48 protein-coding genes, 1 tRNA gene, 2 pseudogenes and 1 riboswitch are annotated in these 51,065 nt (G+C 66.5%); of the genes and pseudogenes, 20 read left to right on the top strand and 31 right to left on the bottom strand.

Translation table 11 applies throughout. The annotated features are described in order from the left end of the window. The 3 genes from WBB14_RS16375 to WBB14_RS16365 form a co-directional block, all read right to left on the bottom strand. Positions 1–312 (bottom strand): biotin/lipoyl-containing protein (locus WBB14_RS16375; RefSeq protein ID WP_424240776.1); only part of this gene is annotated, 312 nt, incomplete at its 3' end. Positions 313–315: 3 nt separating this feature from the next. Beyond that, positions 316–1,359: an alpha-ketoacid dehydrogenase subunit beta gene (locus tag WBB14_RS16370; RefSeq protein WP_424240775.1), complete on the bottom strand. Its 1,044-nt coding sequence runs from the start codon at positions 1,357–1,359 to the stop codon at positions 316–318. A 2-nt stretch (positions 1,360–1,361) separates the two neighbouring features. Then, positions 1,362–2,594, bottom strand: coding sequence for a 3-methyl-2-oxobutanoate dehydrogenase (2-methylpropanoyl-transferring) subunit alpha (locus WBB14_RS16365; protein WP_424240774.1), 1,233 nt, complete (start codon positions 2,592–2,594; stop codon positions 1,362–1,364). Positions 2,595–2,867: 273 nt separating this feature from the next. Between WBB14_RS16365 and WBB14_RS16360 the strand changes: the two genes are divergently transcribed. Beyond that, on the top strand, positions 2,868–3,194 hold the full coding sequence (locus WBB14_RS16360) for a hypothetical protein (RefSeq protein ID WP_424240773.1): 327 nt from the start codon (positions 2,868–2,870) through the stop codon (positions 3,192–3,194). Positions 3,195–3,251: 57 nt separating this feature from the next. Here the strand turns inward: WBB14_RS16360 and WBB14_RS16355 are convergent, their stop codons facing one another. Continuing rightward, entirely contained in the window at positions 3,252–4,130 is an 879-nt protein-coding gene (locus WBB14_RS16355; protein ID WP_424240772.1) for a LysR substrate-binding domain-containing protein, read from the bottom strand. 76 nt (positions 4,131–4,206) lie between these two features. Between WBB14_RS16355 and WBB14_RS16350 the strand changes: the two genes are divergently transcribed. Both WBB14_RS16350 and WBB14_RS16345 read left to right on the top strand, forming a co-directional pair. Continuing rightward, positions 4,207–4,395, top strand: a complete 189-nt coding sequence (locus WBB14_RS16350) for an NAD(P)-binding domain-containing protein (RefSeq protein WP_424240771.1) — start codon at positions 4,207–4,209, stop codon at positions 4,393–4,395. After that, entirely contained in the window at positions 4,392–5,327 is a 936-nt protein-coding gene (locus tag WBB14_RS16345; protein WP_424240770.1) for a DMT family transporter, read from the top strand. The genes WBB14_RS16350 and WBB14_RS16345 overlap by 4 nt, the downstream gene beginning before the upstream one ends. Before the next feature lie 97 nt (positions 5,328–5,424). Here the strand turns inward: WBB14_RS16345 and WBB14_RS16340 are convergent, their stop codons facing one another. The 6 genes from WBB14_RS16340 to cadR all read right to left on the bottom strand — a co-directional run bounded on the left by WBB14_RS16340 (position 5,425) and on the right by cadR (position 10,708). After that, a complete protein-coding gene (locus WBB14_RS16340; protein ID WP_424240769.1) occupies positions 5,425–6,018 on the bottom strand; it encodes a nitroreductase family protein in 594 nt (197 codons plus the stop codon). Positions 6,019–6,104: 86 nt separating this feature from the next. Continuing rightward, entirely contained in the window at positions 6,105–7,088 is a 984-nt protein-coding gene (locus WBB14_RS16335; RefSeq protein WP_424240768.1) for a Bug family tripartite tricarboxylate transporter substrate binding protein, read from the bottom strand. A gap of 176 nt (positions 7,089–7,264) precedes the next feature. After that, entirely contained in the window at positions 7,265–8,080 is an 816-nt protein-coding gene (locus WBB14_RS16330) for an enoyl-CoA hydratase (RefSeq protein ID WP_424240767.1), read from the bottom strand. After that, positions 8,077–8,820, bottom strand: coding sequence for a FadR/GntR family transcriptional regulator (locus WBB14_RS16325; RefSeq protein WP_424240766.1), 744 nt, complete (start codon positions 8,818–8,820; stop codon positions 8,077–8,079). Before WBB14_RS16325 ends, WBB14_RS16330 begins: the two co-directional genes overlap by 4 nt. Before the next feature lie 83 nt (positions 8,821–8,903). Continuing rightward, complete coding sequence (locus WBB14_RS16320) at positions 8,904–10,085, bottom strand: CaiB/BaiF CoA transferase family protein (protein WP_424240765.1); 1,182 nt, start codon at positions 10,083–10,085, stop codon at positions 8,904–8,906. A 188-nt stretch (positions 10,086–10,273) separates the two neighbouring features. Beyond that, positions 10,274–10,708, bottom strand: a complete 435-nt coding sequence (gene cadR, locus WBB14_RS16315; RefSeq protein ID WP_424240764.1) for a Cd(II)/Pb(II)-responsive transcriptional regulator — start codon at positions 10,706–10,708, stop codon at positions 10,274–10,276. 100 nt (positions 10,709–10,808) lie between these two features. On the opposite strand from cadR, the gene WBB14_RS16310 reads away from it, so the two are divergent. Then, positions 10,809–13,268 carry a heavy metal translocating P-type ATPase gene (locus WBB14_RS16310; protein ID WP_424240763.1) on the top strand — a complete coding sequence of 820 codons (2,460 nt, stop codon included), beginning with the start codon at positions 10,809–10,811 and terminating at the stop codon, positions 13,266–13,268. A 64-nt stretch (positions 13,269–13,332) separates the two neighbouring features. Here WBB14_RS16310 and speG read toward each other — a convergent pair whose 3' ends face one another. Both speG and WBB14_RS16300 read right to left on the bottom strand, forming a co-directional pair. After that, entirely contained in the window at positions 13,333–13,917 is a 585-nt protein-coding gene (speG, locus tag WBB14_RS16305; protein ID WP_332013903.1) for a spermidine N1-acetyltransferase, read from the bottom strand. Positions 13,918–13,974: 57 nt separating this feature from the next. Further along, positions 13,975–14,889: a LysR family transcriptional regulator gene (locus WBB14_RS16300; protein WP_013393256.1), complete on the bottom strand. Its 915-nt coding sequence runs from the start codon at positions 14,887–14,889 to the stop codon at positions 13,975–13,977. Between the two features lie 206 nt (positions 14,890–15,095). Here WBB14_RS16300 and WBB14_RS16295 point away from each other — a divergent pair, with 206 nt between their 5' ends. The 3 genes from WBB14_RS16295 to WBB14_RS16285 all read left to right on the top strand — a co-directional run bounded on the left by WBB14_RS16295 (position 15,096) and on the right by WBB14_RS16285 (position 18,500). Next, the gene (locus WBB14_RS16295) at positions 15,096–16,397 is read left to right on the top strand and encodes an MFS transporter (RefSeq protein WP_424240762.1); all 1,302 of its coding nucleotides are present in this window, start codon (positions 15,096–15,098) and stop codon (positions 16,395–16,397) included. A 23-nt stretch (positions 16,398–16,420) separates the two neighbouring features. After that, entirely contained in the window at positions 16,421–17,914 is a 1,494-nt protein-coding gene (locus WBB14_RS16290; protein WP_424240761.1) for a M81 family metallopeptidase, read from the top strand. 64 nt (positions 17,915–17,978) lie between these two features. Beyond that, a complete protein-coding gene (locus WBB14_RS16285) occupies positions 17,979–18,500 on the top strand; it encodes a 2'-5' RNA ligase family protein (protein WP_424240760.1) in 522 nt (173 codons plus the stop codon). 33 nt (positions 18,501–18,533) lie between these two features. On the opposite strand, the gene WBB14_RS16280 is transcribed toward WBB14_RS16285, so the two are convergent. Together WBB14_RS16280 and WBB14_RS16275 are read right to left on the bottom strand one after the other, a co-directional pair. Then, positions 18,534–19,238 (bottom strand): riboflavin synthase subunit alpha, encoded by a 705-nt coding sequence (locus WBB14_RS16280; protein WP_424240759.1) that lies wholly within the window; start codon positions 19,236–19,238, stop codon positions 18,534–18,536. Positions 19,239–19,330: 92 nt separating this feature from the next. Further along, positions 19,331–20,767, bottom strand: a complete 1,437-nt coding sequence (locus tag WBB14_RS16275; RefSeq protein WP_424240777.1) for an aldehyde dehydrogenase family protein — start codon at positions 20,765–20,767, stop codon at positions 19,331–19,333. A 246-nt stretch (positions 20,768–21,013) separates the two neighbouring features. Here WBB14_RS16275 and WBB14_RS16270 point away from each other — a divergent pair, with 246 nt between their 5' ends. Continuing rightward, entirely contained in the window at positions 21,014–21,817 is an 804-nt protein-coding gene (locus tag WBB14_RS16270; RefSeq protein ID WP_424240758.1) for a FadR/GntR family transcriptional regulator, read from the top strand. Between the two features lie 18 nt (positions 21,818–21,835). Then, positions 21,836–22,621, top strand: coding sequence for a 3-oxoacyl-ACP reductase (locus tag WBB14_RS16265; protein WP_424240757.1), 786 nt, complete (start codon positions 21,836–21,838; stop codon positions 22,619–22,621). 49 nt (positions 22,622–22,670) lie between these two features. Here WBB14_RS16265 and WBB14_RS16260 read toward each other — a convergent pair whose 3' ends face one another. From WBB14_RS16260 to WBB14_RS16240, 5 genes and pseudogenes are all read right to left on the bottom strand, one after another. Beyond that, positions 22,671–22,889, bottom strand: coding sequence for a hypothetical protein (locus WBB14_RS16260; RefSeq protein ID WP_424240756.1), 219 nt, complete (start codon positions 22,887–22,889; stop codon positions 22,671–22,673). A gap of 17 nt (positions 22,890–22,906) precedes the next feature. Beyond that, complete coding sequence (locus WBB14_RS16255; protein ID WP_424240755.1) at positions 22,907–23,152, bottom strand: hypothetical protein; 246 nt, start codon at positions 23,150–23,152, stop codon at positions 22,907–22,909. Positions 23,153–23,320: 168 nt separating this feature from the next. Further along, entirely contained in the window at positions 23,321–24,604 is a 1,284-nt protein-coding gene (locus WBB14_RS16250; protein WP_424240754.1) for a PepSY-associated TM helix domain-containing protein, read from the bottom strand. Then, a pseudogene (locus WBB14_RS16245) lies at positions 24,601–25,296 on the bottom strand (ATP-binding cassette domain-containing protein); the annotation flags it as partial. The gene WBB14_RS16250 and the pseudogene WBB14_RS16245, both read right to left, overlap by 4 nt. Positions 25,297–25,351: 55 nt before the next feature. Then, positions 25,352–25,567 (bottom strand): annotated as a pseudogene (locus WBB14_RS16240) (sigma factor); the annotation flags it as partial. A gap of 368 nt (positions 25,568–25,935) precedes the next feature. Between WBB14_RS16240 and WBB14_RS16235 the strand changes: the two are divergent. Beyond that, positions 25,936–26,718: an exodeoxyribonuclease III gene (locus WBB14_RS16235; protein WP_332013812.1), complete on the top strand. Its 783-nt coding sequence runs from the start codon at positions 25,936–25,938 to the stop codon at positions 26,716–26,718. Between the two features lie 66 nt (positions 26,719–26,784). Continuing rightward, positions 26,785–26,860 (top strand) — tRNA-Ala (locus tag WBB14_RS16230). Between the two features lie 100 nt (positions 26,861–26,960). Here WBB14_RS16230 and WBB14_RS16225 read toward each other — a convergent pair. Together WBB14_RS16225 and WBB14_RS16220 are read right to left on the bottom strand one after the other, a co-directional pair. After that, complete coding sequence (locus WBB14_RS16225) at positions 26,961–27,674, bottom strand: autoinducer binding domain-containing protein (protein ID WP_424240753.1); 714 nt, start codon at positions 27,672–27,674, stop codon at positions 26,961–26,963. 564 nt (positions 27,675–28,238) lie between these two features. Beyond that, positions 28,239–29,195 (bottom strand): LysR substrate-binding domain-containing protein, encoded by a 957-nt coding sequence (locus tag WBB14_RS16220; protein WP_424240752.1) that lies wholly within the window; start codon positions 29,193–29,195, stop codon positions 28,239–28,241. A 121-nt stretch (positions 29,196–29,316) separates the two neighbouring features. On the opposite strand from WBB14_RS16220, the gene WBB14_RS16215 reads away from it, so the two are divergent. Genes WBB14_RS16215 through WBB14_RS16205 form a run of 3 tightly spaced genes read left to right on the top strand, consistent with a single transcriptional unit; the run spans position 29,317 to position 33,199 of the window. After that, positions 29,317–30,450, top strand: a complete 1,134-nt coding sequence (locus WBB14_RS16215; protein ID WP_424240751.1) for an ABC transporter substrate-binding protein — start codon at positions 29,317–29,319, stop codon at positions 30,448–30,450. Positions 30,451–30,476: 26 nt separating this feature from the next. Beyond that, complete coding sequence (locus tag WBB14_RS16210) at positions 30,477–31,691, top strand: thiolase family protein (protein ID WP_424240750.1); 1,215 nt, start codon at positions 30,477–30,479, stop codon at positions 31,689–31,691. Then, positions 31,688–33,199 (top strand): class I adenylate-forming enzyme family protein, encoded by a 1,512-nt coding sequence (locus WBB14_RS16205; RefSeq protein ID WP_424240749.1) that lies wholly within the window; start codon positions 31,688–31,690, stop codon positions 33,197–33,199. Before WBB14_RS16210 ends, WBB14_RS16205 begins: the two co-directional genes overlap by 4 nt. Before the next feature lie 46 nt (positions 33,200–33,245). Here the strand turns inward: WBB14_RS16205 and WBB14_RS16200 are convergent, their stop codons facing one another. Continuing rightward, positions 33,246–34,697, bottom strand: coding sequence for a sodium:solute symporter family protein (locus tag WBB14_RS16200; RefSeq protein WP_424240748.1), 1,452 nt, complete (start codon positions 34,695–34,697; stop codon positions 33,246–33,248). A gap of 108 nt (positions 34,698–34,805) precedes the next feature. Continuing rightward, positions 34,806–34,912: riboswitch (TPP riboswitch) on the bottom strand. Positions 34,913–35,084: 172 nt separating this feature from the next. Here WBB14_RS16200 and WBB14_RS16195 point away from each other — a divergent pair. Then, the gene (locus WBB14_RS16195; protein WP_424240747.1) at positions 35,085–36,365 is read left to right on the top strand and encodes an LLM class flavin-dependent oxidoreductase; all 1,281 of its coding nucleotides are present in this window, start codon (positions 35,085–35,087) and stop codon (positions 36,363–36,365) included. Positions 36,366–36,414: 49 nt separating this feature from the next. On the opposite strand, the gene WBB14_RS16190 is transcribed toward WBB14_RS16195, so the two are convergent. Genes WBB14_RS16190 through WBB14_RS16175 form a run of 4 tightly spaced genes read right to left on the bottom strand, consistent with a single transcriptional unit; the run spans position 36,415 to position 40,235 of the window. After that, positions 36,415–36,630: a hypothetical protein gene (locus WBB14_RS16190; RefSeq protein WP_424240746.1), complete on the bottom strand. Its 216-nt coding sequence runs from the start codon at positions 36,628–36,630 to the stop codon at positions 36,415–36,417. Continuing rightward, positions 36,630–38,534 (bottom strand): esterase/lipase family protein, encoded by a 1,905-nt coding sequence (locus WBB14_RS16185; protein ID WP_424240745.1) that lies wholly within the window; start codon positions 38,532–38,534, stop codon positions 36,630–36,632. The genes WBB14_RS16190 and WBB14_RS16185 overlap by 1 nt, the downstream gene beginning before the upstream one ends. Next, positions 38,531–39,565 (bottom strand): DUF4105 domain-containing protein, encoded by a 1,035-nt coding sequence (locus tag WBB14_RS16180; RefSeq protein WP_424240744.1) that lies wholly within the window; start codon positions 39,563–39,565, stop codon positions 38,531–38,533. Before WBB14_RS16180 ends, WBB14_RS16185 begins: the two co-directional genes overlap by 4 nt. Further along, the gene (locus tag WBB14_RS16175) at positions 39,552–40,235 is read right to left on the bottom strand and encodes a MarC family NAAT transporter (protein ID WP_424240743.1); all 684 of its coding nucleotides are present in this window, start codon (positions 40,233–40,235) and stop codon (positions 39,552–39,554) included. The genes WBB14_RS16180 and WBB14_RS16175 overlap by 14 nt, the downstream gene beginning before the upstream one ends. A gap of 151 nt (positions 40,236–40,386) precedes the next feature. On the opposite strand from WBB14_RS16175, the gene WBB14_RS16170 reads away from it, so the two are divergent. Next, positions 40,387–41,025, top strand: a complete 639-nt coding sequence (locus tag WBB14_RS16170; RefSeq protein WP_424240742.1) for a TetR/AcrR family transcriptional regulator — start codon at positions 40,387–40,389, stop codon at positions 41,023–41,025. Here the strand turns inward: WBB14_RS16170 and WBB14_RS16165 are convergent. Then, entirely contained in the window at positions 40,986–42,251 is a 1,266-nt protein-coding gene (locus tag WBB14_RS16165; RefSeq protein WP_424240741.1) for an MFS transporter, read from the bottom strand. The two genes, WBB14_RS16170 and WBB14_RS16165, sit on opposite strands and share 40 nt — an antisense overlap. A 105-nt stretch (positions 42,252–42,356) precedes the next feature. Here WBB14_RS16165 and WBB14_RS16160 point away from each other — a divergent pair, with 105 nt between their 5' ends. Then, on the top strand, positions 42,357–43,310 hold the full coding sequence (locus WBB14_RS16160) for a LysR family transcriptional regulator (RefSeq protein ID WP_424240740.1): 954 nt from the start codon (positions 42,357–42,359) through the stop codon (positions 43,308–43,310). Between the two features lie 118 nt (positions 43,311–43,428). Next, positions 43,429–44,232 carry an N-formylglutamate deformylase gene (gene hutG, locus WBB14_RS16155; protein ID WP_424240739.1) on the top strand — a complete coding sequence of 268 codons (804 nt, stop codon included), beginning with the start codon at positions 43,429–43,431 and terminating at the stop codon, positions 44,230–44,232. On the opposite strand, the gene WBB14_RS16150 is transcribed toward hutG, so the two are convergent. Genes WBB14_RS16150 through WBB14_RS16140 form a run of 3 tightly spaced genes read right to left on the bottom strand, consistent with a single transcriptional unit; the run spans position 44,168 to position 46,913 of the window. Continuing rightward, the gene (locus tag WBB14_RS16150) at positions 44,168–44,641 is read right to left on the bottom strand and encodes a MaoC family dehydratase (RefSeq protein ID WP_424240738.1); all 474 of its coding nucleotides are present in this window, start codon (positions 44,639–44,641) and stop codon (positions 44,168–44,170) included. The genes hutG and WBB14_RS16150 overlap by 65 nt on opposite strands. Before the next feature lie 37 nt (positions 44,642–44,678). Continuing rightward, a complete protein-coding gene (locus WBB14_RS16145) occupies positions 44,679–45,923 on the bottom strand; it encodes a CaiB/BaiF CoA transferase family protein (RefSeq protein WP_424240737.1) in 1,245 nt (414 codons plus the stop codon). Positions 45,924–45,932: 9 nt separating this feature from the next. Beyond that, positions 45,933–46,913, bottom strand: a complete 981-nt coding sequence (locus WBB14_RS16140; protein ID WP_424240736.1) for a Bug family tripartite tricarboxylate transporter substrate binding protein — start codon at positions 46,911–46,913, stop codon at positions 45,933–45,935. 113 nt (positions 46,914–47,026) lie between these two features. Between WBB14_RS16140 and WBB14_RS16135 the strand changes: the two genes are divergently transcribed. Continuing rightward, positions 47,027–47,992, top strand: a complete 966-nt coding sequence (locus tag WBB14_RS16135; protein WP_424240735.1) for a LysR family transcriptional regulator — start codon at positions 47,027–47,029, stop codon at positions 47,990–47,992. A 146-nt stretch (positions 47,993–48,138) separates the two neighbouring features. Here the strand turns inward: WBB14_RS16135 and WBB14_RS16130 are convergent, their stop codons facing one another. Then, positions 48,139–49,107, bottom strand: coding sequence for a LysR substrate-binding domain-containing protein (locus WBB14_RS16130; protein WP_424240734.1), 969 nt, complete (start codon positions 49,105–49,107; stop codon positions 48,139–48,141). A gap of 92 nt (positions 49,108–49,199) precedes the next feature. Here WBB14_RS16130 and WBB14_RS16125 point away from each other — a divergent pair. Next, positions 49,200–51,065: ABC transporter ATP-binding protein/permease (locus WBB14_RS16125; protein ID WP_424240733.1), on the top strand; the 1,866-nt coding region annotated here is incomplete at its 3' end.

The following is a 51,065-nucleotide window of genomic DNA, read 5'->3' as shown; positions in this document are numbered from 1 at the left end:
CTGCGCCGCAGCGGCAGCGGCAGGCGCCTTCGCCGGCTGCGCTTCCGCACCCGGCTTGAGGTTGCCCTCGCCTTCGACCTCCAGGCGGCTCAGCTCGCCGCCCACGGCCATGACCTGACCCACGTCCCCGCCCAGCGCGACCACGCGGCCGATCACCGGCGCGGGAATCTCGACCGTGGCCTTGTCGGTCATGACGTCGGCCAGCGGCTGGTCCTCGGCCACCATGTCGCCGATCTTCACGTGCCAGGCGACCAGTTCCACTTCCGCGATGCCTTCGCCGATGTCGGGCATCTTGATGACATGAATACCCATTTCTCAACCCTCCATCGCGCGCTTGAACGCTTCGCCAACCCGGCGCGGGCCGGGGAAGTACGCCCATTCCTGCGCGTGCGGATACGGCGTATCCCAGCCGGTCACGCGCTCCACGGGCGCCTCCAGATGATGGAAGCAGTGTTCCTGCACCAGCGAAATCAGCTCGGCGCCGAAGCCGCAGGTGCGCGTGGCTTCGTGCACCACCACGCAGCGGCCGGTCTTCTTGACGGAGTTGACGATGGCGTCCAGGTCCAGCGGCCACAGGCTGCGCAGGTCGATGACTTCGGCATCGATGCCGGTTTCCTCGGCGGCCGTCAGCGACACGTGCACGGTGGTGCCGTAGGTCAGCACGGTCAGCGCGTTGCCGGGCCGCACGATGGCGGCCGTGTCCAGCGGTACGGTGTAGTAGCCGGTGGGCACCACGCTGCCCGGCCGCCCGGTCCAGGGCGTGACGGGCCGGTCGTGATGGCCGTCGAACGGGCCGTTGTAGAGCCGCTTGGGCTCCAGGAAGATGACCGGGTCATCGTTCTCGATGGCCGCGATCAGGAGGCCCTTGGCGTCATAGGGATTGGACGGCATTACCGTGCGCAGCCCGCACACCTGCGTGAACATGGCTTCGGGGCTCTGGCTGTGCGTCTGTCCGCCATAGATGCCGCCGCCGCAAGGCATGCGGATGGTCATGGGCGCGACGAACTCGTTGACCGAGCGGTAGCGCAGGCGCGCGGCCTCGGACACGATCTGGTCGGAGGCCGGATAGAAATAGTCCGCGAACTGGATCTCGCAGACCGGGCGCAGGCCGTAGGCACCCATGCCCACCGCCACGCCGACGATGCCGCCTTCGGAGATGGGCGTGTCGAACACGCGCGAGCTGCCGTACTTGGTCTGCAGGCCTTCGGTGCAACGGAACACGCCGCCGAAATAGCCCACGTCCTGGCCGAACACCACGACATTGTTGTCGCGCTCCAGCATTACATCCATGGCCGAGCGCAAAGCCTGGATCATGGTCATCGGCGCGGAGGCCGGACCAACGTTGTTATCGATAGCCATGATCAGACTCCGAGCTGCTGACGCTGCCGGCGCAAGTGCTCCGGCATGTCCTTGTAGACGTCTTCAAAGATGCTGGCCGCGCTGGGGACGTGGCCGTCCACCAGGGTGCCGTAGCTTTCCGCTTCCTTCTGGGCCGCCAGGATCTCGGCGTCGAGCTCGGCCTTGACGGCTTCGTGCTCTTCGTCGGACCAGATGCCCAGCAGGATCAGGTGCTGCTTGAAGCGCGCTATCGGGTCGCCCAGCGGGAAGTGGCTCCAGTCGTCGCCGGGGCGGTACTTGGAGGGATCGTCGGAGGTCGAGTGCGGGCCGGCGCGGTAGGTCACCCATTCGATCAGGGTCGGACCGAGGTTGCGGCGGGCGCGTTCGGCCGCCCAGCTCGAAGCGGAATAGACCGCCAGGAAATCGTTGCCATCCACCCGCAGCGACGCGATGCCGCAGCCCACGCCACGGCCCGCGAAGGTCGCGCCTTCGCCGCCGGCGATCGCCTGGAAGGTGGAAATGGCCCACTGGTTGTTGACCACGTTCAGGATGACCGGCGCGCGGTAGACGTGCGCAAAGGTCAGCGCGGTATGGAAGTCGGCTTCGGCGGTGGCGCCGTCGCCGATCCAGCCGGACGCGATGCGGGTGTCGCCCTTGATGGCCGAGGCCATGCCCCAGCCCACCGCCTGGATGAACTGCGTGGCCAGGTTGCCCGAGATGCTGAAGAAGCCGCGTTCGCGATCGGAGTACATGACCGGCAGTTGGCGGCCCTTGAGCGGATCGCGTTCGTTGGACATCAGCTGGCACATCATGGTGACCAGGGAGACGTCGCGCGCCAGCAGGATGCTTTGCTGGCGGTAGGTCGGAAAGCACATGTCGCCCTGTTCCAGCGCCATGGCATGGGCCGTGCCGATGGCTTCTTCGCCCAGGCTCTGCATGTAGAAGGAGATCTTCTTCTTGCGCTGGGCGGTCAGCATGCGCGCATCGAAGAGGCGCGTCTTCAGCATGTTGCGCATGCCGGCGCGCAGCTGCTCGTGGCTGAGCTCCGGCGCCCACGGTCCGACGGCGCTGCCGTCGTCGGCGATCACCCGGACCAGGCTGTAGGCCAGCCTGCCGGTATCGACCGCGGCAACATCAATGGGGGGTTTGGGCACATCGCCGGGCGGCGACAGGTGCAGGTAGGAAAAGTCGGTCTTGCAACCCGGGCGGCCGGTAGGCTCCGGGACGTGCAACTTCAACGGCCCATATTGGCTCATGTATTGTCTCCACGCTTGATCGTGTCATGCGCATTCTTCTTACCAAGACACTGCCCAAGGGGATGACCTCGGACATTGCCATCGTCGGCCGGTACAAAGGGATGAACATGCACGGCCGGGAGCCAGAGTAGCACAGGGCGCGCCCCCAAGACAGGGGCCGCGCCGGGCCTCGTTACCGGCGCCAGCTGGGGGTCGCGTGGCGCGTCCGGGGATCGCCGTAGCGGCAACGGCTGGCGTCATATACTTCCAGTCCCTGAATCCCTGGAAACCGACGTGCCCGGATTGACTGCCTCCAAATGGCTCAGCTGGACCGGCATCGTGTTCGCCGCGCTTTACCTCGCCATTGTCATCCTCTGCGTCGCCGGCGCGCTCTCGGCCGACGGCGATGACAAAGGACGATTCGTGTTGCTGCAGTTGCCGCTGGCGCCGCAACTCGCGCTGCTGCATGAATTGAACCTGGACCGCCTGCTGGGCGACCTGTCGTGGGTCGGCGGTTACCTGCTGATCGGGCTGCCTACGCTGGCCCTCTTCTACTTTGCCGGCTGGATTCTGGAGCAACTCGTGCGCGCGGCCTTCCGGCCGTTCGCGGGCCGCCGGTAGGCAGCCGCCCCTCCATTTGGATATCAAGATTGATCGCACCCGGAAGGGGATACATGCTCAATCTTGGAAACGCCCGTGCACTTTGAGCAGCACTCGCGACAGCGCCAGAATATTGGCCTCCGGCGAATCCTTGCGCCAGATCAGGCGGGTTATGGCTCGGTTGAATCTGGGCGGCAGCGGGTGGACACTCAGGCACGAGCGCTCGACGTACGTGCCTAACACGCTGCGCGGCATGAGTGCGATTCCCATGCCCACCGCCACGCAGCCCAGGATCACATGGTACGAACCCACCTCGACGATACGCTGGGGTTTGGTGCGAGAACGCGCGAACCAGTCCTCCAAGCGCTGGCGGTGCGGGCAGCCGGGATGAAAAGCCAGTAGGGCTCGGGATGGAACATCCTTGGGTGAGGCAATGGGCGGATGTTTGGCCTCGGCCACGATGACCAGTTCCTCTTCGTAGATCGCCATCGAGTTCAGGCGCTTGTCCGACATGGAATCCGCGATCAGCGCCGTGTCCAGCTCGCCCTTGAGCACCCGCTGGATCAGCTCGCGCGGATCGTCCGAGTACAGCTCCAGCGTCACATCGGGGTACATCTCGTGGAACACCCCCAGCGGCTGGGGCAGGCGCACGGCGGCCGTGCTCTCCATCGCCCCAAGCCGCAGCAGGCCCTTGGGCCGGTCATTGCGCGTGGCCTCCGAGGCTTCTTGCGCCAGATCGAGCAGCCGCTCCGCATAATCCATCAGCACCTTGCCAGCCGGCGACAGTTGCAGCGAACGCCCCTCGCGGATGAACAGCGCGACCCCCAGTTTTTCTTCCAACTGCTGAACGCGCACCGTGATGCTGGACTGCGCCCGGTGCAGCGCCTCGGCCGCCTTGTTGATGCCTCCCGCCTGCACGACGGCCTGGAACGTGCGCAGCTCCGACAGCTCCACCATATCGATTTCTCCGAACAATTTGTTCCCAATAATTCATTTTACGAGATGAATACAAGTGCCTACATTGGCTCAGCAGATGAATATTGAAGACGGAGTGGCCATGAAAATCAGCGTGATCGGAATCGACGTCATGGGTGAGCCCATCGCCCGCAATCTACAAATAGTGGGTATGGCCGTCACGGTCTATTGCCGTACGCCAACCACGCGGCGGGCGTTCGAGGGGAGCGGCATCGTCAAGGCATTGCGCGACAAGGCGGCGCCATGAACACGCCAATGATCGCTTCGTCCGCACCGCCGCTGAGCAAGGGCTCCATTGGCGTGCTCTGCGGCCTGGCGGTGGCCCTGATCTGGTCGGGCTGGACGGTCGCCACGCGCCTGGCGATGAAGACCAGTCTGGCGCCCGCTGACGTGACCATGCTGCGCTTCGGCGTATCAGCGCTGTTCCTATGGCCGATCCTTCTGCGACAAGGAATGCGGATCGAGGGGCTGCGGCGGATCGGCATCGGCAGGGTCTGCATCATGCTGGTCGGCGCTGGCGTGCCCTTCATGATGGCCGCCTCGGTAGGTATGCGCTTTGCCCCGGCCTCGCATGTCGCCACGCTGATGATCGGCTCCATGCCGATCTGGGTAGCGCTGCTGTCCGCAGCCTTGTATGGCGAGCGCTTCAGCCGCATGCAGGTGTGCGGCCTGCTGTCTGTCATTGCGGGTGCGGCCTGCATGGGCGGCTATGCGCTGATGGCGCACCGGGCGCAAGACGAATGGCTCGGCGATTTGCTGTTTCTCTGCGGCGGACTACTATTCGCCAGCTATACGGTGACGCAACGGCGCTCCGGCATCAGCCCCTGGCAGGCAACGGCACTGGTCAACGTGGGCTCGGCGCTGATCTTCGCGCCGGTCTACTTCCTGTTCCTGAGCCCCGGCATTTTCTCCGCGCCACTGCGCGACGTGCTGTTCCAGGTCGTGGCCCAAGGAATATTTGTCGCCATTCTTGCCATGTTCTTCTACGCCGAGGCCGTGCGTCGGCTGGGTGCGCCGCGTGCCTCAATCTTCGGCGCGCTGGCTCCGGCGCTGGCGATGCTGATTGAGATGCCTGTGCTGGGAGAGTTTCCAAGCGCAGCGACGCTGGCTGGGATCGCGCTGGTAATGGCGGGTGTGGTGCTGATGGTCACGGGAGCAAAGAGGCCGAAATCAGCCTGACCGCGCAGCATGCCAATGAAAGAACCTGCCATCCCACTGGATCAGCTAACCACCATCGCACCACACCTGGAAATGGGCGCCCGGCACATCCGCGGCCTCAGACCGGACCGGTCCACTCCGTGACGAACTCGCGGTAGTCCGGGCGGTTGGCCGGCGGCACCGCGCAAGCCGGAGTACCGATGGCCAGGAAGCCGAGGAAGCGGTAGTCCAGCGCGTCAAGGCCCAGCGCCGCCTGCACGTCTTCGACGTAGGTGCCGATGCCGGTGCTCCAAAACGCGCCGTAGCCCAGCATGTGCACGGCGTTAAGCAGGTTCATGGTGGCGGCGCCGGTGGCCAGCAACTGTTCCTGTTCCGGGATCTTGGTGTTGTCGTGCGCGATCTTCTGCGCCACCGCGATGAACAGCGGCACGCCGGCCATCCACTCGCGCACCGACTTTTCCTTTTCGGGGGTCATGCGCGGATCGCCGCTGCGCTTGACGGCGTCCAGCGCCAGATCGGCCAGCTTGCCGATGGCCTCGCCCTGGATCACCACGAAACGCCAGGGACGCAAGGCGCCATGGTCGGGCGCCGACATGGCCGCCTGCAGGATCTGTTCGAGTTCCTCGGGCTTGGGCGCCGGGGCGCGGAGGAACTTGAAGGAACGGCGCGTATTCAAGGCGTGCAGCGGGGTGGCGGTCTGGGTCGTGGTCATCGGATCTGGCGTCAATGAGAAAGAAACACAATTCATATTACGCCACTCCGCTGCCACGGACCGTCATCCCCCCGGACCGCCAGAGGTCATTCGATCTGGATGCCGACTTCCTTGATGACGCTCGCCCAGCGCGCCAGCTCGGCGTTGACGAACTGGCCCAGCTCGGCCGGGCTGCTGGTGCCGGGCGTCGCGCCCTCGCCCTTGAAGCGGGTCTGCAAGGCCGGCACGGCCAGCGATCGCGCCACGGCCTTGTTCAGCACCTCCACCACCGCGTCCGGCGTGCCCTTGGGCGCCATCAACGCATTCCACGTGTTGATCTCGTAGCCCTTGAACATGGGATCCTCGGCCACCGTGGGCACCTCGGGCAGTTCCGCCGAACGGTCCCGCGTGGTGACGGCCAGGGCGCGCAGGGCGCCGGCGCGGACTTGTGGCAAGGCTGCGGGCAAGGTGGCGAAACTGAACTGGGTTTCGCCGCTCATGACCGAGGAATTGGCGAGCGAGCCGCCGCGGTACGGCACGTGCTGGATCTGTACCTTGGCCTCCGAGGCGAACATCGCCCCGGCCACATGCACCGGCGAACCGTTGCCGCTGGAGGAATAGTTCAGGTCGCCCGGCTTCTCGCGCGCCAATTTGACCAGGTCCGCCACCGACGTGACCGGCAGCTTGGGATTGGCGACCAGCACCAGCGGGATCGAGGCAATCATGCTGACCGGCGTGAAGCCGCCCACCGGGTCATAGCCCAGCGACTTCTTGTACACGACCGGATTGATGCCGTGGCTGGACACGGTGGCCATGAACAGGGTGTAGCCATCGGGCGCGGCCTGCTGCACGGAGGCTGCGGCGATATTGCCGGCGGCGCCGGCCTTGTTCTCGATGATGACGGGCTGCTTGAGCTCCTTGCTCAACTGCTCGCCCAGCGCCCGCGCCAGGATGTCGGTGGTGCCGCCAGCGGCATAGCCCACCACGATGCGCACCGGCTGGCTGGGATATGCCCCCTGCGCGTGCAGCGGCGCCGCGCACAGCCACACTGCCAGCCCCGCCAGGCCTGCCCTCAGATGAACCGCTTTCATGTCTGTCTCCTCGTCGCCGCGCTTGCTGCGCGGTCTATGGCCTGGCCGTCCTCAATGGGATCGGTGGCCGGGTTGATCCGGTCCGCGCGCGGATTCTGGACGCAAGCCTCCCCCGGCCGCGCCGATGCCGGCGCGGACCTGCAAGCCGCGTAGGGAATCCGGCCCGCGGCCGGAGATCAGGTGCCGGTGAACACCGGCGCTCTCTTTTCCGCGAACGCCTTGCGGCCCTCGCGGTAGTCATTGCTTTCGAAACACTCCAGCACCAGCCGGCGCATGCCTTCCACGTCGACCTCCGGCCCCAGTTGCTGAAGCTGGCGGATCATCTTCTTGCCCGCGCGCAGCGTCAGCGGCGCGTTGGCCTGGATCTGCGTCAGCATGGTCTCCAGCGCCTGCGGCAGTTCTGCCACCGGCGCCACCTTGCGGATCAGGCCCAGCTCCTTGGCCTGGTGGGCGTCATAGCGCGCCGCCGTCAGGAAAATTTCCAGCGCATTGGCCGGGCCGACCGCGGTCACCAGGTTGCGGATCGCGGTCAGGCGGTAGCCCAGGCCCAGCTTGCCGGCGGGGATCGCAAAACTGCTGTTGTCGGAGGCGATGCGGATGTCGCAGCAGAGCGCAATGTTCAGGCCGCCGCCGATGCAATAGCCCTGGATGTACGCGATCGTGGGCTTGTCGTAGTCGTACAGCGCCAACTGCGCGGTTTCGGCCACCCGCTCGTATGCCACCACCGCGTCCTCGCCGCTGCGCAGCGTGTCGAACTGCGAGATGTTCGCGCCGCTGACAAAGGCCTTGCCGCCCGCGCCCTGCAGCACCACCGCGCGGATCTCCGGGTCCTGGCGAAAGGCTTCCAGCACCACCGGCACCGCCTCCCACATGGCGAACGATACGGCGTTGTGCCGCTGCGGATCGTTGAAGGTCAGCCAACCTATCGCGCCGCGCTTCTCGGCCACGATGTTGTCGGTGATGTCGCCCTGCAGGATACGTTGGATGGTCACGGTTGCTTTCCTTGTATGACGGTCTGGTGCCGTTGGATGCCATTGGTCAGGTGCGCGCGCATGGCAAGGCGCGCGGCCTCGCTGTCGCCGGCCACGATGGCATCGAAGATGCGGTGGTGTTCGCGCTCGATTTCCGGCACGCGCTCGGTGCCGGCGCTGGTGTAACGCAGCGTGCGCACGGCGCCGCGGAACACGTGGCGCAGGTGCGCCAGCAGGCGCACGAAGTAAGGATTGTTGGTGGCCTCGCCCACGGCCATGTGGAAGTCCAGCGCATGGTCGGCGCCGGCCTGCCAGTCGTTGCCTGCCGCATCGACCCGTTGCAGGGCCTGGCGCAGGGTTTCGATCTGTTCTGCACTGCGATGCAGCGCTGCCTGCGCGGCCGCGCCGGATTCCAATTCCACCCGCAGCCAGAATATGTGCAACAGCGGCTCGGGCTGCAGCAGGTCTTCGGGCGCGATCTCGAAATTGCGCGTGCCCACATCCTGCGCCACGAAGGAACCCACGCCGCGCCGCGTGTCGACATAGCCCGACAGCTTCAGCCGCGCGATCGCCTCGCGCACCACGTTGCGGCTGACGGCGAACATCTGCGCCAGCTCGAATTCCGTGGGCAGGCGCTGGCCTGGCTCGAATTCGCGCGCCACGATCTTCTGGCGGATCTGCGAGGCGATCTCGTCCGGCAGGTTGTCGGGGCGTCCCAGGCTGGTGAAGACCTGGTCGGCGGGAATGGATGGTGCGTTCATGTCTGGGCTGTCTCCGTCTGGGCCGCCGGATACGCGGGCGGCCTTGGCGGCGATATTATGCTTGGAGCCTGGGCCTGCGGCCCTCAGATGACGCCCTCGCGGGCCAATTGCTGCAAGTCGGCCTGCGCCAGGCCCAGCATGCCGCCATAAACGTCGCCGTTGTGCTGGCCGCGTTCCGGCGCAGGCGCCATTTCTCCGGACGCCGAACGACTCAGGATCATGGGCTGCCCCACGACCGAAATCGGCCCCAGCGAGGGATGCTGGATCTCGCGGCTCAGCCCCAAGTGCTGCACCTGTGGATCCTGAAAGGTCTGGTCCATGCCCAGGATCGGGCCGCAAGGCACGCCCTCCTTGTTCATCAGCGCAATCCACTCGGCGGTGCGGCGCGTGCTGGTGCGCGCGCCGATGGCCGCGTTCAGCGCAGGACGGTTGCGCGCCCGCAGCGGCACGGTCAGGAAACGCTCGTCCTCGATCAGTTCCGGCAGTTCCAGCACCCGGCACAGGCGCGCGTAGATGTCATTGCCCATGGCCGCGATATTCATATAGCCGTCGCTGGTGGGGAACACGCCGGTGGGGCTGCTGGTGGGGTGGTCGTTGCCGCTCTGGCCCGGCACCTCGCCGTTCATCAGCCAGCGCATCGCCTGGAAATCCATCATCCAGACCTGCGATTGCAGCAGCGAGGTCTGCACCCACTGCCCCTGCCCCGAGACCTCGCGCTCCAACAGCGCGATGAAGATACCGATGGCGCAGAACAGGCCGGAAGTCAGGTCCGCCACCGGAATCCCGGCCCGCATGGGGCCGCGACCGGGTTCGCCGGTCACCGACATCAGCCCGCCTATGCCCTGCGCGATCTGGTCCAGTCCCGGCCGCCCGGCGTAGGGGCCATCCTGGCCGAAACCGGAGACGCTGGCGTAGACGATGCGCGGATTCACCTGGCGCAGTGTCTCGTAATCGATGCCCAGCTTGAACTTGACGTTGGGCCGGTAGTTTTCCACCACCACGTCGGCCTGGCGCACCAGGTCCAGGAACAACGCCCGGCCCTGCGGATGCTTCAAATTCAACGTGACACTGCGCTTATTGCGGTGGGTGTTCTGGTAGTCGGCGAACTGGGCCGAGCCGCCCGGCTTGTCGTCCTGCTCGTCGCTCGGCTCCTCGATCTTGATGACGGTGGCGCCCCAGTCCGCGAACTGGCGCACGGCGGCGGGTCCCGACCGTACCCGCGTCAGGTCCAGGACGGTAAATCGGCCCAAGGGCTTGGAATCCATGCTTGTCTGCCTCTCTGTTCGGCGCTGTTGGTCGTGGACCGCGGCTGCCTTGTCTTTATTTGTTGGATGTTGGACATCTTACATGCTGATTTTGGACGCAACAAGACGCCGCCGCGCTTTTTGCGCGGCGGGTTTTCCCTAGGATTTCAGTCTTGCCCTCAGTGGTTTCGCCCCGCCGGGGGCGAAAATCAGCCCAGGTGCGTGTGGCGTTCCTGGCGCTCTTCCACCTGCATTTCGCTCAGGCCATGCAGGATGCCGCAATCTTCCGCATCCGGCCGGGCCGACAGGCAGCGCCGGCGTAGCTCGGTCAATTGGGTTTTGAGCTGGGTCAGTTCGGCGATGCGCTCGTCCACGTGGGAGATATGCTCGTCGAACAGCTCATTGATGGGGCCGCACCCGCTTTGATGGTTGTCCGCCAGCGACAGAATCGCGCGGATCTCGTCCTGCGTCATGTCCAGCGCGCGGCAGTTGCGGATCAGGCGCAGCCGCTCCAGATGCGGCTGCCCATAACTGCGGTAGTTGTTCAGTCCCCTTTCCGGGGCCGGCAACAGCCCTTCTTTCTCGTAATACCTGACGGTCTCGACCGTGGTTCCGGCCGCCGTGGCCAATTCGCCGATACGCATCGCTGCCTCCCGGATCGCATCCGATTGATATAGGGGGTTGACCCTATAGTAACTCCAAGGTGTGGAATAGCGTCACCAGCTTATTTCAAGGCAGAGGACGATGTCTTTACCTCCGGTCAAAAAACACGAACATATGCCCGCCGGGCAAGGCGGCGCCTGCTGCACGGGCAGCGACTGCGACGCCCCCACCCAGGACGGACAGGCTCATTCCGGGCACGACCATGCTAGCCACGCCCATGCCGGACATGATCACGCCAGCCACAGCCATGCGGGCCACGACCATGGCCACGATCACGCCGGCCATGGCCATGCAGACCACGGCCACGATCACAAATCCGCGCACGCCCACGACCACGCCGAGGCCGCCTGCTGCGGCCACGGCGACGGCCAGCCCTTCAGCGTCTCGGCCGCCGGCGCGGCCACGCTTACCGCCGGCCCCGGCCAGTCGCTGGCGCGCCTGCGCATCGGCCAGATGGACTGCCCCACCGAGGAAACGCTGATCCGCAAAAAGCTGGACAACATGGCCGACGTGCATGCGCTGGATTTCAACCTGATGCAGCGCATCCTGACAGTGGTGCACGCCGAAGGCGCGCTGGACCGCGTCATGGCCGCCATCAAGTCCCTGGACATGACACCGGAACCCTTGGCCGACAACGCGCCCGGCACACCCGCCCCCGCCGCCAAGCCGGTGAACTGGTGGATGATCGGCGGCGCGGGCGTCCTGGCGGCGCTATCCGAACTGTCGCATTTCGCCGGCTGGCCGCTGGGCGTCACCGCGGCCCTGGCCGTGGCCGCCATCCTGGCCTGCGGCATCACCACTTACCGCAAGGGCTGGATTGCCGTGCGCAACGGCAACCTCAACATCAATGCCCTGATGAGCATCGCCGTCACCGGCGCCGTGCTGATCGGCCAATGGCCCGAGGCGGCCATGGTGATGTTCCTGTTCAACGTGGCCGAGCTGATCGAAGCCCGCTCCCTGGACCGGGCGCGCAACGCGATCCGCGGCCTGCTCGACCTGGCGCCGGAAACCGCCACCGTGCGCCAGGCCAGTGGCGAATGGCTGGAAGTGCCTGCCGCCAGGCTGCAGGTAGGCGACATCGTGCGCGTGCGTCCCGGTGAACGCATCGCCGCCGACGGCATCATCGTCAGCGGCAGCTCGGCCGTGGACCAGTCGCCCATCACCGGCGAAAGCCTGCCCGTGGAAAAGACGCAGGACGACCCGGTCTACGCCGCCACCGTCAACGCGGCCGGCTCCTTCGAATACCGCGTCACCGCGGCGGCCGGCAACACCACGCTGGCGCGCATCATCCACGCCGTCGAACAGGCGCAAGGCGCGCGCGCGCCGACCCAGCGCTTCATCGACCGCTTCTCGCGCATCTACACGCCTGCGGTGGTCGGCATCGCGCTGCTGGTAGCGGTGCTGCCGCCACTGCTGTGGGACCAGCCCTGGTTCGACGCGATCTACCGCGCCCTGGCGCTGCTGATCATCGCCTGCCCCTGCGCACTGGTGATTTCGACCCCGGTCAGCATCGTCAGCGGCCTGACCGCAGCCTCGCGCCGCGGCATCCTGGTCAAGGGCGGCGTGTACCTCGAAGAAGGCCGCAACCTGAAATGGCTGGCGCTGGACAAGACCGGCACGCTGACCCACGGCAAGCCGGTACAGACCGACATCCAGGATTGGGACCTGTCCGACCAGAGCCGCCAGCCGGCCACGCTGGTCGCGGCCAGCCTGGCGGCACGCTCCGACCACCCGGTGTCGCTGGCCGTGGCCAATGCCGCGCGCGAAGCCGGCACGGTGTTGCTGGATGTGCAAGACTTCACCGCCCTGCCCGGCCGCGGCGTCAGCGCGACACTGGACGGCGTGACCTTCCAGCTGGGCAACCGCCGCCTGATGCGCGAACTGGGCGTTTCCAGCCCCAAGCTGGAAGCGCGCCTGGATGAACTGGAACGCCAGGGCAAGAGCGCCATCGCGCTGAGCGACGGCAGCCGCGTGCTGGCCGTGGCCGCCGTGGCCGACACGGTCAAACCGACCAGTGCCGCCGCCATCGCGGACTTGCACGCCCTGGGCGTGCGCACGCTGATGCTGACGGGCGACAACACGCCCACGGCACAGGCCATCGCGAAACAAGTCGGCATCGACGAAGCGCGCGGCGACCAATTGCCCGAAGACAAGCTGGCCGCCATCGAAAGCAAGCTGGCGTCCGGCGGCCGCGTCGGCATGGTGGGCGACGGCATCAACGACGCCCCCGCCCTGGCCCGCGCCGACATCGGCTTCGCCATGGGCGCGGCCGGCACCGGCACCGCCATCGAGACGGCGGACGTGGCCCTGATGGACGATGACCTGCGCAAGATCGGCACCTTCCTGCGCCTGTCGCACGCCACCCATCGCGTGCTGGTGCAGAACATCGTGCTGGCGCTGGGCATCAAGGCCGTGTTCCTGGCCCTGGCCATGACCGGCAACGCCACGCTGTGGATGGCGGTGTTCGCCGACGTCGGGGCCAGCCTGCTGGTGGTGGCCAACGGCCTGCGGCTGTTGCGGGCGGCGCCGGCCGCCCATTGACACAGAGGGGCAGCCTGGCTCCCCGGCGGCGCATGCTGAGCATGGCCGCCGGCAACAGCAGGCTTCAGCCCGCCTGTTCTTCCTGCGGCCAGTCGCGCAACACCGGCGCATCCGGGGCGCCGGGACCGACGTCGCGCAAATGGTCGTGCTGCAGCAGGGCCATGCGGTAGGCGTCGCGGTAGCCGCCGTTGGAAAAGAACTCTTCCTTCAGCAAGCCTTCGATCTGGAAACCGCAGCGCTCGTAGATGTGCACGGCTGCGGTGTTGTCCTTGTCCACCACCAGATAGACCTTGTGCAGGTTCAGCACGCGGAAGGCGTAGCCCACCGCGATGCGGGTCGCCGCCTTGGCGTAACCCCGGCCCTGATAGCTGGGCGCGATGATGATCTGGAATTCGGCGCGGCGGTGGATGTAGTCGATTTCCACCAGCTCGACCAGGCCGGCAGGCTGCCCGGTGTCGTGCTCGATGATGAAACGCCGCTCGTTCTGGTCATGCAAGTGGCGGTCATACAGGGCAACCAGTTCGTCGTAGGCCTCGTAGGGCTCTTCGAACCAATAACGCATGATGACGTCGTTATTGTTGATCTTGTGCACGAAGTGCAGGTCGCCACGCTCCAGGGGGCGTATTTTGATATCGGATATGACCGACATAGTGATACCTCCGAAAGTGCGCCCATTGTATGCGGGCGCGGCCGGATGCGCTGGCGCTCAGCCGCCCGAGAAGGCCGGCAGGCGTTGCTCGATGCGGCGCATGACCTCGTTGGCGGCGGAAGACAACGGCCGTCCCAGGCGCAGCAGCGCCTGGCATTCCGGCGCGCTCAGGATCGGATGCGCGATGGGAATCGCCACCAGTTCGCCGCTAGCCAGTTCGTGATGCACGCCCAGGTTGGGCATCAGCGTCACGCCCGCCCCCGTCATCGCGTACTGCTTCAACACGCGCAGCGAATTGGTGGTGAGGCTGGGCGTCAGGTGGATGCGCTCGGTGAATTCCAGCAGGTCCACCGCCTGGCGCAGCCCGTAGGGCGCGGACATCAGCGCGAACGGGTACGGCAGGATATCGGCGATGGTCAGCGGCCCGCGCCGCGCGGCCAGGGCGTGGCCGCGGCCGGCCAACAGGCAGACCGGATGCTTGCGGCTGGCGCGGCAGCGCAGGCGTGGATCCACGGGCGGGTTGTAGGCCAGCCCGATATGGGCCGCATCAGAAGCCACCGCTTCCACCACCTCGTTCACCGACCCCACGTTGACGCTGATGTTGATCTGCGGATATTCGATGCAGAACGGCCCGACCACGTGCTCCATCAGGCCGTCGATGAAACCTTCGCTGATCATCAACTGCACGTTGCCGCGCTGCATGCCGCGCAACTCCTGCAGGCGCGCGTTCAGGTGTTCCTGCTGGGCGCGACAGCCGCGGTGGTACTCCAGCAGCATGTCGGCGGCCTCGGTCGGCGTCAGCCCGCGCGAACGCCGCTCGAACAGTTGCACGCCCAGTTCCTTTTCCAGCAGCTGGATCTGCCGGCTGATGACGGAGGCCGCCGTATCCAGCTTGTCCGCCGCGCCCCGTATCGAGCCGCAGGCCATGACCTCGTTGAAGTATTTCAGGCGGACCTGGCTGATTTCCTGCATGGCGCGCATTCCTGGCGCGCTTGATCGCGCCGGTTGAGGGTGATTCCGGAGTTGCCCGTAGTGTTGCCCATAGGGCAACGATAATTTATCACCCCGGTCATTGTTCGGAACGCCACAGTCTTCCAATAATGGCGGCCCGGAAGCCATAGGGCTTCCGGCGCAACCCCAGCCACCGCGGGCGCCAGACCCGCGCGAGGAGACATGCAATGCCAAATCCGACCACGCCGGGCGCGGACCCGCGCCTGGCCCCCCTGTACCGCAAGATCACATGGCGCCTGCTGCCCTTCTTGCTGCTCTGTTACGTCTTTGCCTACCTGGACCGCATCAACATCGGCTTCGCCAAGCTGCAGATGCAGCAGGACATCGGCATTTCCGACGCCGTCTACGGTCTGGGCGCCGGCATCTTCTTCCTGGGCTATGTCCTGTTCGAAGTGCCCAGCAACCTGCTGCTGACCCGCATCGGCGCGCGCCGCACGATCAGCCGCATCATGGTGCTATGGGGCCTGACCTCGGCCTCGATGCTGTTCGTGCAGGGCGAATGGAGCTTCTACATCCTGCGCTTCATGCTGGGGGTGTTCGAAGCCGGCTTCGCGCCCGGCATGATCTTCTACCTGACCTATTGGTACTCGCAGTCGCGCATGGCCGGCGTCATGGCGGTGGTGATGCTGGCCGGCCCCATCGGCGGCATCGTCGGCGGCCCGGCATCGGCCTGGATCATGACGGCGTTCTCGGGCGCGCACGGCCTGGACGGCTGGCAATGGATGTTCCTGCTGGAAGGCCTGCCCTGCGTGCTGCTGGGCGTGGTGGCCTACCGCTACCTGGACGACAAGCCTGCCGAGGCCAAGTGGCTCAGCGCAGAAGAAAAGACGCTGCTGGCGTCCGACCTGGAAACCCGCGGCTCGCAGCAGAAGCACGCCTTCAAGCAGGTGCTGCGCGACCCGGCCATCTACGGCATGGCCCTGACGTACTTCTGCCTGATCTGCGGTATCTATGCCGTGAGCTTCTGGCTGCCCACGCTGCTCAAGCTGGCGGGCGTGCAGGACACCATGGAAATCGGCCTGTACTCCGCCATTCCCTACATCGCCGCGGCCGCCTTCATGCTGTGGTTCGCCCGCAGCTCGGACCGCATGCAGGAACGACGCTGGCACACGCTGATTCCCGCCCTGCTGGCCGGCATATCGCTGTGCGTGGCCACCGCCGCGCCGACGCAATTCGCGCTATCCCTGACGGCCATCACGCTGGCCACCGGCTTCATGTGGGCCTCTTACACGGTATTCTGGGCAATTCCTTCGCAGTACCTCAAAGGCGAAGCAGCGGCCGGCGGCATCGCGCTCATCAACAGCATCGGGCTGCTCGGCGGCTTCCTCAGCCCGTCCATCATCGGCTGGTCCAAGCAGGCCACCGGCACGCTGGCTGGCGGCCTGTACGTGATCTCCGCCTTGCTGGTGGCCGGCGCCCTGCTCCTGCTGGTGAACCGCCCGCCCCGTCCCGCGCCAGCCCGCGCCTGAAGTCCAACCCACAGGAAACGATCATGCATATTCTGGTTGCTGGCTTCCAGCACGAAACCAACACCTTTGCGCCGTCGCTCGCCGCCTACGACAACTTCGTGCGCGGCGAAGGCTTCCCGGCCATGGTGCGCGGGAACGACATGCTGGCGCTGCGCGAGGTCAATATCCCCGCCGGCGGCTTCATCAATGCCGCGCTGGCCCAGGGCCACACGGTGGAAACCGTGATCTGGGCCGGCGCCAGCCCCTCGGCCCACGTCACGCGCGACGCCTATGAACGGATCGCCGGTGAAATCCTGGATGCCGCCCGCAACGGCACCTATGACGCCGTCTATCTCGACCTGCATGGCGCCATGGTCGCCGAGCACCTGGACGATGGCGAAGGCGAACTGCTGGCGCGCATGCGCCAGATCGTCGGCCCCGGCGTGCCGGTGATCGCCAGCCTGGATCTGCACGCCAACGTCACCGCGCAGATGCTGCAGGAAGCCGACGGCCTGGCCGCGTTCCGCACCTACCCGCACGTGGACATGGCCGACACCGGCGAACATGCGGCGCGCCTGCTGCAGGCCCGCATCGCGGCCGGCGACAACTGGAGCCGCAGCGAACGCCGCCTGCCCTTCCTGATTCCGATCAACGGCATGTGCACGATGCTGCAGCCGTCCAAGGGCGTGTACGAACTGCTGGAAAGCCTGGAACAAACGCCGGGCGTGGCCTCCATCTCGTTCGCGCCCGGCTTTCCGGCGGCGGACTTCCCCGAGTGCGGCCCGGTGGTCTGGGCCTACGGCACCGACGCGGCAGCGGTCGAACGCGTGACCGAATCCCTGTATCAGCGCGTGCTGGAACTGGAACCGCAATGGTCGCCCGACTTCCTCGAACCGTCCGAGGCCGTGCGCCGCGCGCAGGCGCTGGCGGCGGGCGCCTCGCGCCCCGTGGTCATCGCGGACACGCAGGACAACCCGGGCGCGGGCGGCGACGCCAACACCACCGGCATGCTGCGCGCGCTGGTGGAAGCCGATGCGCAAAACGCGGCGCTAGGGCTCTTCTGTGACCCTGAAGCCGTGCGCCTGGCAATCGAGGCTGGAATCGGCAACAAGGTCCGGCTGAGCCTTGGAGGCCAATCCGGCGTGGCAGGCGATTCGGCCTTCGAAGGCGAGTTCCTGGTCGAAACCCTGTCGCCCGGCAAGCTGCGCTTTGACGGACCGATGATGAATGGCATGGACGTGGACCTGGAGGCGGTGGCCGGCCTGCGCATCGGCGGCGTGCGGGTGGTGGTCAGCGCCACCAAGTCGCAGATGCTGGACCGCAACCTGTTCCGCGTGGGCGGCGTGCAGCCCGAGGAAATGGCGATACTGGTGGTGAAAAGTTCCGTGCACTTCCGCGCGGACTTCCAGCCCATCGCCCACGAAGTGCTGGTGGCCAAGGCCCCTGGCCCCATGCAGGCCGACCCGGCCGACCTGCCCTGGACCCGGCTGCAGCCGGGCATCCGCGTGCGTCCGCAAGGCAAGCCGTTCTCTTATTGAGCGCCGCCCCCCGCCGCGCGCCGGCGGGGTTTGCTTTCGCGCAAGGCAGTGGCAGACTGGCGTCATGAAGAAGCTCTACACGCTCGCCTATCCCCGCCTCAGCACGCCGGATTCCGGATTCATCGAGGAGTTCCGGCGCCAGCATGACGGCCAGCACCCGCTGGTGAAGGCGCACTTCACCATGGCGTTCGGCTGCGCCGGCATCGATGAGCAGGCCTACCAGCTGCACCTCGAAGAGATTGCACGCCAGCATGGCCCGATAGATTTCGTCTGCCGCTACGCCATGCTGGGCGCGGACGCGGCGCATGCGTATGCGTACCTGGTCCCCGACGAGGGCCATAGCCAACTGTCGCGCCTGCATGACGCCTTGTACCGCCAGGTGCTGGCGCCGACCCTGCGGCTGGATATCCCCTACGTGCCGCACATCACCATGGGCTCGTCCACCAACCGAGCGCTGATGAAATCGCTGTGCGACGAGTTGAACCGGAACGGACTCGACATCCGCGGCTCGGTAGACAGTTTGACGATGGCGGTCCTGGAAAACGGCGTGATCACGGACCTGACGTCGGCACGCCTTTCCGGCTGAGGGGCGGGACCGCGCCCGCCCCGGCGCGGCGGACTACTTCAGCTTGGCCTGCGGGCTGACGAAGTCCTCCAGCGTCAGGCCTTTTTCCTTCAGGATGGCTTCCAGCAGCGGCTGCAGCTTGCCCAGGCTTTCCTGCACGGTTTCGCGCACGGTATCGACCACCACCTGGGTGCTGCGTTCGATTTCGATGTTGACGAAATCACCCACCTGCTTGTCCTCGAACACCGTCATGCGGCGGGTTTCCGGAATCAGCCAGACCTCGAACCAGCCTTCGGCTCGATTGACTTCCGATACGGTCAGGCTGGCGCCGTTGATGGCGATATAGCCCTTGGCGAAGACGTACTTGCGGAAGGCCTCCGGAATGCTGAAGCGCATCAGGCGGTTGGTGTCGGACGACTTCACCATCACCACTTCGGAGGTGAAATCCACGTGTCCGGACAAGGGGTGGCCGCCGATCTCGGCGCCATCCTTGGCGGCCCGCTCGACGTTGGCACGGTCGCCCTCGTGGTAGCTGCCCAGCGTGGTGATGGCCAGGCTTTGCAGCATGACGTCGAAGGTGGCCTGGTTCTCGGACAGAATTTCCGTGACGGTCAGGCAGACGCCATCCGTCGACACGCTGGCGCCAATGGCCAGGTCCACGCAAAAACCAGGGGGGAAATCCAGCGTGAAAGTGCGCAGGCCTTCGCGATCCGCGATCTTGGCGATCTTCGCGGTGCCTTGAACAATACCGGTGAACATACGGATCCTGAATGCGGGGCGGCGCGCCCCTGAAGCAAAACATCAACGTTAACCGATATTTTGCCAGGGGCCGCGCCGCCCGCAAGCCGGGATCAGTGGCGGATGGCGATCGTCTTCAGAGTGGTGAAGCCGTACAGCGCTTCAAAGCCCTTCTCGCGGCCATAGCCCGATTGGCGCGAACCGCCGAAGGGCAGTTCCACGCCGCCGCCGGCGCCGTAGTTATTGATGAACACCTGGCCGGCGCGCAGCTTGCGCGCCAGGCGCAACTGACGGCCGCCGTCGCGGGTCCAGACGCCAGCCACCAGGCCGTACAGGGTGCCGTTGGCAATTGCCAGCGCCTCTTCCTCGGTGTCGAACACCATGGCAGCCAGCACCGGACCGAACACTTCTTCCTGCGCCAGGCGGCTGTTGGGCGGCACGTCGCGGAACAGCACCGGCGGCTGGTAGAAGCCAGCCTCGGGCGTGCCTTCCTTGAGCTTGCCGCGGGCGGCGACCTTCATGCCTTCGGCCTCGGCTTCGGCCAGGAAGCCGCGCACGCGGTCCTGCTGGCGCGCGTTGATCAGCGGACCCACGTCCAGGTCGGCCGCGGCCGGCCCCGTAACGGTGGCCGAGAACGCCTCGGACAGGCGCTTGAGCACGGTCTCGTACACGCCGCGCTGGATCAGCACGCGGCTGCCGGCCGAGCAGGTCTGGCCCGCGTTCTGGATGATGGCGGCCAGCAACACCGGCATGGCGGCGTCCAGGTCGGCATCGTCGAACACGATCTGGGGCGACTTGCCGCCCAGCTCCAAGGTGACCGGCACATGGTTTTCAGCAGCGGCGTGGGCCACCATCTTGCCCGTCTGCGGCGAACCGGTGAACGAGATGTGGTCGATGCCAGGGTGGGCGGACAGCGCCGCGCCGGCCTCATGGCCGTAGCCGGTGCAGATATTCAGGGCGCCGGCAGGCAGGCCGACTTCAGCGGCGATTTCCGCCAGCTTCAGGAGCGACAGGCAGGCGTCCTCGGCGGGTTTGACCACGCAGGCGTTGCCCGCCGCCAGGGCCGCGCCCACGCTGCGGCCGAAGATCTGCAGCGGGTAGTTCCAGGGCACGATGTGGCCGGTGACGCCATGCGCTTCGCGCACCGTCAACACGGTGAAGCCCGGGGTGTAGGGAATGGTCTCTCCGTGCAGCTTGTCGACCGCGCCGGCATAGAACTCGAAGTAGCGGGCCACGGCGGCGGCATCGGCGCGCGCCTGCTTGATGGGCTTGCCGGTGTCGGCTGATTCCAGCTGCGCCAGCTCTTCCTGGCGCTCCAGCAGCGCGAAGGCGATGCGCATCAAGAGGCGGCTGCGCGCGGCGGGCGCCATCTGGCCCCACTCGCCTTCATAAGCCTCGCGCGCCGCGGTCACGGCGCGGTCCACGTCCTCGGCGGTCGAACGCGCGATTGCCTCGAAAGGCGCGCCATCGGACGGGTTCAGGACAGGAATGGTTGCGCCGGTGGCGGCTTCCACCCATTGGTTGGCGATAAAGTTCTTCTGAGTCACGATGTGCGGAGTAAAGTAGCGGCCGGACGGCCGGTTGCGGGAGATTGGCGTCGCGCGCGAGTCGCGTTCTGGCTTCGAGCCAAGGTACGGGAGCGGCTCGTAACTTGTCAATTGAATTGACAGCTTTTGTCCCAAGAGTCAGGATATTTTCCAATGACCTGGGGTAATCCCTAATAATTCAGCGGCTTAACGCCACCCCGGATTTGTCATGGCGACTGACAAGCCCGGCCATACACAGTAGGAGCTCCCATGAGCAATGTCCGTGATCCGCAGCTTGAATCGCTGCTGGAAGCCGTGAACCGCCCCCGTCCCGAACTGGACGTCCTGGCGGAAGTGGCCTCGGGCCTGGGCTACGTGCGCGCCGAACGCTTTGCCGAGCGCGTCTACGAAAGCCTGTTCTATGCCATCGCCACTGGCAAGATCGCGCCTGGCAGCAAGCTGCCCGCCGAACTGGAGCTGGCCGCCTTGTTCGAGGTCTCGCGGCCGGTAGTGCGCCAGGCGCTGGACCGGCTGCGCGAAGACCAACTGGTGGAGTCCATCCGCGGGTCGGGCAGCTATGTGCGCGCCAAGCCCGACCTGATGGGCGGCATGCCCGCGATCGACCCCGCGCGCCGCGTCGGCCACATCCTGGAAGGCCTGGAACTGCGCATGGTGATCGAACCCGAATGCGCCTACCTGGCCGCCCTGCGCCGCACCGACGAAGACCTGCGCGAAATGGACCGCATGCTGACGGGCTACGAAGAAGCCGACGCCTCCGGCGCCATCGCCCACCACCACGACTACGGATTCCACCGCGCCATCGCCGCGGCCACCAGCAACCAGCGCTTCGTGCAGGTGCTGAAGTCGCTGGAGTACGACGTCAGCCACGCCGTGAACGTCATGCGCCACCTGGTCCACAGCCAGCCCTGGAAGCGCACCCGCGCCGCCATCGAGGAACACCGCCACATCTACCGGCTGATCCAGGAACAGGACGCCGAAGGCGCGCGCAACGTCATGCGCGCCCATATCGAAAAAGCCCGCAGCCGCATGCTGAACAGCGGTTCGGAACACTGAGCAGGAAGCCATTTGAATATGTCATCGCAGCAACGCCCGTCCTTGAACCTGGACCAGCAACTCGTCATCGTCACCGGCGCCAGCCGCGGCCTGGGCGCCGCCATCGCGCGCGCCTTCCTGCGCGAAGGCGCCAAGGTCGTCGTCAACTATCTCAACAGCGCCGAACGTGCACGGGCCCTGGCCGCCAGCGCGCCGGACCGCGCTCTCGCGGTGCAGGCCGACGTGCGCGACCCCGCCGCCGTCGCCGCCATGTTCGCCCAAGCCAGCGCACACTTCGGTCAGCCCGTGGCGACGGTCGTCAACAACGCCCTGCCCGCCTTCCAGTTCAACGGCGACGCCCGCCCGCAAGCCGGCGAGCTGGATTGGGCGCAGATGAGCGCGCAGCTCGAAGGCAGCGTGCGCGCCGCGCTCAACACCACCCAGGCTGCCCTGCCCGGCATGCGGACTGCTGGCGGCGGACGCATCATCAACGTGGGTACCAACCTGGTCCAGAACCCGGTGGTGCCGTACCACGACTACACCGCGGCCAAGGCCGCGCTGCTGGCCTTCACCCGCACCTTGTCGCACGAACTGGGCGCTGACGGCATCACCGTGAATATGGTTTCTGGAGGCTTGCTGCGTACCACCGACGCCTCGGCGGCCACGCCGGACGCGGTCTTCGACATGATTGCCGCCGGCACGCCGCTGCGCGAGGTCACCACGCCCGAGCAATTCGCCGACGCCGTGCTGTTCTTCGCCAGCCCCTGGTCGCGCGCGGTGACCGGACAGAACCTGATCGTCGACGGTGGACTGGTGAAGGGCTGAGCGATAAGGCGCCTGGCCGGCGCCGCACCTTTCTGGCGGGCGCGCGGCGCTACGCCTGCAGGCGCCTGGCGCTGATTTCGACGGCCGCGAACTTGATGCCCTTGAGCGCGGCGTCCTCGGTCACGAAGGCGGAATCGCCCACGCCTATCCGCGTCCATTCGCGGCCGGGAGCGGTGCGCACCCAGGCCTCGTAGCCCTGCTGCGCCGCAAGCGGCCTGAGTTCGTATTCGAGTTGGTGGCCGTTGAGCCTGATCACCCCGGTTCTCATGGCTTTCTCCCCGCGCCTCAGCGCCGGCCCGCGATGGCGCAGGCGCGCATCACGCCGCGTCCCGGCCCCACCATGGGCGATCCCTGGTAGTCCTGCGCCCGCACCACTTCCGACACGCGCTGTCCATCCGCCATCCATTGGCGGGCGACGCTGACGACGTCAGTGAACTCGGGTTGCGGCCCATCCAATAGCCAACCCACGATGGGGGCGCCGGGAATGCCGGCCGCGCCAGGAGAAATCTGATCCAAATCAAGGGGTTTCATACTCCTCTCCGTTCAGGGAACTGTAGGGAGCGTAGACGCGCCGTCAAATCTCAGGCATTAGAAAACCGCAAAAAGTAGAACATTTTGTATATCCACCGCGCGCAACCGGGACGGATCATCCCCGGCAGGCCGCCGCGAGCATCACGGAAATAAACATTCACACATAAACTATCTGGCTGACGCCGCGTGCCGCCGCCCCTGGCGTTTCTTCCGCCAGATCACCACGCCGGTGCCCGACAGCAGGGCCACCGCCAATCCCATCGCGCAGATGAACAGCTTCATAGGCAGACCGGCCACCATGCCTCCCACCGCCGCAGTATGCAGGCTGGTCAACCAAGTACGCAGGGTGTCGCCGCTGGCCACGCCGGTCGGCAGCCAAAGATTCTTGAGTTCCCCCTTGCCAGCATCGAACTTCAAGCTCGTCGCCCCCCAGCGGTCGCCGACATCGCGGCTACTGACCACGCCGTAGCGATACACGCCGATCGAAGGCTCATAACTCAGCGCGTCCTCGCGCAAAACGGTGTAACCCTGCACGCGCGCCTGTTCCGCCATCAAACGCCGACCGATTTCACGCGCCTCCTGCCAACCGATGGCTGGGACGAGTTCAGGAACCGACTGTGGCCGCAAGCCGGCGCCATCCTGCTGATGCGCGAAAACAGATTTCATCACTGGGTCGTATACCTCGGAGAGGTTGAAGGCAACCGCGCTCCAGGCCAATACGAACAACATGGCCCACGCCCACAGGCCGCCCGCGCGGTGCAGATCGAAGTTGACCTTGTAGCTGCCTGCGCCCCAACGCACCCCCCAGGACGTCCGCCAGCGCGCCAGCCAGGACTTGCCTCCCGCCTGGCCGGACTTGGCGGTCTTGCCCCCGCGCGCCGGCAGACTCAGGCACAGGCCGACAAAGCAATCCAACGTCCAAAGCAGCGAAATTACGCCGAAGACGCGACCTCCGACCACGCCCAGCGCCAATTGGTAGTGCAGGCGATAGATGAAGGGCATCAGGTTCTTCAGGCCCTGAGTCAGGTCGCCCCACCTACGCGCGCCCAGGATGCGGCCGTCATGGGGATCCACGAAGACCTGGTCAACCGCAAGCTCAGCTTCGATGCCCGTGGCGGCGTCCGCTAGCGGATACAGATTGAATGTCAACGTACGCCCAGGCTGCGTGGTCAGCGGCGCGTGGACCGCCAATGCCTCCGGGTAGGCAAGCTGAACCCGTTCGCGCAGGATCAGCGGATCCTGCGCCGGTGCGTCCGGCACGGGCGGCGTAGCCAGGAACAGTTCCGGGCTGAGCCACGCCTCCAGCTCGTCGTTCCAGGCCAGCAGCGCCCCTGTCAGGCCGGCCACCAACAAGAATCCGGCAATGACCAAGCCCACCCAGCGGTGTGCCAGCACCAGCCAGGCGCGATGGCTGCCCTTGCGCCGGCCGGCGATTTCGCGCCCACACCTCATTGCGCTGGGGCCAGCTCGACGGACGTGGACTTCGCCGATACGCGCCCGGCTGGCGTCTCGATCGCCACGACCTGGCCGTTTTCCATTCGAATCAGGCGATCGGCAAGATGGAAGTAGCGGTCGTCGTGCGAAATCACCAGCACCGCCTTGCCGCGAGCCCTCAACTCCGGCAGCAGCTCGCGGTAGAACACTTCCTTGAACAGCGGATCCTGATCGGCAGCCCATTCGTCGAACAACAGGAATGGCCGATCCTCCAGATAGGCCACCGCCAGCGCCAGGCGTTTGCGCTGTCCCTGCGACAAGGCCCGCGTGGTGAAGGCGCCGTCGCGCACCTGTGCCTTGTGCTGCAGATGCAGCTTCTCCAGCAAGGCGTTGCCTTGCACGTCCAACTCGGCGGAAGCGGCGTCCAGCATGTGCTCGAACAGGTGGAAGTCCGAGAATATCGCCGAGAAGGTCTGGCGATAGCGGTCGCGGCTGGCGTCGTCCACCGGCACGCCATTGAGCAGGATGGCGCCCTGCTCCGGCCGGTACAGGCCGGCCAGCAATTTGGCCAGCGTAGTCTTGCCGCTACCGTTGCCCCCGACCAGGTAGGTAATCTGCCCCGGGGAGAAATCCAGGTCTATCGGCCCGAGAGTAAACAGGTCGTCGGTGCCTTCGTGGTAGTAGCGGTGGCGAACGCCGCGCAGCGCCAGGCGGGTCCCCGTCGACCGTATAGATGCGATACGTCGATTCGACGGCCTGGCGACGGCAATGGTCCAGCGCCAGATTGCGGACCACTTGGCAGCAGTAGCTATAAGGCTTGCTCACATCGCGCGCGCATGATCCTTCCATGAGCTTCAGATAGGCGTCTTGTGTCACTTCGTCCGCGATCTCCGGGGTGCCGACGATTCTTTGCGCAATACGACGGAGTTGCGCCCGATGCGCAATAAAAACGTCTCCAAGCCCCGCTCCCTGCGTAACCATGGACATCGAAGCGCCTCCGCATACAGATTTATGGTGACTTGTAATAATTCAGTGTATTGCGAACAATTATCATTAATGAAAAAGACTATGTCCATCGCCGCGGCGCTTGCGAGGCCCTACCCTGGCGCTTTTTATAGGGACCCGACACAACGGCCAGGAGCTTGCCGCGAGGTTGTCCCGAAAGCCGCGAACCCGGCGTCAGCGCAGACGGCGCGCCGGCCCAGGCAGCGTGGCCACGGTATCATCTGCCTCTATCCCCGGCGGCCGCCAACCCCGCCCCCCGGATCTGTAGCCGGACAAGTCGCCAAGACGAGTTCGTGGCAGGCAGCATCCCTGAGAACCACATCAACAATCGGTCTACGCAAAACATGAAATTAGCCACCTGGAACGTGAACTCCCTGAACGTGCGCCTGCCCCAGGTACTGGACTGGCTGGCCGCCAATCCGGTCGACGTCCTGTGCATCCAGGAACTCAAGCTCACGGACGACAAGTTCCCGGAGGCCGCCTTCACCGAAGCCGGCTATCACGCGGTCTGGGCCGGCCAGAAAACCTATAACGGCGTCGCCATCATCTCGCGCGTGCCGGGCACGTCCATGGTGCGCAACATCCCCGGCTACGAAGATCCGCAGCAGCGCGTCCTGGCGCTGACCTTTCCCAGCCCCGAAGGTGACGTGCGCGTCGTCTGCGCCTACTGTCCCAACGGCCAGTCCGTGGGCTCGGACAAGTACGCCTACAAGCTGGACTGGTTTGAAGCCATGCGCGCTTGGCTGGCCGACGAAATCAAGCAGTACCCCAGGCTGGCGGTGCTGGGCGACTACAACGTTGCACCGGCCGACGAAGACGTGCACAACCCTGAGAAATGGGAAGGCCAGGTGCTGGTGTCCGAGCCGGAACGCAAGGCTTTCGGCGCCCTGCTCGACCTGGGGCTGGCGGATTCCTTCCGCCTCTTCGAACAGCCGGAGAAATCCTTCAGCTGGTGGGACTATCGCCAGTTCGCGTTCCGCCGCAACGCCGGCCTGCGCATCGATCATGTCCTTTTGTCCGCCCCGCTGGTCAAGCGCTGCATCGCGTGCGCCATCGACAAGGAGCCGCGCCGCAACGAGCAGCCGTCCGATCACGCCCCGGTCGTTGCGACCTTGGAATTCGCCTGATTTTTTGTTCGACGGCGTATTGCGCAGGTCAGGAATATTCCTGTATAGTTTTGGTCTTGCTTCATTGGGGCGGTAGCTCAGCTGGGAGAGCGTCGCGTTCGCAATGCGAAGGTCGGGAGTTCGATCCTCCTCCGCTCCACCAAGATTCCCGCCAAAACAGGGCACTACATAAATGTAGTGCCCTGTTTTGCTTTGCGGCCCGGATTCAAGCATCTGCGGAACCTCGATCCCGCATGCGACGATCAACTCAGGAGTCCGAGCAGCGCGGCGCGCGCGACGGCTGCAGTCCGATTCCGGGCGCCCAGCTTGGAGATCGCATTCTTCGTGTGAAATCTGACAGTCGACTCGGCAATTGCCAGTATTTCGGACACGTCGCTGCTGGTTTTTCCGTCCGCCGCCCATTTTAGGATTTCGGTTTCGCGACGAGTCAGCGGAACGTCCGGCGCCAATTTGAATCGCGGCAGCAAGACTCTGCTGAATGCCTGGTGCGCCGCCGTCACCAGCCATCGCATCTGCAATTCCTTGCTGAGCAGCTCCGCGTCGGACAGTTGATCTTTCTGTCTGGCCAGCGTCAGCATTCCCCCGGTTCCGTATGCGTCCAGGTTTGACTGAGCCCATCCGACACAGAGCCCCACCGCTTGCGCTTCGTCCCAAAGCTCAGGCGTTTCGGCAAACACCCTGTCCGACCATACGATAGGTACCGAGGAGCGGCTGCAGTGCTTTACGGTGGGGTCAACCTCCAGGTAGCGCGCCTGTGCGTACCGTTCCTGCCACGCGGTCGGATAATCGCTGATCATGACGAACTGAGGATTGGTAAACGGCAGGGCCGCCCGCAAGCCATAGGCGCAATAAGAAAACCCCAGTTCGTGTGCTACGGCCGCTACCTCGGTAAAAACGGCTTGGTCGGTGGTCGCGCTATTAGTTGCCAATAGAAGGTCTTGTGCCCACGGCTTCATTCCAAAATCCATCCCGTGCATTTGCATCGCTAGTACTTGAAAGGTGCACGGCCAAAAAACAAAAAAAATGCCGCTGTCACAATATAGTTAAACCGTTGAAATATTTCAAAATATAATAAAATGTGATTACCCATTCACTTTTTATATATTCCCTGGCGATGGCCGAGAAAATAGAAATTCTGGATTTTCAAAAACATTTTCCCGGTCGCCGAACTCCTGATATCCAGATGGACGCAATCGGCGCGCGCAGCGCCTCATTCTCTCGGCGACGCGCAACATAGGCGCGACGCCGCAGGAGATCGTGGCCAGGAGGCGCAAGCGGACTGGCGGAGAGCCGTGCTGGATTGGAAACGGCTCGGGAGAAGCAGAATGCCGCCGACATCTATCGGCGCTGGTTGCTGCAAAACTACCGTCCTGATTGAAAGCGGTGCCAGCAAGAATGGCCTACCCTCCACACCGCGCCCTATTGCGCGACGCGGAATGAGTGCGGGCGAAACCCTTTGCCACCACAAGCCCTGAGCGGTTTGCGCGGCTTGCCAGGACTGCCTGAAGGCCTGTCGGCCTTCAGGCGCTTGCGTCGGTGCGCACCATGGTTGCCGCGTCTCGCAAGGCATTCAGGAATAGCGTAGCGGCAGCCGCGGCGCGCGCATCGCGCCGCGTCATGATGCCCACGGGGTGCAGCCGCGCCTGCAAGGCCAGCGGCAGGATTGCCAACTGCCTGTTTTCGGCCAGGGCCCGTGCCACACGCAACGGAATAGCCGACAGCAGCGAAGTCCGCTGCAAGAGCGAGACGATGGTCAGGATGGCGCTGGATTCGATGGCGACCTGCGGAAAGCCCGCGCCGCGCGCCGAGACGGCGGCGGCGACCAGGCTGTAGAGCGCCGCGTTGCGCGACGGCAGCACCCAGCGGCAACGGTCCAGCGCTGCGCCGCTCAGGCGCCGGCGTGTAGCCAGCGGATGCGCCGGGCCGCAGACCACGGCGGTGGCCTCGTCGTAAAGGATCTCGCATTGCAGGTCCGCATCCGCGCCCTCGACCCCCAGCCGGCCCACGACGCAGTCCAGTTCGCCTGCGCGCAGGGCCGGCAGCAGCTGTTTCTCCAGGCCTTCGGACAACTCGATGCGCAAGGCTGGATGAGTCTCCTGCAGGCGCTGCACCGCCAGCGGCACCAACAGATGCGCTACTACCGGAAAAATGCCGGCCCGCACCTTGCCGGTCGCGCCGTTGGCCGCGGCTGCGAGTTCGGCATGGGTTGCATCCAGTTCGTTGAGCAGCAAACGGGCGCGGTCGATCATCAGCAGGCCCAGCGCGGTCGGCGCGACGCCGTGGTGCGAACGTTCGAACAAGGGCTGACGGGCCAGGGCCTCGGCCTCGCCCAGGAGCTTGCTCAATGCAGGTTGGCTGAGGTGCATCGCTTCAGCCGCCCGGTGCAAGTTGCCCACCCGCCCCAGCTCGTCCAGCAAGACCAGATGGCGGATGCGCAAGCGCGACCGCAGCTGCTGCAAGGTAGGGGTTTCCGGCATGATTGCGCCCCTCAAGTTGGTTATCGATTGATAAGGAATCGAAATTATCCAGTTATCGCCAACATGCCCATACTAGGGTCATCCCGCTAGCCGGGCCATATCCAGAAAAAGGGGAATAGCCATGTATCGTCGTCTTGCCGCGCTGGCCTTGGCCTGCGCCCTGGCGCCTTGCGCCGCTGTCGCTGACATCCGCATCGGCGTGATCGCCAGCAGCACCGGACCCGGGGCTTCCATGGGTTCGCTTTACCGCAGCACCGTGCCGCTGCTGCCCAAGACGCTGGGCGGCCAGCCGGTGGAGTACATCGCGCTGGACGACGCGACCGATCCGTCCTCGGCGGTCAAGACGGCGCGCAAGCTGGTCACCGAAAACAAGGTGGACGCGATCATCGGCCCGAGCAATGTACCGACCTCGATGGCCGTCACGGAAGTCGCCCGCGAAGCGCGCACGCCGCAGTTGTCGCTGGCGCCTATCGTGGTCAGCCCCGACCGCGCCGAATGGATCTTCGTGGTGGCCCACGGCATAGATCTGATGGTGAACTCGCTGACCGCCGACATGGTCAAGCGCGGCGTGAAGACCGTGGCGTACATCGGTTTTTCGGACGCATGGGGCGATGCCGTCTACCGCGCGCTGCAGGAATCTGCCGCCAAGCGCGGCATCAAGGTGCTCAGCAACGAACGCTATGCCCGCACCGACAACTCGGTCACGGCCCAGGTGCTGAAGATTGTTTCGCTGAATCCGGGCGCCGTGCTGGTCGGCGGCTCCGGCACACCGGGGGCCCTGCCCCATCTGTCGCTGCGCGAACGCGGCTACCAGGGCGTGCAGTACAACACGCATGGCGTCATCAACAAGGACTTCCTGAAGCTCGGCGGCAAGGGCGTGGATGGCGTGATCGTGCCCAGCGGCCCGGTGCAGGTGGTGGAACAGCTGCCCGCGGACAGCCCGATCAAGCCGGTCGCCACGCGTTACGCCCAGCAGTACGAAGCGACCTACGGCGCCGACTCGCGCAACGCCTTCGCGCCGTACACCTACGACGCCTATCTGTTGCTGGACGCGGCCGTCGCCAAGATCCCCGCAGGCACCCAGCCGGGCACCCCGGAATTCCGCCAGGCGCTGCGCGACGCCCTGGAAAGCCTGCAGGGCACCGTCGGCACCCAGGGCATCTACATGATGTCGCCCGCCAACCACAACGGCCTGGATGAGCGCGGCGTCGTGCTGATGCAGGCCCGTTCGGGCGCCTGGCAGTTCCTGCCCTGAGCCGCCCTTTTGCAGCAGGAGTTCGCATGACCCGCGTACACATTCCTTATGGCGTGTATTGGAGCACCCCTTTCTCGCGTTGGCAGGGCAGCCTGTCGCGCCTGCACAGCCTGCGTTTCGCGGCCTGGACCGCGCGCCGGGAGCTGGAGCGCCGCGGCATCGCCCCCGCGGCGCTGCAAAGCGCGGTGCTGGGCTGCTCGGTGCCGCAGCAGGGCTCGTTCTATGGCCTGCCCTGGGTGGCCGGCATGCTCGGGGCGCCCCATCTGGCGGGACCGGTGGTCTCGCAGGCCTGCGCCACCTCGGTGCGCGGCCTGGCCACGGCCGCGGCCGAGCTCATGCTCGGCCACGCCGAGACCTCGCTGGTCCTCATGGCCGACCGCGTATCCAACGGCCCGCAGCTCTATCATCCCGACCCGGCCGGCCCCGGCGGCTCCGGCTCGCACGAAAACTGGGTGCTGGACAACTTTTCGCACGATCCCTGGAGCGGCCTGTCCATGCTGCAAACCGGGGAGCGCGTGGCCGAGCGCCATGGCATATCCACTGCAGAACAGAATGCGGTCACCCTGCGCCGCTACGAGCAGTACGCGCAGGCCTGCGCCGACGGCCGCCGGTTCCAGCAGCGCTACATGACGCTGCCCTTCGAGGTGCCCGACGCGCGCTACGCCAAGATCGCATCGGTGCTTGAAGGCGACGAAGGCATCCACGCCACCACGGCGGAGGGCCTGGCGCGCCTTTCGGCGGTGCTGCCCGGCGGCACCATCACCTACGGCGGTCAGACTCATCCGGCGGACGGCAACGCGGGCATGATCCTGGCGACCGCCGGACGCGCCCGCGAACTATCACGCCGGCCCGAGATCGGCATCGAGATCCTGGCCTTCGGCCAGTCGCGCACCGAAAAGGGCTACATGCCGCGGGCGCCCATCGAAGCCGCCGGCAACGCGCTGCGACGCGCTGGCCTGGCGATGGCCGACCTGCACGCGGTGAAGACTCACAATCCCTTCGTGGTCTCCGACATCGCGCTGGCGCGCGCCACGGGGTTCGACGTGATGGCCATGAACCAGTACGGCTGCTCGCTGGTGTGGGGCCACCCTCAAAGCCCGACCGGGCTTCGGTCCGTCATCGAACTCATCGAGGAACTGGCGGAGCGCGGCGGCGGCCTGGGCCTGTTCACGGGCTGCGCGGCCGGCGACAGCGCCATGGCGGTGGTATTGAGCGTGGACGCCGGCGGAGCCGCCCGATGAACCACGCCAGCCTTGAAGGCGTCTTGCGCATTCCCGCCCTGTTGGCCCGCGCGGCGCGCGACTGTCCTGAACGCACGGCCCTGGTCTGCGACACGCGCCGCATCGACTACCGACGCTACGCCGCCGAAGTCTGGGCGACCGCCCGCCATCTGCGCGCCCATGCTGCCTCGGGCGCGCGGGTCGCAACGCTGCTGGGCAACTCGGACCTGGCCTGCGTGATAACGCTGGCGCTGCAATGCTCGGGCAACCAGCACGTGCCCCTGAATCCGCTCTACACGGCGCGCGAACTGGAGTTCATCCTGCGCGACGCGCAGCCCGCGCTACTGATCGCCGATGCGCCGTCGGCCGCCGTCGCGACGCCCCTGGCCGCGGCGCTCGGGATCCGGCTGGTCACGGAAGACGAGGCCCGCGCGTGGATGGAACCCGCGCCGGGCGACGAGGACTCTCCGCCGGGCGACGCCGATGCGCTGGCGCCGGCCCTGCTGCAGTACACCGGCGGCACGACCGGGCAGCCCAAGGGCGTGATCCTCGGGCGCGACGCCATCGCCACCAATGTGCTGCAGCGGGAACTGGCCCTGCCCACCCGCTACGGCGCCGACAGCGTGCTTTGCGCCATGCCGCTGTTCCATTCCTACGGCATGGCCATGGGATTGTTCCTGGCCGCCAGCGCCGCGGCCACGCTGGTGCTGCTGCCGCGCTACCGCCCCGACGACGTCTGCGACGCGGTGGAGCGCGAGCGCATCACGCTGTTTCCCGGCAGCCCCACCATCTATACCGGCCTGCTGTCGCACCCGCGCTTTGCCGACACCGACTGGTCCAGCGTGCGCGCCTGCTATTCCGGATCCGCCCCGCTGGCCGAAGAGGTACACCGGCGCTGGGAGGCCGCCGTGGGCGCGCCGATCTACGAAGGCTATGGCCAGACCGAAGCCGGCCCCATCCTCACCTACAACGGTCCGGCCGGAACCCGCCATGGCTCGGTCGGCACGCCTGTCGCGAACACGGAAGTGCAGGTGGTCGATCTGGAAACGGGGACTGTCGTGCTGCCGCCCGGCCAGCGCGGCGAAATCCGCGCGCGCGGGCCGCAGATCATGCAGGGCTACCTGGCCAGGCCCGACGCCACCGCCGAAACCCTGCGCGAGGGCTGGCTGTATACGGGCGACATTGGCGAGTATGCGGCGGACGGTTTCCTGTACATCCGCGACCGCAAGAAAGACCTGGTGATTTCCGGCGGCTACAACGTGTATCCGCGCGAGGTCGATGAAGTGCTGTACCTGCATCCGGACGTGGCCGAAGCCGCGGCGGTGGGCTGGCCGGACAGCTACCGCGGCGAGGTCATCCGCGCCTTCGTGGTCCTGCGGCCGGGCGCGGCTGTCGACGCGGCCGGGTTGATCGCGCACTGCCAGTCCAATCTGGCGCGCTACAAGGTGCCCGCAGTGATCAGCATTCTGGACGCCCTGCCCTACACGGGCGCCAACAAGGTGGACAAGAAGGCGCTGCGCGCGCCGTAATGGCGGCGTGGCGCCCGCTTGGGGCGCCACGCCGCGCAACGGCCGTTCAGGCCGGATCCTGATCCAGCCTGCGCACCGCCGCGCTCAGGGTCGAGAAATCGAATTCCTTGCGGCCGCGCAGCAGACAACGCATCAACACCGTCGTCACCACCGGCACCACCGCGGCCAGCAGGAAGGACTCCAGCAGGAACGAGGGCTTGTCGCCCGGCGCCGGGAAGAAGAACAGGCCCGCCGCGAGGCCGGAGACGGTGGCGACGGTTGCGGTGAGGCCATCGTGCTTGCGGCTGAACAGGCCGTAGAAGACCGGAAACGCGGCGGCGGAACAAAGCAGGTCGGCCAGCAGGAACAGGTACAGCACGCTGTAGCCCTGCGACGCCACGATCATGACCGGGATGGCCATCAGCAGCACCAGCCAGCGCGCCAGGCGCTTCATGGTCATGGAACTGGCGTTGGGCATCAGGCGGCGCATGTCGACCGCGATAATGCTGGAAACGGCGCTGATCGCCGTGTCGGCGGTGCTCATGACCAGCGACAGCCCCAGCGGAATCAGGGCGATCACGAACCAGGCGGGCGCGTGCGGCATGATGACGCTGAAGAGCGCGATGGAGCTGTCGCCCTGCGGCGCCAGACCGACGAAGGCCAGCCCGAACAGCCCCATCAGGAAGATGAACGGCGCGACCAGCAGGCCACCCAGCAAGAAGCCGTTGCGCATGGAGCGCGCGTCGCGCGCGGCGTAGATGCGTTGCCAGTTGCCCTGGTGGAAGATGCCGGTCAGCAGGATGGCGACGAAGAAGGTCAGCCCGGCCTTGATGCCCACCGGATCGGTCAGGTCCAGCAGCTGCGGCGCCTTGGCTTGCAGCGCTTCGATGGTGGGCATGGCGCCGCCGGCGGCCTGCCAGCCGACCAGGCACAGGATCACCAGCAAGGGCACGATCACCATCATCTGCACCTGGTCCGTGAAGATCGACGAGCGCAAGCCGCCATAGGTGGTGTAGAGCAAGGTGGTGCCCATCACGATCGCAGCGGTGGCCCACAGCGGCACGGGCGCCAGCATGGTAACCAGCTTGGCGATGGCCGTGACTTCGGCCGACAGCGCGATAAAGAGATAGAACAGCATGATGAACAGCGCCAGCCCGTACATGGGCCGGCCGTAGCGCGCCATCAGGAATTCCGTCAGGGTGTGGCCGTGCGGGATCAGTTCGCGCATGCGCCGCCCCAGCGGAATCATCACCAGGCGCGGCGACATCGATCCCAGCGCGTAGCCGATGACTGCTGCCAGGCCGCCCCAGGTCGCCGCTTGGGCGGGCGAGAACAGGATCCAGGCGCCCAGGGTCGACGCCATCAGCGTCAGGATGGTGCCGAAGGCGCCCTGGCTGTTGCGGGCGACGATGTAGTCCTCCAGCGTGCCGCGCTTGCGCCGCGTGTACAGCACGCTGGCCACGGCGAAGCCGCCCGAAAACAGCAGCAGCCACATCAGGGCGGTGGATTGGGTCAACATGGTATCGGTCCTCCCGCTGCCGGCTGGCAGCCGGACGCGCAACGCGGCGGCTCCGCCACGCTTCCGTGCGCAGGCCGCAAGATGAATGAAAGTCTAGGGAGGGCGCGCGGACTGCGCGATGTCCTTCCCTTCGCCGGCATTACCCGGATCAGGTTCAAAGGGTTACCGCGTTGCCGCGGAATCTCAGCCCTTGCAGGGCTCCCCCAGGAATTGCCGCAAGATTAGGAGAGCGGCACGGCAATGTCAACGCGCTTGGCGCGGACGCCGCCCGCGGCTTTGTGCTAAGTTCGCCGGCGTGCGGCGCCTGTTTGCCTGTCCGCCGCTGGAATCGAAGAGCCTGACCATGTCTATCGCGTCTTACACCGCCCCCGCCCGGAACGGATCGCCATGCTGCATCTGAACCTGTTCATCTTCGGCTGCGGCCACCACCGCGCCGCCTGGCGCCACCCCGATTCCGCCGCCGAACGGCTGGGCGACATCGCCTACTACGAGGAACTGGCGCGCACCGCCGAACGCGGCAAGCTGGACGCCATCTTCTTCGCCGACGGGCAATCGGTCGACAACATCGGCGACGGCCCGCGCTGGTACCTGGAACCGCTGACCGCCATGGCCGCGATCGCGCGCGCCACTTCCCGCATCGGCTTGATCAGCACCGTCTCCAGCACTTTTTTCACGCCCTTCCACGCGGCCCGCATGGTGGCCTCGCTGGACCATATCTCGGGCGGGCGCATGGGCTGGAACGTGGTCACGTCGATGTTCGACGCCGAAGCGCGCAACCACGGCTACGAATCCATGCCCGGACATGACTGGCGTTATGCGCGCGCCGAGGAATTCGTCGACGTCGCGCTCCAGCTGTTCGACTCCTGGGACCAGGACGCCCTGGCCATCGACCGCGCTGGCGAGTATGGCGTGCCTGCGCGCGTGCGCAAGATCGGGCACCACGGCGAACATTTCCTGGTCGACGGCCCCCTGACGGTGCCGCGTCCGCCGCAAGGCCGCCCGGTATTGTTCCAGGCCGGCGCCTCGGACCAGGGCCGCGACCTGGCCGCCAGGCGCGCCGAAGCGATCTACGCGGTCGCCTACGACCTGCCGGCGGCGCAAGCCTATTACCGCGACATCAAGCGCCGCGTGCTGGCCGCCGGCCGCCAGGATTTCGTACCCATCATGCCGGGCCTGGTCACGTACGTGGGCTCGACCGAGGCCGAAGCCCGCGCCAAGCAGCGCGAACTGGACGTGCTGCTGCCCAGCGACGCCTCGCTGCGCCAGCTGGGCACGTTCGTGCTGCAGGACTGCTCGACATGGGAGCTGGACGCGCCCGTGCCCGCCCTGCCGCCCTTATCTGAATTCACTGGCCCCAAGGGCCGCTACGCGACCATTCTGCGCATCATCGAGACCGAAAAACCCACGGTGCGCCAGCTGCTCGGACGGTTGGCGGCCGGCGGCGGCCACTGCACCATGGTGGGCACGCCGGAACAGATCGCCGACAAGATGGAGCACTGGTACCGGAGCGAAGGGGCCGACGGCTTCAATCTGATGCCGCCATCCCTGCCCGGGGGCATCGATGATTTCGTCGAACACGTGATTCCGGTGCTGCGGCGCCGGGGGCTGTTCCGCACCGAGTACCAGCACAGCACGCTGCGCGGGCACCTGGGGCTGGCACCCGCGTAAGCCGCAATACTGCATTTCCTGACCGGCCATATCGGCTTGGCGACCTGGGTTATCCGGCTTGGGTGGCAGGCTGGCGGCGCTTGGCGTCGACGGCTTCGCGCGTCGCCGCCCCGTTGCTTGGGGGTTGCAGCTGCAGGTCGGCGGCCCGCCGCCGGTTTGCGCGCGTCGCGATCCAGTCGTAGAGCACCACGCCCGGCTGGCGCAAAAGCGCAGCGGTGAGCGCACAGGCGGCGACGAGCAGTAGGCCGATCAATAACCCGTGCATCAACGCGCCCCCTGCTCAAGCTGCAACCGCAGAATGCGCCGTAGCTCCAGGATCGCCTCCGGCGTCTCTTGCACGCTATGCGAGAAGCTGATGATCTTCTCGGATTCGGCGCCGTCCAGGTGCGCGCTGCGGTACGGCACCAGGCCGTCGTCCGAATCCGCCAGCGGGACGCCGGGCGTGTGGTTCGCAATGATGCTGTGGTAGCGCACCGACGGCGAAATCGGCATGGAAGCGGTCAATCTCACAAATCGGTCCTTTTCGCTCAGGTTGTCCACGCCGTTTGGCACCCGGATCGAGGATTCGGGCCGGGGCGGCCCATCGGCGTCGGCCAGGCGATTGAGCTTGGCGAACTGCCTGACCACCGTCACAGGCAGCGTGATCAGATTGGACAGCCAACGCGACAAAGTGTTCTCGGCAAACGGCGTGCCTCGATGCGGCGCCGCGATGAATACCGCGCGCGATATGCCGGGAAACGCCTCAAAAGTCAGCACCGGGTCGAATTCGGTGCGCGCCTGGGCGAGCTGGGTCTCGTCCAGCTTGGCTTGGTCGCGCAGCGCGTCCCACAGCACGGTGCCGGACGAGGATACCAGCAGCCGGCTCAGCACGCCGCCCATGCTGTGCCCGATGATGACGCTGTCGCGCGAAGCCTGCGCGGTCCCCATGGGATCGAAATGTTCGATGGTCTGCCGCAGCGCGTCGCGGATGGCGCGGTTGTTCAGCGCCAGCGGCGCGTTGGTCGGATAGTAGACCTGCCAGATTTGGAAATGCTGACGCAGGGTTTCGTCGCCCAGGACCTCATTGGCGACGTTGATCCAGGCCTCGGGGCTGCTGGCCAGGCCGTGCAGCATGATGACGGTGCGCCGGTCCGGGTCATAGGGCTGCAACAGGTAGACATGCGGCGCGTCGATGCCCTCTTCCTTGCCCAGCACGTTGCGCAGCGCCTGGGTGGCGAAGCCCGATCGCGCCAGCCACAGGCCGTAGCCCGAGGTGAAGTTGGCTGCCAGGGGTACCGTGGTACCGGCCAGCGCCACCGTGTCCCGCCTATAGGGGTCATATGCCGCCAGCGTCGCTTCCTGCGAGGCCATGACCTGCTCCAGCGTGTCGCCTGGAAAGCCGATGATGACGGTCACGGCGGGAAATGGCGTTTCGCTATACGGCGTCTTGAAGGTGTCGGCATCGTTTACGCGGCGCGCGGTGACCGCCACGAGCTCAGCGCCGAAGCCGTCGCGCCGGTACATGCTGCGCAGCCCCCGGAACGTCAACGTCGAGGCGGGCACCAGTTCGTGCGGGAACTGCTTGCCGCCGGGCAGCTTGACGTCGGACATCTCGCCCAGCACCTGCCAGGCGCCAGCCCTCATCTTCGTGCCGGGTTCCGGAGGACGGCCGCGATACTGTTCGAACAGGCCCGTGACGGCCTGCTGCACGGCGTAGTTGTAATAGTCGCGCACCTGCGTCTGGCGGTCCTCGAAGGCGCGGTCGCTGGGCGAGCGCGGCGTGAAGAACAAATAGGCGTAGGCGGCCCGCGCCGTCTGCAGGTAAGCGTCCAGCAGCTCGTCCTGGCCGGCCTGGCTGGCGGGGCGCTCCTTCTCCGTGGCCAGCGCCTCCATCAGCCAGACTTCGGACAGCGTAGCCAGGCGCCGTTCGCTGTCCAGCCCTTCCATCGTGGCCAGCGACTGGGTGCAAGCGTCGCGGTCCTTGCGGCAATCCTGCGCGTTCAGGCCCAGCACGGCCATGGACTCGCGCGCGGAGGCGCTGAGCTGGCCGGTGGTGAGCACGTCGCCGCGGCGCTGGGCGATGTAGTCCTGCGTGCTGACGGACGACACCTTGACGCCCGCGCAGCCGGCGCACGCCAGCAGGCCCAGGATCGCGCAGCCCTTCGCGCCGGCACGCCAGAGCCCGATCATTGCGCGGCCCCCGCGGACGCTGGCTGGCGGATGGCCCGCGAAAACTCGACCGGATCGGGACCGGGCAAGGCGGGCCTGCCGATATAGGCCTGTTGGCGCAGCGTGGCGAGCGGCTTGCCCGTATCCAGCCCGCCCCGCTCGTAGAGATATTCCGGCAGGTAGCCGGACAGGAGAATGCGGTAATCCATGGGCAGGCCCGGCACGATCGCGCGCACCATGCGGTAGACCAGCGTCGTGCAGTTGGCCGTCACCGTGTGATAGAAGCGCGGCTCGTCGGCCAGCTCATTCGCGGTGCGCACATAGGACAAGAACAATTCGCGCATGGCGGGCACCGGCATGTCGACGGGATAGAGGTACACGCGCTCGGCGCGCGGCCCGGCGCGCACGTAGAGGATGTCGCGCTCCTGGGCGGCGATCACGCTGAGTTCGAACTGCTTGAAGAATCCGCCGATCTCCGAGAACTGTTCGCCGCGCTCCTTGCGGATCTCGACCGAGAACACGACGTGGCGGCCGTCGGTAAAGCCGAAGGAGACCAGCGTGTGGGCGATGGCCGGGCTGCCCCAGTACGACAGCACCATGTCCACCGAGGCCAGCTCGTTCAAGTTGTATTGCTGGCTTTCCCAGCGCGCCGTGTAGCGCGCATCGGTATCGGCTTGCCAGTCGAAGTTGCGCACACTGTCCAAGGTGACGATGGATCCGGAAACGCTGCCGCGCAGCGTGCGCGCCACGTCGTCCGCCCAGATCCTGTCGTTGGATGGCGCCAGGGTCTGCCACCACAGGCACAAGGCGGCCATGCCGACCAGCCAGGTGCAGATGGCGCGCCGCGTGCGCCCGCGCCACGGCGCGACGGCTGCGTACAGGCAGAGCGCGGCCCAGGCCAGCGCCGCCGCGCCCTGCGCGAGCTGGCCGCCCGGCGCGCGATAAGCCAGCGCCAGGCAGCCCCATAGCGCGGAAAGAATGAGCAGCAGGCTGAAGGCGATGCGCCCGGCGATAGCCAGCCAGCCGCGACGGGCAGGATTAGAGGCTGCCATGTTGCTGCACGATTTCCAGAACGCCGTTGATCACGAACTGCACCGCCATGCACACCAGCAGGAAGCCCATGATGCGGGAGATGGCCTCCACCCCGCCCTGGCCGATCACGGCCACGATGCGCCCGGCCGAGCGCAGGCAGATCCAGAACAGCAGGCCCAGCAGGGAGAACACGATGAGGGGAGTCACCGCCAGCACCCAGGGCGCGTAGGTATGCGCCGCCGACGCGTCCAGGGTCGACGCGCCGCTGATGATCATGGCGATGGTGCCCGGCCCGGCCGTCCCCGGCATCGCCAACGGCACGAAAGCGATATTGGGCGTTTGGCGGTTGACCTGGGCATCGGCCACGTCAGCCTCGGAAGCGGTCGACGGCGTGGACGGAAACACCATGCTGAAACCTATGCTGGCCACGATCAGGCCGCCGGCGATGCGCAGCCCCGGAATCGAAATGCCGAAGGTATGCATGATCCAGGCGCCGGCGTAGTAGGTCACCACCATGATGCCGACCACGTAGAAAGCCGCCTGCTTGACCTGGCGTTCGCGCTCTTTATAGGGAATCTGCTGGCCCAGGGACAGCAACAGCGTCATGGAGGTCAGAGGGTTGGCCAGCGGCAGCATCAAGGCCAGCCCCAGGCTGACCAGCTTTCCCAATTGAACCAGGTCGTCAGTCATAGCGATATGCGCCGCGAGCGCCGCTGTTGCGGCGCGTCGCAGCGGTTTGGATGATATTGCATCGGCGTAATGTACTATACATTACACAAATTCAGCCAGGCGCATGGCTTGGTGCGGGAAGTCCGCGCCCCATGCGCGGCCAGGGGACGAAGTGGCCACGATTCCAGACCATACGGCGCCGCGCGCGCTGACCAGCCGGGGCGAAGCGCGCCGCGAACGCTTGCTCGAAGCCGCCAAGCAGTCACTGCTGGAGCATGGCTACGCGCAGACGTCCATCCAGCGCGTCGTGCAGCAGGCGGGCGGCTCGGCCGCCACCGCCTACCAGTTGTTCGGCAACAAGGAGGGCCTGCTGGTCGCGGTGCTGGAACACGAATTGAACGGCATGCGCGCGGCGGTATTCGCGGACGACATGCTGGACCAGCCCGTCGGCCCGGCCCTGCACGAACTGGCGCGACGCCTGTTGAGCTACGCCCTGCAGCCTAAATCGGCCGCGCTGTACCGCCTGATCGTCTCGGAATCGCATCGCCTGCCGCAATTGGCCGAATCCTTGCGGCTGGCTGTGGAAATGCAGCTCCATGCGCCCCTGGAGCAATGCCTGCAGCGGGCGTGCGAGCGTGGCGAGCTGCGCATCGACGATCCGCGCCTGGCGGCGCGCACCCTCGGTAACCTGATCAACGGCATCGCCTCGCTCGCGCGGCTGACCGGCGGCCGGGCCGAAGGTCCGGACGAGGATCATCTGGCCACCTGCCGCTACGGCGTGGACACACTGTTGCGCGCCTTCCGCGCATAGCCGTTGCGCAATTCGCCCCACCCCGCCCGCGCCACTATCATCGCCGGCCACAGCATGCAGGCCGCGGCCAGCCACAGATTGGCCTGCAACCCCAGCGCGTCCACGCTGGGCACGCCCAGCAGCGAACCCGCCGCGATGCCCAGGTTGAATACCGCGACGAACAGCGAGGTGGCGGCCTCCACCGCGTCCGGCGCCGCCTTCATCATCCAGGTTTGCAGCGACACCGAAACCGCGCCATAGGCCAGGCCCCACAGCAACAGCAAGGCGACGACGGCTGGGCGCAGCTGCCCCAGCATGGCCAGCAACAGCAAGATCAGCAACAGGCTGGCCGCGATCGCAAGCAGGGTCGCGGCCGGACGTTTCGCGGCCGCCGCCCCGCCCAGGAAGTTGCCCGCCACGCCTGCCGCGCCATAGGCAAAGAGCAGCGGCCCTATCCAGCTCTCCCCGAACGCAGCATGGATCTGCAACAGCGGACGCACGAAGGTGTAGGCCATGAAATGGCCGGCGACCAGGAACAGCGTGATCAGCAGACCCTGCCGCAGGCCCGGATTGGCCAGCTGCGAGAGCAGTTGGCGCGGCCGCAGCGAGCGCGTAGCGGGCAGCGGCGGCAGGCTCAGCAGATTCAAGAGCAGCACGCCGGCGCACAGCGCCGCCATGACGCCGAAGGCCGCGCGCCAGCCAGCCAGCTCGCCGATGAAGGCGCCCAACGGCACGCCCAGCACGGACGCCACCGCGACTCCGCCGAAGATGATTGCCGTGGCCAGTCCCACTGCGCCTGGCCCGACCAGCCTGCCCGCCAGTCCGCCCGCGATCGCCCAAATGCCGCCGATGCAGAAACCCACCAGGACCCGCGCCGCCAGGAACCACGGCATGCTGGGCGCCCAGGCGCTGGCCGCGTTGGCGCAGACCAGCAGCGCCAGCAGGCCGCACAGGATCGCGCGGCGGTCCGCGCCCTTCGCCCCGATGACGACCAGCGGTGCGAACAGCGCCGCCAGGATGGCGGGCACGAACAGCATGAAGCCGCCCATGCCTACCGAGACGTCGAGCGCGGCGGTGATGGGAACGAACAGCCCCACCGGCAACATTTCAGTGGTGACCACGCAAAAGGTCGCGAGGCCCACGGCGATGACGCCCAGCCACGCGTGCCATCCCGTGCCATCCGCCTGCGGTGGCGGGATCGGGGAGCCAGGAGTGGCCGGGTCTTGCAACGAGGTGCCGCGGGTCATGATGGGAGATTCCGGGTAAGGCCCTTGCCAGGCCGACCCCTAGGCAGTCTACTGTTTCCATTTTGCTGATAAAGTAGGCAAATCAATAAACACAAGGGACGAATCGTGCGCAATTCACCCTATCCGGCCGCCCGCCTGGACCACATCGGCGACCTGCTTGCGTTCGTGCGCGTGGCCGACACGCAGAGCTTTACCGCCGCGGCGGAAAAACTCGGCCTGTCGCGTTCGGCCATCGGCAAGTGCATCGCGCGCCTGGAGCTGGGCCTGGGCGCACGATTGCTCCACCGCAGCACCCGCAGCGTCAGCCTCAGCGACGAGGGCCGCGTCTTTTACGAACACGCGCAGCGCATCCTGTCCGAGGTGGACAACGCCACCGACGCCATGGCCAGCCGCAAGCAGGCGCCGCGCGGCAGGCTGCGCATCGACCTGCCGGTGTCGCTGGGGCGCTTGCACATCATGCCGCTGCTGCGCGCCTACCTGCGGGACTGGCCCGAGGTCGAGGCCGACGTCAGCTTTTCCGACGACTACATCGACCTGGTGCGCGACGGCGTCGACGTGGCCATCCGCATCGGCGGCGAAACCGACAGCCGGCTGGTGCGCCGGGCGCTGGCGCCGCACCGCCTGATCGCCTGCGCCGCGCCCGGCTACCTGGACCGCCACGGCGCGCCTGCCAGCCTGGATGACCTGGCCAGCCACCAGACCCTGGCCTATACCCACGCGGGCGCCCTGACGCCCTGGCGTTTTGCCATCAACGGCCAGGAGCGCGCCGTGCACGTGGCCGGCCGCTTGCGGCTGGGCAACACGGAGGCGCTGCGCGACGCCGCCCTGGCGGGCGAAGGCATCGCCCAGTTGGGCGCCTTCCTGGTCGGCGAGGACCTGCGCGCCGGCCGGCTGGCGCCGGTGCTGGAATCCGTGGCTCCTGCCGGCGCGCCGGTCTGCGCGGTCTATCCGCACCGCCGCCACCTGGCGCCCAAGGTACGGGTCCTGATCGACGCCATCGCCAGCAAATGGAGCGGCGGCGCGCCCTGGGCCAACGACGCAACGCCGCCGCGGGCGTAGGCATGCGCCCGATCCACTATGATTGCCGGCATTGCCCCAGACGGCGCAATACCGGATACCCAGGGACGCTGCCAGGCATGCCCTTGCCTGCGCCCCGCCATTTCCCCCGGAGTTTTACTTGAGCGACATCTACCAATTCAGCCGCGGCACGGCGCCGCTGCTGATCTCCATTCCCCACCTGGGCAGCATGATTCCCGACTCGCAGCGCGCGCAGATGACGCCGCTGGGCCTGCAGTCGGGCGACACCGACTGGCACCTCGACACGCTGTACCAATTCGCCGAGGCGCTGGGCGCATCGGTCATCGGCGCGCGCTACTCGCGCTACGTGGTGGACCTGAACCGCCCGCCCAACGATGAAAGCCTGTATCCCGGCCAGACCAAGACCGGCCTGTGCCCGACCCAGACCTTCCGCGGCGACGCCCTCTACCGCAACGAAGCCGTCCTCACCGACGCCGAGCGCGAACACCGGCTGCAGACCTACTGGAAGCCCTACCACGCCAAGCTGTGCGAGGAAATCGACCGCATCAAGGCCGAGCACGGCGCCGTGCTGCTGTGGGAAGCGCACTCGATCGCAAGCGTGCTGCCGCGCCTGTTCGAAGGCAAGCTGCCTGACCTGAACATCGGCACCGCCGACAGCGCAGCCTGCGCGCCCGATATCCTGGCAACGGTCGAAAGCCAGCTGCGCGACAACACCGCCTACACCTGGGCGGTCAACGGCCGCTTCAAGGGCGGCTATATCACGCGCCACTACGGCAGCCCGGCAGACAATGTCCACGCGATCCAGCTGGAAATGTGCCAGTCCACCTACATGGACGAAACGCACCCCTACGCCTACCGCCCCGAACTGGCCGCCAAGGTCATCCCGCTGGTCGAAGGCATGGTGCAGTCGGCGTTGACGCAGACTGCGGCGCGCCAGCGCTAAGGCTGCTTCCAGCCAAAGCCACGCGTATCTTGAAATCGAGCATCAGCACCTCTTGCTGGCCCGCATCGATGCAATAGCCCTGGTACCGGCCGCCCGTGAACGGCGTGCCGGCGACCTCCCCGCTTTCACGCAGTTCGAGTTCCAGCGCGAGCGCGTCGCCGGGGTAAGCCGGACGCAGGAATTTCGTTTCCACCTTCAGCAGCAGCATGGGGTTGCCGGCAAACTGGCGCGTGAATGTCGCCATTGCCGCGCCCAATACATGGATGCCGGCCAGCGGCACGTCCGCAAAGTCGGACTGCAAGGCCAGCTCCCGCGAGCTATGCACCGGATGTCCGCCGCCAACCGCCTGGAGATAAGCGTCATGCAGCGCGCTCGAAAGCGTAAAGACGCCGCTAAAGCGCGGCGGCAACAATGGAATCGTCATGTCGTAATCCCTGCGCGCGGTCCTAGATGATGTTGCGCTCGCGCAGGTCTGCCTGCTGCGCCCGCGACATGCCCAGTTCCTGCCCATAGACATCGTCGTTGTGCTGGCCGACGCCGGGTCCGGTCCGCCAGATCCGGCCCGGCGTCGCCGAAAACCGGGGCACTACGTTCTGCATGCTGACGCAGCCCAGTTCCTCGTCCTCGACTCGCACCAGGACCTGGCGCTCGATGAAATGCGGGTCCGCCACGATGTCGGCGATATCGTAGATGGGACTGAAGCTGACCTCGTGCCGCATCAGGATGTCGGACGCATCGCAAAGCGCATGCGCACGGAACCAGTTTTCCATGATGGCCTCGATCTGGGCGCGGTTCTGGATGCGGGCGGTATTGGTGCTGAACAATGGATCATCCAGCAAATCGGCGCGCCCGATGGCGAAGGCCAGCCGCCGGAACACGGTGGGCGCGCTGACGGCCAGCACCACCCATTTGTCATCGCGGGTCTTGTACACACTGCTGGGCGCCGAATAGGCATTGAGATTTCCCTGGCGCGAACGCGCAACGCCAAGCTGGTCATATTCGATCGGCATGAAATCCAGCACCCGCAACATCGCCTCCGTTGCGGAAAGGTCGATTTCCTGCCCTTCCCCGTGTTTCTGCCTGTGCAGCAGCGCCGCCGTGATGGCGTAGGCGCCGAACACGCCGGTCAAGGCATCGGACACCGGGAAGCCCGGATATAGCGGCGGACCGTCCTTTTCGCCGCACAGGTTCACGAATCCCGACATGGCCTCGAAGATCCGGGCAAAGCCGGGCCGCGACCGGTAGGGCCCGGTCTGGCCAAAACCGGTAACGCGCAGCACGATGAGGTCGGGCCGCAAGGCGCGCAAGCGCGCCATGTCCAGGCCCCAGCGGTCCAGCGTGCCCGGCCGGAAGTTCTCCACCAGCACATCGTAGCGGGGCAACAGGCGCTCGAGTATCGTCAATCCTTCCGGTTGGCGCAGATCCAGCGTGATGCCGCGCTTGTTGCGGTTCGCGACTTTCGACCAGAGCGCCACGCCGCTTTTGTGCGGCGGTAGCTGGCGTATGTGGTCGCCGTCGCCCGGCAACTCGATCTTCAGAACTTCCGCCCCTAGGTCCGCCATCAGCGTGGCAGAGAACGGGCCAGCCACCACCGTGGAAATATCCAGCACCCGCACGCCCGCCAACGGCCCCGCCCCGGGGCCTGGAGCGGCCTGATCAGCATCCGGTTTTTTCCCTTGCTCAACAGTCATCGTCTTTCCTCAATCCATCGAAACATTGGCCTGCCTGGCCACTACGCCCCAGGTCCGGATCTCAGCCTGGATAAAACCGGCAAAATCCGCGGCCGTGCCGCCCACAGGGATAGACCCCTCAGACAAGAGGCGCCGGTTGATTTCCGGACTTTGCAGCGCCTGGTTCACGGCGGCATTGATTTTTTCGACGACCGCCTGGGGCGTGCCGCGGGGCGCAAACAGGCCGTTCCAGCCAGACGCAACGAAACCCTTTGCGCCGGCTTCGGCCATGGTCGGCACGCCGGGCAGGGTCTGCGATCGTTTGCCGCTGGTCACGGCAAGCGGCACCAGCTTCCCCGCAGCGATATAGGGCGCCGTGGTCAGGATCACGTCGAATGCCAGATCGACCTGTCCGCCCAGCAAGTCCGCCATGGCCGGACCCGCCCCCTTGTAAGGAACCCCCAGCATCGAGGCGCCCGTGTCCGACTGAAGCTTCTCGAAAAGCATGTGCGCCGCAGTACCCACCCCGGCCGTGGCCACGGAAATCTGACCGGGCCGTTCCTTGGCCTGTCTGAGCAGATCCGCCAGCGAAGTGATTTTCTTGGAAGGATGGGCGACCAGCACGTAAGGCTGGTCGACCACGTGCACGACGGGTTCGAAATCGGCCACCGCGTCGTATGCGAGATTCTTGTAGATGTTCGGACCGATGCCATGCGTGGCGACGGTCCCCCACAACAAGGTGTATCCGTCGGTGCGCGCCCGGGCGACTTGATACGTGCCGATGGTGCCGCCCGCGCCAGCCTTGTTTTCCACCACGACGGGCCGGCCGATGGCGGCTTCGATGCGCGGAGCGAACAGCCGGGCCATCACGTCGGTGGCGCCGCCAGGCGGGAACGGAACAATGATGGTGACCGGCTTGGCGGGCCAGGCCGCTTCGGCCCGGACGGCGCCGCACAAACCGCCCAGCATCAACATCGCGGCCAGGGGCGCGAACAGATTCTTGAGTTTCATGGTCTCCTCCGGTGCTGTCGTACTTTTGCTTTCACTGCTGGCCATAGGATAAGGAGGCGACGATTAACTGATAACTGAAATAAACTCACCTGGTGATAACTTTTGGGTAAGCCATGAGCGCCAATCCGCAGCCTCAAGGCAGTTCCAAACTCCTGGGCCGCCTGCGCCTGAAGCAGTTCGAACTGATCAAGGGCGTCTCGGAAGGACTGTCTTTTCGCCAACTGGCGGACCAGATGGCCCTGTCCCAGCCGGCCATCAGCAAAATGGCCCGGGAAATGGAAGACACCCTGGGCGCCGCCGTCTTCGAGCGGCGGCGCGACGGGGTCTCGTTGACCCCCTTCGGGGATTCGCTGACGCATGACGCCAGGCTGATCGTCAACAAGCTGGCGCGCCTGGAGTCGGAGCTGACAGAATTGCGCCGCAACCCCATCCGCACACTGCGGGCAGGGGCCCCGTCCTATACCGGCATGTCCCTGCTGTCCCGCCCCGTGGCTCTGATCGCGGCGCGGCACCAGCAAGCGCACGTGGAAATCATCGACGGCATTGCCGTCAGGCTGTTCGACATGCTGATGGCCGGTGAACTCGATTTCGTCATCGGCAGCCTGCCGGACAGGAATCTGACCGATGACGAAGCAGCATTGCTGCATGTAGAGGTTCTCTATCCGGATGAGCTGCGTTTTGTCGCACACCCCGACACGATCGAGACCGGCCGGCCGGTACCCATCGAAGACCTGTTGCAGTACGCCTGGGTCATGCCTTCAAAGGACTCCCTGGTGCGCAATGCATTGCGCACCGCCCTGCTCAAGCTACGGCTACCGGTACCGCCCGCGACCGTCGAATCCAGCCCGCCGTTCATCGGCGCGGTCGTGGCCGAACAGCCCGGCTTCATCGGCCTGCTGCGCTCGGACTCCGCCGCATATCTGGCCCAACGGTTGAGCCTGACGCTGCTGGACGTGAGCCCCCGCATCCCGCTTCCTCCCGTGGCCATCTTCCGGCTGCGGGATTCCGAACCGTCCGACCTGGCGGTCGAGTTGTTCGCGTTGGTGCGCGAAAGCGTCCAGACGCTGTTCCGGGATTGACGCGTGGATCCGGCCGGGTACGCCATCGCCACGGCGCAGGCGCACAACATCCTGATGGCGCTGATCGTCACCTTGGCGGTCACCGTCAGATCGCCGCTACGGGAACAAGGCGGCGCAGGCTGAAGCGTAGGGGCGGCCGGCGGGCCTCAGCGACCCGCGTCCGCCAGGTTCTGCCAGGCGCCCGTGCTGCGCCCCTCTTCCGCCAGGAACTCCACCAACGTCGGCAAGGCCGTATCCATCGGCCGGTTGGCCTGGATCCGCATCACGTAGCCCCAGGAACCCGGCATGCGCAGCTGCGGCACCAGGGGCACCAGCCGGCCGCTGGCCAGTTCCTCGTCGATCAATGGCGCGCGGCCGAGCGCGATGCCAACCCCGGCGGCCGCCGCCGCGGCCACCGTGCTCAAGCCGCTCAGCACCATGGGCTCCTGCCAGTCGGATTCGGCCAGCCCCAGGCGCGGGCTCCAGGTGCGCCAATCGGTCTCGGGGCTGTCCACGTGCTTTTCCTCCAGCCAGCGATGGCGCAGGAAAACGCCGGGATCGCCGCGCTCGGCCGGATCGACCAGCGACGGGCTGCAGACCGGCACCACGGTCTCGGTCATGAGCGGAATGTCGCCGGGCTCGGCGATATGCGGCCCCATCGCGCGCACGTGCAGGAACGCCAGGTCGATGTCCTGACTTTTCCAGGCCGGGTCCTGGCTGGCATGCAGATACACCTGGATATCGATGCCGGGATGCAGTTCGATGAAGCGCCCGATGCGCGGCGCCAGCCACATGGCGGCCAGCGACGGATTGGCGGAAACGTTCAGGGTATTGCGCCGTTTGCCGCGGGCCGATGCCCGCACGTTGCGGCAGGCGGTCTCCAGCAGGGTCAAGGCCTGTTGCACGGACGCCAGCAGGTCCGCGCCCGCGGCGGTGGTTTCGGCGCGGCGCACGGTCCCTCCCCGGCGCAGCAGGGCCACGCCCAGGTCAGCCTCCAGCGCGCGCAGCTGATGGCTGACGGCGCTCTTGGTGACGTGGAGTTCGGCGGCGGCGCGGCTCAGGCTGCCCAGGCGGGCGACGGCCTCGAAGGCGCGCAGTGCCGCCAGCGGCGGCGTGTGGTTGGGTAGATCGGCCATGGGTCAAGTCTAGCTCAACCCTAGATTGAAAAACTATCGCTTTCGCCGGCGCCCGGGATCAGTGACCATGCAAGCACTGAAAGGAGTTTGCTATGTATTTCGATTCGCGCCTTTGGCAGTTGACGGCGGGCTTGCGCGCCGGCATGGCGGGCGGCATTTTCCTGGGGCTGCTGGCCTTGGCGGCCGGCATCGCCCGCTACGTGTTCCTGGGCCAGCTGCTGGCCCGCGTATTCGACGGCGCGCCCTGGCAGGACTGGCTCGCGCCCGCGCTGTGCGCCGCCGCCATGGTGCTGCTGCGCGCCTTCCTCGACCACTGGCGCACCAAGCAGGCCAACCGCTGCGCCGCCACCGTGCAGCATGCGCTGCGCGCCCGGCTCTATGACCGTATCGTGACCCTGGGTCCGGCCTGGTTCGCCAATCAGCGCACCGGCGGCGTGATGCTGACGGTGGTGGACGGGGTCGAGCAGTTGCAGGCCTTCTTCGGCCAATACCTGCCGCAGGTCGCGATTGCCGCCGCGGCGCCCTTCGCCATCTTCGCCGTGATCGCGTTCTGGGACGTGCCCACCGCGCTGGTGTTCCTGGCGGCCGCCTTGTTTGCGCTGTTCGGACCGATGGCGGTGCACATGCTGGACCGCCGCGCCAGCCTGGCCCGCAGCAAGTCGCTCAACGATTTTGGCGAGGACTTCCTCGACGCGGTGCAGGGCCTGCCCACCCTGAAGTCCTATGGCCAGGGCAAGGCCTGGGGCCAGCGCTTGGCCGCCCGCGCCCGCAGCCTGTCGGACAATACCTTCTGGGTGCTGTCGGTCAGCCTGCTGACGCGCGGCATCAGCGACCTGGGCGTGGCGCTGGGCGCGGCGCTGGCATTGACGCTGGGCGCCTGGCGCGTGGCCCACGGCGACATGAGCGTGGAAGCCCTGCTGATCGTGCTGATGGCCGGCACCGAGATCTTCCGTCCGCTGCGCGACCTGCGCTCGGTGCTGCACCGGGGCATGCTGGGCCAGTCGGCCGCCGCCAGCATCCATGCGCTGACGGACGCGCAGCCCCTGACGCCCGCGCCCGCCAATGGCGGCAAGACGCCGGGCCGCCTCGCGCCCACCATCGAATTCGACGACGTGGCGTTCTCCTACACGCCCGAGCGCCGCGCCCACCAGGGCCTGAGCTTCCGCATCGAGGCGGGCGAGCGGGTCGGCGTGGTCGGCCCCAGCGGCGCCGGCAAGTCCACCATCGTGCGCCTGCTGCTGCGCGAATGCGTGCCTCAATCGGGCCGCATCCGCATCGGCGGCCACGACGTGAACGAACTGGATACGCAGGCGCTGCTATCGCACATCGCGCTGGTCAGCCAGGACATCACCCTGTTCCACGGCACCATCGACGACAACCTGCGGCTGGGACGCCCCGACGCCACGCACGAACAGGTGCGCGCCGCCGCCCGTGCCGCCAATATCGACGACTTCATCATGGCGCTGCCCGACGGCTACGCCACCCGCATTGGCGAACGCGGCCTGCAATTGTCCGGCGGCCAGCGCCAGCGCGTGGCGATCGCCCGCGCCCTGCTGCGCGACGCCCCCATCCTGATCCTGGACGAAGCGCTGTCGTCGGTGGACACCGAGAACGAAGCGCTGATCCAGCAGGCGCTGGACCGCCTGATGGCCGGACGCACCACGCTGATCCTGGCGCACCGCCTGGCCAGTGTCATCGGCGCCGACCGCTGCCTGGTGCTGGACCAGGGCCGGGTCGCGGAGGAAGGACCGCATGCGGAACTGATGCGGCAAGGCGGCCTGTACTACCGCCTGATGCATGAACAAGCGGCGGCGCACCGCAACCCGTCGGCGGGATCCGCCGCCCCGGCCACGGCCGGGACCGCGCCCATGCAGGCCGCGGACCGCGACGCCTCCGGCCAGGAATCCGGCGCGCAAGGTCCGGCGCTGCGCTCGCTGGACGCGGACGCGGTGCAGGTC

This window comes from Achromobacter sp. (assembly GCF_049647645.1).
GTDB lineage: Bacteria > Pseudomonadota > Gammaproteobacteria > Burkholderiales > Burkholderiaceae_B > Achromobacter.
Note: the sequence above shows the minus strand (reverse complement) of the source record. Positions and strands in the feature narration are given on the sequence as shown.

Coding starts and splice junctions, on each gene's coding strand:
- WBB14_RS16370 (WP_424240775.1), bottom strand. CDS start 1,359: ATGGCTATCGATAACAACGTTGGTCCGGCCTCCGCGCCGATGACCATG.
- WBB14_RS16365 (WP_424240774.1), bottom strand. CDS start 2,594: ATGAGCCAATATGGGCCGTTGAAGTTGCACGTCCCGGAGCCTACCGGC.
- WBB14_RS16355 (WP_424240772.1), bottom strand. CDS start 4,130: ATGGTGGAGCTGTCGGAGCTGCGCACGTTCCAGGCCGTCGTGCAGGCG.
- WBB14_RS16350 (WP_424240771.1), top strand. CDS start 4,207: ATGAATATTGAAGACGGAGTGGCCATGAAAATCAGCGTGATCGGAATC.
- WBB14_RS16345 (WP_424240770.1), top strand. CDS start 4,392: ATGAACACGCCAATGATCGCTTCGTCCGCACCGCCGCTGAGCAAGGGC.
- WBB14_RS16340 (WP_424240769.1), bottom strand. CDS start 6,018: ATGACCACGACCCAGACCGCCACCCCGCTGCACGCCTTGAATACGCGC.
- WBB14_RS16335 (WP_424240768.1), bottom strand. CDS start 7,088: ATGAAAGCGGTTCATCTGAGGGCAGGCCTGGCGGGGCTGGCAGTGTGG.
- WBB14_RS16325 (WP_424240766.1), bottom strand. CDS start 8,820: ATGAACGCACCATCCATTCCCGCCGACCAGGTCTTCACCAGCCTGGGA.
- WBB14_RS16320 (WP_424240765.1), bottom strand. CDS start 10,085: ATGGATTCCAAGCCCTTGGGCCGATTTACCGTCCTGGACCTGACGCGG.
- cadR (WP_424240764.1), bottom strand. CDS start 10,708: ATGCGTATCGGCGAATTGGCCACGGCGGCCGGAACCACGGTCGAGACC.
- WBB14_RS16310 (WP_424240763.1), top strand. CDS start 10,809: ATGTCTTTACCTCCGGTCAAAAAACACGAACATATGCCCGCCGGGCAA.
- speG (WP_332013903.1), bottom strand. CDS start 13,917: ATGTCGGTCATATCCGATATCAAAATACGCCCCCTGGAGCGTGGCGAC.
- WBB14_RS16300 (WP_013393256.1), bottom strand. CDS start 14,889: ATGCAGGAAATCAGCCAGGTCCGCCTGAAATACTTCAACGAGGTCATG.
- WBB14_RS16295 (WP_424240762.1), top strand. CDS start 15,096: ATGCCAAATCCGACCACGCCGGGCGCGGACCCGCGCCTGGCCCCCCTG.
- WBB14_RS16290 (WP_424240761.1), top strand. CDS start 16,421: ATGCATATTCTGGTTGCTGGCTTCCAGCACGAAACCAACACCTTTGCG.
- WBB14_RS16285 (WP_424240760.1), top strand. CDS start 17,979: ATGAAGAAGCTCTACACGCTCGCCTATCCCCGCCTCAGCACGCCGGAT.
- WBB14_RS16280 (WP_424240759.1), bottom strand. CDS start 19,238: ATGTTCACCGGTATTGTTCAAGGCACCGCGAAGATCGCCAAGATCGCG.
- WBB14_RS16270 (WP_424240758.1), top strand. CDS start 21,014: ATGAGCAATGTCCGTGATCCGCAGCTTGAATCGCTGCTGGAAGCCGTG.
- WBB14_RS16265 (WP_424240757.1), top strand. CDS start 21,836: ATGTCATCGCAGCAACGCCCGTCCTTGAACCTGGACCAGCAACTCGTC.
- WBB14_RS16260 (WP_424240756.1), bottom strand. CDS start 22,889: ATGAGAACCGGGGTGATCAGGCTCAACGGCCACCAACTCGAATACGAA.
- WBB14_RS16255 (WP_424240755.1), bottom strand. CDS start 23,152: ATGAAACCCCTTGATTTGGATCAGATTTCTCCTGGCGCGGCCGGCATT.
- WBB14_RS16250 (WP_424240754.1), bottom strand. CDS start 24,604: ATGAGGTGTGGGCGCGAAATCGCCGGCCGGCGCAAGGGCAGCCATCGC.
- WBB14_RS16235 (WP_332013812.1), top strand. CDS start 25,936: ATGAAATTAGCCACCTGGAACGTGAACTCCCTGAACGTGCGCCTGCCC.
- WBB14_RS16225 (WP_424240753.1), bottom strand. CDS start 27,674: ATGAAGCCGTGGGCACAAGACCTTCTATTGGCAACTAATAGCGCGACC.
- WBB14_RS16220 (WP_424240752.1), bottom strand. CDS start 29,195: ATGCCGGAAACCCCTACCTTGCAGCAGCTGCGGTCGCGCTTGCGCATC.
- WBB14_RS16215 (WP_424240751.1), top strand. CDS start 29,317: ATGTATCGTCGTCTTGCCGCGCTGGCCTTGGCCTGCGCCCTGGCGCCT.
- WBB14_RS16210 (WP_424240750.1), top strand. CDS start 30,477: ATGACCCGCGTACACATTCCTTATGGCGTGTATTGGAGCACCCCTTTC.
- WBB14_RS16205 (WP_424240749.1), top strand. CDS start 31,688: ATGAACCACGCCAGCCTTGAAGGCGTCTTGCGCATTCCCGCCCTGTTG.
- WBB14_RS16200 (WP_424240748.1), bottom strand. CDS start 34,697: ATGTTGACCCAATCCACCGCCCTGATGTGGCTGCTGCTGTTTTCGGGC.
- WBB14_RS16195 (WP_424240747.1), top strand. CDS start 35,085: ATGCTGCATCTGAACCTGTTCATCTTCGGCTGCGGCCACCACCGCGCC.
- WBB14_RS16190 (WP_424240746.1), bottom strand. CDS start 36,630: ATGCACGGGTTATTGATCGGCCTACTGCTCGTCGCCGCCTGTGCGCTC.
- WBB14_RS16185 (WP_424240745.1), bottom strand. CDS start 38,534: ATGATCGGGCTCTGGCGTGCCGGCGCGAAGGGCTGCGCGATCCTGGGC.
- WBB14_RS16180 (WP_424240744.1), bottom strand. CDS start 39,565: ATGGCAGCCTCTAATCCTGCCCGTCGCGGCTGGCTGGCTATCGCCGGG.
- WBB14_RS16175 (WP_424240743.1), bottom strand. CDS start 40,235: ATGACTGACGACCTGGTTCAATTGGGAAAGCTGGTCAGCCTGGGGCTG.
- WBB14_RS16165 (WP_424240741.1), bottom strand. CDS start 42,251: ATGACCCGCGGCACCTCGTTGCAAGACCCGGCCACTCCTGGCTCCCCG.
- WBB14_RS16145 (WP_424240737.1), bottom strand. CDS start 45,923: ATGACTGTTGAGCAAGGGAAAAAACCGGATGCTGATCAGGCCGCTCCA.
- WBB14_RS16140 (WP_424240736.1), bottom strand. CDS start 46,913: ATGAAACTCAAGAATCTGTTCGCGCCCCTGGCCGCGATGTTGATGCTG.
- WBB14_RS16135 (WP_424240735.1), top strand. CDS start 47,027: ATGAGCGCCAATCCGCAGCCTCAAGGCAGTTCCAAACTCCTGGGCCGC.
- WBB14_RS16130 (WP_424240734.1), bottom strand. CDS start 49,107: ATGGCCGATCTACCCAACCACACGCCGCCGCTGGCGGCACTGCGCGCC.